56 protein-coding genes, 2 tRNA genes, 1 other RNA gene and 1 riboswitch (2 of these 60 running past the window's edge) are annotated in these 57,671 nt (G+C 52.6%); of the genes, 11 read left to right on the top strand and 48 right to left on the bottom strand.

Annotated features, from left to right (window positions below; translation table 11 throughout):
• From CHM34_RS09690 to CHM34_RS09680, 3 genes are all read right to left on the bottom strand, one after another.
• A protein-coding gene (locus CHM34_RS09690) for an MGDG synthase family glycosyltransferase (protein WP_094264404.1) crosses the window boundary here: on the bottom strand, positions 1–868 show its 5' portion. 248 nt of this gene lie to the left of the window's left edge; 868 of the gene's 1,116 nt are visible here — the first part of the coding sequence; it begins with the start codon at positions 866–868; the stop codon falls past the left edge of the window.
• The gene (locus CHM34_RS09685) at positions 861–1,454 is read right to left on the bottom strand and encodes a YkoP family protein (RefSeq protein WP_094264403.1); all 594 of its coding nucleotides are present in this window, start codon (positions 1,452–1,454) and stop codon (positions 861–863) included. The genes CHM34_RS09690 and CHM34_RS09685 overlap by 8 nt, the downstream gene beginning before the upstream one ends.
• A 136-nt stretch (positions 1,455–1,590) precedes the next feature.
• A complete protein-coding gene (locus CHM34_RS09680; protein ID WP_094264531.1) occupies positions 1,591–2,253 on the bottom strand; it encodes a TerC family protein in 663 nt (220 codons plus the stop codon).
• 121 nt (positions 2,254–2,374) lie between these two features.
• Between CHM34_RS09680 and CHM34_RS09675 the strand changes: the two genes are divergently transcribed.
• Complete coding sequence (locus CHM34_RS09675; RefSeq protein ID WP_094264402.1) at positions 2,375–2,650, top strand: 4a-hydroxytetrahydrobiopterin dehydratase; 276 nt, start codon at positions 2,375–2,377, stop codon at positions 2,648–2,650.
• Positions 2,651–2,655: 5 nt separating this feature from the next.
• Here CHM34_RS09675 and CHM34_RS09670 read toward each other — a convergent pair whose 3' ends face one another.
• From CHM34_RS09670 to CHM34_RS09655, 4 genes are all read right to left on the bottom strand, one after another.
• Positions 2,656–4,311, bottom strand: a complete 1,656-nt coding sequence (locus tag CHM34_RS09670) for a M20/M25/M40 family metallo-hydrolase (protein ID WP_094264401.1) — start codon at positions 4,309–4,311, stop codon at positions 2,656–2,658.
• Positions 4,312–4,396: 85 nt separating this feature from the next.
• On the bottom strand, positions 4,397–5,590 hold the full coding sequence (gene thiI, locus CHM34_RS09665) for a tRNA uracil 4-sulfurtransferase ThiI (RefSeq protein ID WP_094264400.1): 1,194 nt from the start codon (positions 5,588–5,590) through the stop codon (positions 4,397–4,399).
• Positions 5,587–6,750, bottom strand: a complete 1,164-nt coding sequence (locus CHM34_RS09660) for a cysteine desulfurase family protein (RefSeq protein WP_094264399.1) — start codon at positions 6,748–6,750, stop codon at positions 5,587–5,589. The genes thiI and CHM34_RS09660 overlap by 4 nt, the downstream gene beginning before the upstream one ends.
• A gap of 170 nt (positions 6,751–6,920) precedes the next feature.
• The gene (locus tag CHM34_RS09655) at positions 6,921–7,949 is read right to left on the bottom strand and encodes a LacI family DNA-binding transcriptional regulator (protein WP_094264398.1); all 1,029 of its coding nucleotides are present in this window, start codon (positions 7,947–7,949) and stop codon (positions 6,921–6,923) included.
• A 214-nt stretch (positions 7,950–8,163) separates the two neighbouring features.
• On the opposite strand from CHM34_RS09655, the gene selD reads away from it, so the two are divergent.
• The gene (gene selD / locus CHM34_RS09650; protein WP_094264397.1) at positions 8,164–9,213 is read left to right on the top strand and encodes a selenide, water dikinase SelD; all 1,050 of its coding nucleotides are present in this window, start codon (positions 8,164–8,166) and stop codon (positions 9,211–9,213) included.
• Positions 9,214–9,284: 71 nt separating this feature from the next.
• On the opposite strand, the gene CHM34_RS09645 is transcribed toward selD, so the two are convergent.
• Both CHM34_RS09645 and CHM34_RS18955 read right to left on the bottom strand, forming a co-directional pair.
• Entirely contained in the window at positions 9,285–10,871 is a 1,587-nt protein-coding gene (locus CHM34_RS09645) for a thermonuclease family protein (RefSeq protein ID WP_094264396.1), read from the bottom strand.
• Positions 10,838–11,299 carry a DUF6359 domain-containing protein gene (locus CHM34_RS18955; protein ID WP_141201674.1) on the bottom strand — a complete coding sequence of 154 codons (462 nt, stop codon included), beginning with the start codon at positions 11,297–11,299 and terminating at the stop codon, positions 10,838–10,840. Before CHM34_RS18955 ends, CHM34_RS09645 begins: the two co-directional genes overlap by 34 nt.
• A gap of 146 nt (positions 11,300–11,445) precedes the next feature.
• Between CHM34_RS18955 and selA the strand changes: the two genes are divergently transcribed.
• Entirely contained in the window at positions 11,446–12,870 is a 1,425-nt protein-coding gene (selA, locus tag CHM34_RS09640; protein ID WP_094264395.1) for an L-seryl-tRNA(Sec) selenium transferase, read from the top strand.
• 151 nt (positions 12,871–13,021) lie between these two features.
• Here selA and CHM34_RS09635 read toward each other — a convergent pair whose 3' ends face one another.
• The 4 genes from CHM34_RS09635 to fadH all read right to left on the bottom strand — a co-directional run bounded on the left by CHM34_RS09635 (position 13,022) and on the right by fadH (position 15,993).
• Positions 13,022–14,212, bottom strand: a complete 1,191-nt coding sequence (locus CHM34_RS09635) for an MFS transporter (protein WP_094264394.1) — start codon at positions 14,210–14,212, stop codon at positions 13,022–13,024.
• Positions 14,213–14,305: 93 nt separating this feature from the next.
• Positions 14,306–14,728, bottom strand: a complete 423-nt coding sequence (gene queF / locus CHM34_RS09630; RefSeq protein ID WP_094264393.1) for a preQ(1) synthase — start codon at positions 14,726–14,728, stop codon at positions 14,306–14,308.
• 202 nt (positions 14,729–14,930) lie between these two features.
• Positions 14,931–15,027, bottom strand: a tRNA-Sec gene (locus tag CHM34_RS19300).
• Between the two features lie 198 nt (positions 15,028–15,225).
• A complete protein-coding gene (gene fadH, locus CHM34_RS09625; protein ID WP_094264392.1) occupies positions 15,226–15,993 on the bottom strand; it encodes a 2,4-dienoyl-CoA reductase in 768 nt (255 codons plus the stop codon).
• Between the two features lie 425 nt (positions 15,994–16,418).
• Between fadH and CHM34_RS09620 the strand changes: the two genes are divergently transcribed.
• Entirely contained in the window at positions 16,419–16,676 is a 258-nt protein-coding gene (locus CHM34_RS09620) for a PGPGW domain-containing protein (protein WP_094264391.1), read from the top strand.
• Between the two features lie 48 nt (positions 16,677–16,724).
• On the opposite strand, the gene CHM34_RS09615 is transcribed toward CHM34_RS09620, so the two are convergent.
• Together CHM34_RS09615 and CHM34_RS09610 are read right to left on the bottom strand one after the other, a co-directional pair.
• Positions 16,725–17,354 carry an O-methyltransferase gene (locus CHM34_RS09615; protein WP_094264390.1) on the bottom strand — a complete coding sequence of 210 codons (630 nt, stop codon included), beginning with the start codon at positions 17,352–17,354 and terminating at the stop codon, positions 16,725–16,727.
• A 123-nt stretch (positions 17,355–17,477) separates the two neighbouring features.
• Positions 17,478–17,551: transfer RNA gene (locus CHM34_RS09610), tRNA-Gly, on the bottom strand.
• Between the two features lie 169 nt (positions 17,552–17,720).
• Between CHM34_RS09610 and selB the strand changes: the two genes are divergently transcribed.
• Complete coding sequence (gene selB, locus CHM34_RS09605; RefSeq protein WP_141201673.1) at positions 17,721–19,622, top strand: selenocysteine-specific translation elongation factor; 1,902 nt, start codon at positions 17,721–17,723, stop codon at positions 19,620–19,622.
• Between the two features lie 47 nt (positions 19,623–19,669).
• Here selB and CHM34_RS09600 read toward each other — a convergent pair whose 3' ends face one another.
• A complete protein-coding gene (locus CHM34_RS09600; protein ID WP_094264388.1) occupies positions 19,670–20,224 on the bottom strand; it encodes a hypothetical protein in 555 nt (184 codons plus the stop codon).
• Between the two features lie 169 nt (positions 20,225–20,393).
• On the opposite strand from CHM34_RS09600, the gene CHM34_RS09595 reads away from it, so the two are divergent.
• Both CHM34_RS09595 and CHM34_RS09590 read left to right on the top strand, forming a co-directional pair.
• Complete coding sequence (locus tag CHM34_RS09595; protein WP_094264387.1) at positions 20,394–20,987, top strand: YqaA family protein; 594 nt, start codon at positions 20,394–20,396, stop codon at positions 20,985–20,987.
• A 207-nt stretch (positions 20,988–21,194) separates the two neighbouring features.
• The gene (locus CHM34_RS09590) at positions 21,195–22,136 is read left to right on the top strand and encodes a C40 family peptidase (protein WP_094264386.1); all 942 of its coding nucleotides are present in this window, start codon (positions 21,195–21,197) and stop codon (positions 22,134–22,136) included.
• A gap of 45 nt (positions 22,137–22,181) precedes the next feature.
• Here the strand turns inward: CHM34_RS09590 and CHM34_RS09585 are convergent, their stop codons facing one another.
• The 3 genes from CHM34_RS09585 to CHM34_RS09575 all read right to left on the bottom strand — a co-directional run bounded on the left by CHM34_RS09585 (position 22,182) and on the right by CHM34_RS09575 (position 24,076).
• Positions 22,182–22,445, bottom strand: coding sequence for a DivIVA domain-containing protein (locus tag CHM34_RS09585; protein WP_094264530.1), 264 nt, complete (start codon positions 22,443–22,445; stop codon positions 22,182–22,184).
• 271 nt (positions 22,446–22,716) lie between these two features.
• Positions 22,717–23,289, bottom strand: a complete 573-nt coding sequence (locus CHM34_RS09580) for a YhcN/YlaJ family sporulation lipoprotein (protein WP_094264385.1) — start codon at positions 23,287–23,289, stop codon at positions 22,717–22,719.
• Between the two features lie 112 nt (positions 23,290–23,401).
• Positions 23,402–24,076 carry a zinc metallopeptidase gene (locus tag CHM34_RS09575; RefSeq protein WP_094264384.1) on the bottom strand — a complete coding sequence of 225 codons (675 nt, stop codon included), beginning with the start codon at positions 24,074–24,076 and terminating at the stop codon, positions 23,402–23,404.
• Between the two features lie 676 nt (positions 24,077–24,752).
• On the opposite strand from CHM34_RS09575, the gene CHM34_RS09565 reads away from it, so the two are divergent.
• The gene (locus tag CHM34_RS09565; RefSeq protein WP_094264382.1) at positions 24,753–25,991 is read left to right on the top strand and encodes a cation:proton antiporter; all 1,239 of its coding nucleotides are present in this window, start codon (positions 24,753–24,755) and stop codon (positions 25,989–25,991) included.
• 111 nt (positions 25,992–26,102) lie between these two features.
• On the opposite strand, the gene CHM34_RS09560 is transcribed toward CHM34_RS09565, so the two are convergent.
• From CHM34_RS09560 to rodA, 3 genes are all read right to left on the bottom strand, one after another.
• A complete protein-coding gene (locus CHM34_RS09560; protein ID WP_094264381.1) occupies positions 26,103–26,315 on the bottom strand; it encodes a DUF1540 domain-containing protein in 213 nt (70 codons plus the stop codon).
• A 59-nt stretch (positions 26,316–26,374) separates the two neighbouring features.
• On the bottom strand, positions 26,375–26,647 hold the full coding sequence (locus tag CHM34_RS09555; protein ID WP_094264380.1) for a hypothetical protein: 273 nt from the start codon (positions 26,645–26,647) through the stop codon (positions 26,375–26,377).
• A 63-nt stretch (positions 26,648–26,710) separates the two neighbouring features.
• Positions 26,711–27,904, bottom strand: coding sequence for a rod shape-determining protein RodA (rodA, locus tag CHM34_RS09550; protein WP_094264379.1), 1,194 nt, complete (start codon positions 27,902–27,904; stop codon positions 26,711–26,713).
• Between the two features lie 152 nt (positions 27,905–28,056).
• Here rodA and ftsW point away from each other — a divergent pair, with 152 nt between their 5' ends.
• Positions 28,057–29,220 (top strand): putative lipid II flippase FtsW, encoded by a 1,164-nt coding sequence (gene ftsW / locus CHM34_RS09545; RefSeq protein WP_094264378.1) that lies wholly within the window; start codon positions 28,057–28,059, stop codon positions 29,218–29,220.
• Positions 29,221–29,322: 102 nt separating this feature from the next.
• Here the strand turns inward: ftsW and CHM34_RS09540 are convergent, their stop codons facing one another.
• The 14 genes from CHM34_RS09540 to CHM34_RS09475 all read right to left on the bottom strand — a co-directional run bounded on the left by CHM34_RS09540 (position 29,323) and on the right by CHM34_RS09475 (position 40,312).
• Positions 29,323–30,090, bottom strand: a complete 768-nt coding sequence (locus tag CHM34_RS09540) for a thiazole synthase (protein WP_094264377.1) — start codon at positions 30,088–30,090, stop codon at positions 29,323–29,325.
• A 5-nt stretch (positions 30,091–30,095) separates the two neighbouring features.
• Positions 30,096–30,299 carry a sulfur carrier protein ThiS gene (gene thiS, locus CHM34_RS09535; protein ID WP_240511954.1) on the bottom strand — a complete coding sequence of 68 codons (204 nt, stop codon included), beginning with the start codon at positions 30,297–30,299 and terminating at the stop codon, positions 30,096–30,098.
• Between the two features lie 5 nt (positions 30,300–30,304).
• Positions 30,305–31,435 carry a glycine oxidase ThiO gene (thiO, locus tag CHM34_RS09530; RefSeq protein ID WP_094264376.1) on the bottom strand — a complete coding sequence of 377 codons (1,131 nt, stop codon included), beginning with the start codon at positions 31,433–31,435 and terminating at the stop codon, positions 30,305–30,307.
• 15 nt (positions 31,436–31,450) lie between these two features.
• The gene (locus tag CHM34_RS09525; RefSeq protein ID WP_094264375.1) at positions 31,451–32,077 is read right to left on the bottom strand and encodes a thiamine phosphate synthase; all 627 of its coding nucleotides are present in this window, start codon (positions 32,075–32,077) and stop codon (positions 31,451–31,453) included.
• A gap of 61 nt (positions 32,078–32,138) precedes the next feature.
• Positions 32,139–32,244: riboswitch (TPP riboswitch) on the bottom strand.
• A gap of 76 nt (positions 32,245–32,320) precedes the next feature.
• Entirely contained in the window at positions 32,321–32,620 is a 300-nt protein-coding gene (locus CHM34_RS09520) for a 2Fe-2S iron-sulfur cluster-binding protein (protein ID WP_094264374.1), read from the bottom strand.
• A complete protein-coding gene (locus CHM34_RS09515) occupies positions 32,586–32,975 on the bottom strand; it encodes a DUF488 domain-containing protein (RefSeq protein WP_094264373.1) in 390 nt (129 codons plus the stop codon). The genes CHM34_RS09520 and CHM34_RS09515 overlap by 35 nt, the downstream gene beginning before the upstream one ends.
• A gap of 16 nt (positions 32,976–32,991) precedes the next feature.
• Complete coding sequence (locus CHM34_RS09510) at positions 32,992–33,480, bottom strand: COG2426 family protein (protein ID WP_094264372.1); 489 nt, start codon at positions 33,478–33,480, stop codon at positions 32,992–32,994.
• Positions 33,481–33,587: 107 nt separating this feature from the next.
• Positions 33,588–34,202, bottom strand: a complete 615-nt coding sequence (locus CHM34_RS09505; protein ID WP_094264528.1) for a DedA family protein — start codon at positions 34,200–34,202, stop codon at positions 33,588–33,590.
• 324 nt (positions 34,203–34,526) lie between these two features.
• Entirely contained in the window at positions 34,527–35,276 is a 750-nt protein-coding gene (locus CHM34_RS09500) for an isochorismatase family protein (protein ID WP_094264371.1), read from the bottom strand.
• A gap of 199 nt (positions 35,277–35,475) precedes the next feature.
• Positions 35,476–36,249: a GntR family transcriptional regulator gene (locus CHM34_RS09495; RefSeq protein ID WP_206093782.1), complete on the bottom strand. Its 774-nt coding sequence runs from the start codon at positions 36,247–36,249 to the stop codon at positions 35,476–35,478.
• A 51-nt stretch (positions 36,250–36,300) separates the two neighbouring features.
• The gene (locus CHM34_RS09490; RefSeq protein WP_094264370.1) at positions 36,301–37,035 is read right to left on the bottom strand and encodes an SIS domain-containing protein; all 735 of its coding nucleotides are present in this window, start codon (positions 37,033–37,035) and stop codon (positions 36,301–36,303) included.
• A gap of 59 nt (positions 37,036–37,094) precedes the next feature.
• A complete protein-coding gene (gene nagB, locus CHM34_RS09485) occupies positions 37,095–37,838 on the bottom strand; it encodes a glucosamine-6-phosphate deaminase (protein WP_094264369.1) in 744 nt (247 codons plus the stop codon).
• A complete protein-coding gene (gene nagA / locus CHM34_RS09480) occupies positions 37,816–39,048 on the bottom strand; it encodes an N-acetylglucosamine-6-phosphate deacetylase (protein ID WP_094264368.1) in 1,233 nt (410 codons plus the stop codon). The genes nagB and nagA overlap by 23 nt, the downstream gene beginning before the upstream one ends.
• Positions 39,049–39,244: 196 nt before the next feature.
• Positions 39,245–40,312: a M42 family metallopeptidase gene (locus tag CHM34_RS09475; protein WP_094264367.1), complete on the bottom strand. Its 1,068-nt coding sequence runs from the start codon at positions 40,310–40,312 to the stop codon at positions 39,245–39,247.
• Between the two features lie 188 nt (positions 40,313–40,500).
• Here CHM34_RS09475 and CHM34_RS09470 point away from each other — a divergent pair, with 188 nt between their 5' ends.
• Positions 40,501–42,177, top strand: coding sequence for a hypothetical protein (locus tag CHM34_RS09470; protein ID WP_094264366.1), 1,677 nt, complete (start codon positions 40,501–40,503; stop codon positions 42,175–42,177).
• Between the two features lie 214 nt (positions 42,178–42,391).
• Here the strand turns inward: CHM34_RS09470 and CHM34_RS09465 are convergent, their stop codons facing one another.
• The 8 genes from CHM34_RS09465 to hppD all read right to left on the bottom strand — a co-directional run bounded on the left by CHM34_RS09465 (position 42,392) and on the right by hppD (position 49,906).
• Positions 42,392–42,670, bottom strand: coding sequence for a hypothetical protein (locus CHM34_RS09465; RefSeq protein WP_094264365.1), 279 nt, complete (start codon positions 42,668–42,670; stop codon positions 42,392–42,394).
• Between the two features lie 86 nt (positions 42,671–42,756).
• Positions 42,757–43,575 carry a GDSL-type esterase/lipase family protein gene (locus CHM34_RS09460; protein WP_094264364.1) on the bottom strand — a complete coding sequence of 273 codons (819 nt, stop codon included), beginning with the start codon at positions 43,573–43,575 and terminating at the stop codon, positions 42,757–42,759.
• 175 nt (positions 43,576–43,750) lie between these two features.
• Positions 43,751–44,170, bottom strand: an RNA gene (gene rnpB, locus CHM34_RS09455) — RNase P RNA component class A.
• Positions 44,171–44,253: 83 nt separating this feature from the next.
• Positions 44,254–45,363 (bottom strand): Nif3-like dinuclear metal center hexameric protein, encoded by a 1,110-nt coding sequence (locus CHM34_RS09450; RefSeq protein ID WP_094264363.1) that lies wholly within the window; start codon positions 45,361–45,363, stop codon positions 44,254–44,256.
• Positions 45,339–46,106, bottom strand: a complete 768-nt coding sequence (locus CHM34_RS09445) for a tRNA (adenine(22)-N(1))-methyltransferase (protein WP_169713672.1) — start codon at positions 46,104–46,106, stop codon at positions 45,339–45,341. The genes CHM34_RS09450 and CHM34_RS09445 overlap by 25 nt, the downstream gene beginning before the upstream one ends.
• A gap of 76 nt (positions 46,107–46,182) precedes the next feature.
• A complete protein-coding gene (locus tag CHM34_RS09440) occupies positions 46,183–46,893 on the bottom strand; it encodes an endonuclease/exonuclease/phosphatase family protein (RefSeq protein ID WP_169713671.1) in 711 nt (236 codons plus the stop codon).
• 157 nt (positions 46,894–47,050) lie between these two features.
• Complete coding sequence (locus tag CHM34_RS09435; protein ID WP_094264360.1) at positions 47,051–48,523, bottom strand: M1 family metallopeptidase; 1,473 nt, start codon at positions 48,521–48,523, stop codon at positions 47,051–47,053.
• 270 nt (positions 48,524–48,793) lie between these two features.
• A complete protein-coding gene (gene hppD / locus CHM34_RS09430) occupies positions 48,794–49,906 on the bottom strand; it encodes a 4-hydroxyphenylpyruvate dioxygenase (protein ID WP_094264526.1) in 1,113 nt (370 codons plus the stop codon).
• A 253-nt stretch (positions 49,907–50,159) separates the two neighbouring features.
• Between hppD and CHM34_RS09425 the strand changes: the two genes are divergently transcribed.
• Positions 50,160–51,881 carry an alkaline phosphatase D family protein gene (locus CHM34_RS09425; RefSeq protein ID WP_094264359.1) on the top strand — a complete coding sequence of 574 codons (1,722 nt, stop codon included), beginning with the start codon at positions 50,160–50,162 and terminating at the stop codon, positions 51,879–51,881.
• 170 nt (positions 51,882–52,051) lie between these two features.
• On the opposite strand, the gene CHM34_RS09420 is transcribed toward CHM34_RS09425, so the two are convergent.
• The 4 genes from CHM34_RS09420 to dnaG all read right to left on the bottom strand — a co-directional run.
• Positions 52,052–53,695 carry an AMP-binding protein gene (locus CHM34_RS09420; RefSeq protein WP_094264525.1) on the bottom strand — a complete coding sequence of 548 codons (1,644 nt, stop codon included), beginning with the start codon at positions 53,693–53,695 and terminating at the stop codon, positions 52,052–52,054.
• A 162-nt stretch (positions 53,696–53,857) separates the two neighbouring features.
• A complete protein-coding gene (locus CHM34_RS09415) occupies positions 53,858–54,997 on the bottom strand; it encodes an acyl-CoA dehydrogenase (RefSeq protein ID WP_094264358.1) in 1,140 nt (379 codons plus the stop codon).
• A 219-nt stretch (positions 54,998–55,216) separates the two neighbouring features.
• A complete protein-coding gene (rpoD, locus tag CHM34_RS09410; protein WP_439116322.1) occupies positions 55,217–56,314 on the bottom strand; it encodes an RNA polymerase sigma factor RpoD in 1,098 nt (365 codons plus the stop codon).
• A gap of 153 nt (positions 56,315–56,467) precedes the next feature.
• Positions 56,468–57,671, bottom strand: the 3' portion of a protein-coding gene (dnaG, locus tag CHM34_RS09405) for a DNA primase (RefSeq protein WP_094264357.1). It continues 626 nt past the right edge of the window; the window shows 1,204 of its 1,830 coding nt (coding positions 627–1,830); the start codon falls outside the window, past its right edge; it ends in the stop codon at positions 56,468–56,470.

Below are 57,671 nucleotides of genomic sequence, written 5' to 3'. Positions count from 1 at the left end.
CTTCGGAACTGGTCAGACCGCCGGGTTTGGAAACAATCAAGTCCGAGGCGCTCATCCAATCCGCCATGCGGTCCACATACCCGAGAAGGCGGATATTCGGTTTACCGTCAAACCGGGACCGCAAACGTTCCAATAAACTTTTGTTTTTACCGGTGATCACCACCAGCTGGGCTTCCGGCATTTCCCGGTCAAACTGCTTAATCGCATGTTCCAGGGGACCGAGACCGACTCCTCCCCCCATCAACAAAACGGTGAATGGATCCGGATCCATCGCCATCTCGACCCGAACCTCGCGCTTCGGGGATGGGGTCCTTGAAAAGGCCGGATCGATCGGAATCCCGGTTCGGTAAATACGTTCTCCGGGAATTCCGTGTCGGGACTGAAGCTTGTCAGCTACGCTTTCATGGGCCACCAGATAAAAGTCGACCGAAGGATGAACCCAAAAACCGTTCACATCAAAGTCGGTAATGGCCGTTCCCAGCCGAAAAGGAATCCGGCCCCGCTCCTTTACCACCCCTGCCGCTCCCAGGCAAAAAGCGTGGGTACAAACCACCACTTGCGGGCGCACTTGATCGAAGTATTCCTCCAACTTATGAGCCAGTACTTTTCCCAGGGAAGATCGAAAGGTGTCGCTGAACTCTTCCTCCTTGCTGTACGCCGCCCCCCATAAACCCGGGGCGAATTGAAGGGTATTCAAGTAGACTCTGCGGACGAACCCCTCCAGCTGGCGGCTGAAATGGGGTAATCCGCATGTGATGTCCACGGGCAACCGAGGTTCAACATGCTGCAACCCCTTTAAGACCGCGTCAGCTGCCCGGTAATGTCCATTTCCACCGATGGTCTCTGTTAAAATCAGTACTTTACTCATTGGACGCCCCCGTATGATAACGCTGAATAAATTCCACACGCGGAATAAATACCCGTTTGGGAACCAATTGATTCGTTTTGATCTGCAATCGTTGCCATCCGCAGGGATGGCAGTGAAATAGAATCCATTTCAGCAACTGGGTTTTCAACCAAATCCGCCATTGCCCAGGCAAATCCGCTGTACTGAACCCCAGTTTTTCAGCACCCCGATGCAGGAACGTCGTCCCCAACAACATTTTGATTTCCCCGGACCGGGGATGATCAGCCAGATAAGAGGCCAAAGCCGGCAAGGATCGCCGAATCGACTTGAGAACGGCCAATTCCCCTTTGAAATCCATCCTCCAATGCTCCGGAGGTGAGAAATCTCTTAACAAATGAGCGATCTGAACATTGTGCAGGTGCAATTTGGCGTATAGATCACCCGGTTTTAAGCGAATGCCCTCCCGGGTGGTCAAAGGTTCTCCGCGGTAGGTTTTGACAATCACTCGAAATAAGTTTCCATTTTGATGATCGACATATTGGAGACGGGTAACATGATAATAAAGCGTATCACAGATCCGCCAAGCCGTAAGAAATCCGGCAGCCATACGGTTTTCCTCCTTACCGAATTGCGACCGGTTTTAGTATGGGCAAGCCGGTGTCGGAGCATACCAAAACACCCGCCGGGCGGTCAACCGCGCGCCGACGGGTGAAAACAGGAGTAAAAACCGACTTTTCCCGGCTTTAAGGAGTTCTTCGGGTTCTCCGCCAACGGCCGATGAGGAGTACACCGGCCGTGAGTCCGAGGGGAACCACCCAGGAAATCCCTTGCACTTGTTTCCACAGTCTCTCGTGAAGGATCGGGTCTTCCACGATCAACTGACCCGCTGTGTAGCCGAGAATGCCCGCCCCTACATAAACCAGCCAGGGAAGCTTATTCATAACCACAGCAACCAGCTTACTTCCCCACATCAGGATCGGGATGCTTAACGCCAACCCGAACAGGACGAGCCAAAAATTCCCGTGGGCAGCGCCGGCCACAGCCAAAACATTATCCAGACTCATCACGACATCGGCGACGATAATCGTTCTGATGGCGGACTTCAAACCGTCATCCATACGGAGATCCGCCTCCCCGCCTTCGTCCGCCAGCAGCTTAACGGCGATCCAGAGCAGGAGAAGACCCCCGATCGCTTTCAAAAGGGGAATCTTCAACAGCCAAACCGCGATCAGCGTCAAGGTCACCCGCAGGATCACCGCCGCCAGCGTTCCGTACAGGATCGCCTTTTTCCGCTGTTCCTGAGGAAGCTTCCGTGCCGCCATTCCGATGACAACCGCATTGTCGCCGCTCAACACCAAGTCGAGAATAATAATATTGATAAAACCAATCCAAAATTGGATGTCCATCACATGATCCAACCCTTCATTCCATCACAAAAAAACTCTGCGGGATCATATTTAAGATAGCATTTTAACATCCTCTTTATCAGGGTAAGTATTGGATGAAACCGCGAAGGAGGGATCCTGTATGAAATTAAAACCCGAGGAGATCGAAGCCCGTCTATGTGATTTTCCCGAATGGTCCCAGCAGAATGGAAAAATGACCCGGATTTTCCGTTTCGACACGTACCTGGATGGAGTCCGCTTTGTCCAGCGCACCGCTGATATCGCCGAAGAGCTGAACCACCACCCGGACATGCTTCTCAGCTACGGTCAAGTGGAAGTGAGCGTCACCACCCATGACGCCGGCGGGATCACAGAAAAGGATTTTGAGTTGGCTCACAGGATCGAAGAGGCCGGCTGAACAGATCACATTCCCAATAAATGACGGATCACTTGGAAATTGAGGTTGGGAACCACCTGCATCGAATAGGGAACCTCCACTCGTTCCCATTGTTTATGAGCATCCATTCCGTAAGGACCGATGTTGACGACCGGAATGTCCAGGGATTGAATCGCTTCCACATCCATCCGGTGTTTTGTGCCCCATGCGGGCATATTTTTTTGCAGGGCGGAGATCCCTTCGGGATCGTCACTGATCGCAACAAAACTCATATCCGAAATATAAGGAAAAAAGTTGCGAACCTGGATCGGTCGGGAGTAGTGGGGCTGAACTTCTTTCACCGCCCGGTTGACCGCTCCGATCAGACGTCGTTCCCGGTCGTCCTTCTCACTGAGGACGATTCGGGGAAAATAAACCGAAGAATAAAACAAAACGATCCCCGGTGTGTCCTCGCCTCTCCAATTCCACAATTCCTCCACCATTTTGCAGCTGTATTCCCTGAGATCCAATTCTTTCTCGTTGAGCAGATTCATGGCGAACTGGTGCATTCCCCGTTGGAATTCACTGCCGAAGCGGGAGAGACACTCCTCATACAATTCTTCATAGGTGTAAACCCGGGGTTGGAAAGTCTCCAACGGCTGCCGGGAATTGCCGCTGTAACGGCTAAACCGGAGATAACGGTCCCTGTATTGATCGACAGCCGCGGCAAAGCATTCCTCCGCCACCCCCTTCAAACGAATCAGAACATCCTTCGGAGACCAGCTGTGGACGAAAAAGTTATAATAAACAAAAGCGGACAAAGGTGTCTGCACATCGTATTTCTTTTTCAGATCCGTCTGTTTGAGGGAGACCGGGGGTTGAGTCACTTCCCCGTATAACTCATCGCAAAATTCGGGGTTGTAATCGAGACGAGCGGTCAATTCCACCGCCACCAGATTGGGGTCAAACCCCTCAAAGGGTTGCCCGGCATGGGTACCCTTGCCGGCGATGAAAAAGGAGGGCAAAAGCTTTCCGACGGTACCCAGGTAAACATATCGATTTTCGTCCCCGTCAAATTGGGGGGATGTATAGTCCGTATTGATCGCGCCGACATAACTCAATTCCTCTTCCTGCGCCAGATGAAGCAAATCTTTGACAGCGGATTGGATCCCCCTGGAATTATCCTCTTCGTCGCATTCGGAAACAAAGAGGATGTTTCCATTCAACTCGTTCAGGTGCTCGGCATAATACCGGGTCAGCGCGATGTTACCGGCCACGCCGCTTTTCATATCGACGGTCCCCCGTCCGCAGATCCAGTCTCCGGTATCGATATCCTGCCGGACTCTCGCTTGTACCTTTCCTTCCCGCCAATGCTCAATCAAATCATCCGGGAAAAAGGCGAGCCGCTTCCATTTACCGTAGTCCTCCACCCCCACCGTGTCCATATGCCCCATCAGGATCACCGTTTCCTGGAGATCGGCGTTTTTTCCCTTGACCAAGGCCAAGACGTTATAACGCTCCCGTTCATCCCCTTCTGTCTTGCACAAGCGCAAATGGGTCGGATGTTCCCGGAAATAAGGGAGTTCCCGGAAGTAGTTATAAATCTTATAGGCAATATCCCGCTCACCGATGGTTCCGTTGATACTCGGATGTTGGACCAACTCTTTCGTCAGGGACAAGACTTCTTCCTTGAATTCCAGCATCCAACCCCTCCCATTTGAATCTGTGTTTTGAAATAGGGCGGCGGATGCGTCCCTCCGCTTGCGGGAGGAAGCGGCATCCGCCACATCAGAAGTAAGAGAACTCTTCCGTTTGTTCCGGGGTGATACAGATCTGTTCCGTTTGTTCCACCGCTTCCCTGACCAGCCGATCCACCTCCAGTTTGGACTCCAACTCCCTGGATTTGTCCACTCGGGGACGGGTGACGGGTGATTTGGGCTGGAAAACGGTACAGCAGTCTTCATAGGGAAGAACCGATGTTTCATAAGTACCGATCTGCTTCGAGATCGTCATGATCTCCTGTTTATCCATTCCGATCAGGGGGCGCAGGATGGGGATTTGGGCGGCGTCATTGATCGCATTCATGCTCTCCAGGGTCTGACTGGCCACCTGTCCCAAACTTTCCCCGGTTACCAGTGCCAACGCTTTTTGGCGGCGAGCCGTTTCTTCAGATATGCGCATCATCATTCTGCGCATGATCGTGATCAGATACGAAGGCGTACAACGTTCCCGGATCTGCGTTTGCACCTCGGTAAAGGGGACCACATGCAGACGGATGGTACCCCCGTAACGGGTCATCATCCGGGCGAGATCAATCACCTTTTGTTTGGCGCGATTGCTGGTAAAGGGGTAACTGTGAAAATGAACGGCTTCCAGATCCGCCCCCCGTTTCATGGACAGATATCCCGCCACCGGGCTGTCGATGCCTCCGGAAAGCATCAGCATGACACGGCCACTGCTCCCGACGGGCAGTCCGCCCGGCCCCGGGATATTTTCCCCGTAAAGATAGGTTTCCTTCCCCCGGACTTCGATGTGCAACTCCAACTCCGGTTGGTGCACGTCCACCCGGATTCCTTGGACACCTTTGAGCACCGCCGTCCCCACCGTCCGGTTGATTTCTTGGGAAGTGTGGGGGAAAGTCTTATCCGCCCGCTTGGCGACGACCTTGAACGTACTCGGCGGCGACTGCCGGTGACGAACCAGATGCACTGCCGCCTCCCGGATGGCATCCATATCGGAGGCGACCCGTTTCGCCGGAGAAATCCCGACGACACCGAACACTTCGGACAACGCCTGGAGCACCGGTTTCGATCCGTGATCGCCGGGATCGACAAAGATGCGGCCAAAGGTTTTTCGCACTTTTACACCGGGGAAAGGCTTTAATTTTTCATGGATATTTTGCACCAGCCGGTTCTCAAAATCGGCACGGTTATTTCCTTTTAAGGCCAGTTCTCCATATCGAACCAATATCAAATCTTTCATCTTCCATGCACCTTCATCACTTGTTGTAGTTGAGGGATCACTTTGAGCAACGCCGCTTCACACATCCGGATATCCTCTTCCGACGTCTCCAGTCCCATACTGATCCGAATCGTACCCACTGCAGTCCCCTCATCCAGACCCATCGCCATTAACACCCGGCTCGGCTTTTCCCCTTTGGAGGAACAGGCCGACTTACTGGATACATAAATCCCTTCCTGCTCCAGAGCGTGAACGATCACTTCCGACTTCAAACCCGGAAAAGAAACGGAGAGAATATGCGGTGCTCCCCCGTCTTCCGATACATCCCCGTTGATACGGATTTCTTCCCACTCCCGGGTCAACCGGTCGATTAGAGACGTTTTCCACCGGTAATGAGCAGGTGTCGCCGCTTTCCTTTTACACTGGGCGGAGACAGCCGCTTTGGCAAATCCGGCGATACCGGGAACGTTTTGTGTTCCGGAGCGATATCCTTCCTCCTGCCCGCCGCCTGCCAAAAGCGGGGTCAGCTTCACCCCTTCCCGAATATGCATACAGCCGATCCCTTTGGGGCCGTGAATTTTATGTCCGGAAAGGGTCAATAAATCAATGCCCCAGTCCGCAGGTCGAACCTCCAATTTACCGTAGGATTGAACCGCATCCACATGAAACAGGATCTTCGGGTACTTTTTCAACAATCGTCCGATTTCCTCAACCGGTTGGATCGTGCCCGTCTCATTATTCACATGCATGACAGAGACCAGTACCGTCTCCTCCGTCAGCGCCTGTTTCACATCTTCGACCTGAACTCGGCCCTCTCGATCCACCGGGAGATAAGTTACTTCCCAACCCCGGTCTTCCAGCTGCCGCATCACCTGATGAACCGAAGCATGCTCCACTTCCGTGGTGACCAGGTGTTTCCCCCGGCCGGCGTATTGATCCGCCACCCCTTTAATCGCTTCATTATTCGCTTCGGTTCCCCCGGATGTAAATACCAGGCTTCGCGGCGAAACCCCCAACGTTTTGGCTACCGCTTCCCGCGCTTGTTTGATCAGGCGTTCCGCTTTCCCTCCCAAATCATGGAGAGAGGAAGGGTTTCCGTAAATATTTTTCATCACATCGGTCATCACCCGAACCACTTCGGGATCCGGGCGAGTCGTCGCACTGTTATCCAAATATACCATAGCCGTTTCATCCTCTGCTCAAAATCGATCCGTCCGTTTCCCGCCCGGACCTCCTGAAAGTACACGATCCGGGCAAAAGGCCTTATGACATCATACCATATTGAGCCTCCCGGGTGAATGGATGCGGGGCGGCTTCATCGCTCTTTATCCTCCCCGGAAATCGACAACGCCTATACCGATCCGGTTCGACGGAGAGAGGATTGGCGAACTTCCAGCCGGGAAGGGAGAACCACCTCTTTATTCATCGGTTGCCGTCCCGCATGCCCCAACCGGTCCATCAACAGTTCCATCGCTTCTCTCCCCAGTTCGTAGGAAAGAATCCGCACACTGGTCAGGGGTGGATCCGTATAGGTCATCAGGGGCGTATCATTAAAGCCGACCACCCCCAATTCCTCGGGAACCGATAAATGAAAATGCTTCGCATACCGAAGCGTCCCCAAAGCAAATAAATCATCCGCCGCCAGGACCGCGTCGAAGAACACCCCTCGCTCCTTGAGGCTGTACAAAGCGCGAAAACCGCCTTCTTCGGAAAAGTCCGCCGAAACGACCCGTTCCTCTCGAAAGGGAAATCCCTGCTCCAATAAAGCTTGCTTATAACCTTGCAAACGGTCCATGCTGACGACCAAATCCTCAGGACCGGAAATAAAGGCGACGTTCCTATAACCTTGATCCAGCAAATGCCGAGTCGCTTGATAAGAAGCTTGTTGATTATCGTTGTTGACCGAAAGAGCGGGAACCTCCGCACTGCGACCGATAATCACAAAAGGGGTTCCCTCCCGCTCCAGAATGGGAATCAATGAATCCTTTACCCGCGAAGTGGAAACAATCAGCCCGTCCACACGCCGTTCACGGATCAACTGTAGACACTTTTCCCCTTCCTCCTCTTGATTCATACTGATGGAGAGAAGGATATTGTAATCCCTTGTCTGGGCGGCGGAAGACATCCCCCGCAAAACTTCCGAAAAAAAAGGGTTAGAAAAGGCCTGATCCGCCTGTCGGGACAAGGTAAAACCCACCGTCCGGGTATGACTTCTCGCCAGACTGCGGGCAATGGCATTGGGCACATAATGCACTTCCTCCATCGCTCTCCAGACCCGTTCCTTGGTCCGATTGCTGATCCGGCTGCTTCCTGCGACCACCCGGGAAACCGTTGACGGGGACACCCCCGCGATTTTGGCGACATCCTTAATCGTAGCCATGATCGGAACTCCTTTGCACTACTAAAAATTTCAATCCCGAGGCAACGGCTCTTGCAACCGCTTCCAGCTCCATTATATATGATTTTTCGCCTTTTTTCCCTCCCAGTGGCAATATTCCGCTTTCTCCCCTTCCTCCTTCTTCTCGAATCACTTTCGGCTATAATAGTAGAAAAGCGGGGAATTGACCGCAAACCATGGAGGAGGTGCGAAAGACGTGGAACGGGATCAAATCCGATTGACACAATTATCCGCCAAAGCGGGGTGAGGGTGTAAAATCGGTCCTTCGGACCTGGCGCAGGTCCTGCGCCACTTACCCCAGGAAACAGACGATCCGGAAGTCCTGGTCGGACTGGCGGAGCCCGACGATGCCGGTGTGATCCGCATCGGTGAGGAAACGGCTCTCGTTCAGAGCGTGGACTTTTTCACTCCCGTTGTGGACAACGCCTATGACTTCGGTCAGATCGCGGCAGCCAACAGTCTGAGCGACGTTTACGCCATGGGAGCGAGACCGATCACCGCCCTCAACCTGGTCGCCTATTCGGTCCGTCATCTGAACCCGGCTGTCCTCGCGGACATCCTCCGCGGAGCGTCGGATAAAGTTCGGGAAGCAGGCGCTTCTATCATCGGCGGCCACTCCATCGACGATCCCGAACCCAAATTCGGAATGGCGGTCACCGGAATGATTCACCCGGACCGAATTTGGCGTAAAAGCGGCGCACGTCCCGGAGACAAGCTGATCCTGACCAAACCCGTCGGTGTCGGCATCCACACCACGGGCATCAAGCGAGACAAAATCTCGGAGGAGGAAATCCGCCGAGTCACCCGTGTGATGGCTTCTCTCAACAAGACGGCCGCTGAAGTTCTCAGTGGCTACGATGTCCGCGCCTGTACCGATGTCACCGGCTTCGGACTTTTGGGCCACGCCTTTGAGATGGCCCGGGCCGGTTGCACCGGGTTGCAAATCGATTCTCAAGACGTGCCGGTCCTCCCCCGGACGGAAGAGCTGGCGGAGGAAGGCATCGTCCCCGGAGGTACCAAAGCCAACGCCGGCTGGCTTCAGGATTGCCTCCGGTTTGATGAAGGAGTCCAGGAGACGATGCGCACCATCCTCTGCGACGCCGTAACCTCCGGCGGCCTTCTCGCCGCCCTGCCGGAAGGTCAAGCGGAGCGCGCCCTGGACGCTCTTCATCAGAATGGGCTGGAAGAGGCCCGTATCATCGGCCGCGTCGTCGAGGAACATCCGGCGGTCATTCGTATCCGGTAAAAAGCCCCCCTTTTCCCAATCTGTCGGGAGGGGGGCTTTGTCTGAAAATCCGATTCGCCTGCGTCCGGGATTCAGCTTGCGTTCTTCTGTTCCCCTACACCCGGATTACTCGACCGGATCCACTCTGTGAATGGGGACAGAGTAGCCAAAGTGACATCTGTCAAGCGATCATGCCGGTATTCCTTCATCAAATCGCTTTCCCATTTTTTCACGGCCCGTTGAAGCTGTTGTCGGAGAGAAACGGCCTTTTCAGTCCGGTTCTTTTCCGTCTCTTCAAGCTTGATCAGGAGCCGCTCCATGGTTTTCACCCGAGAATTCAGCTTCCGTTCGGCCGCCCGATCTACTTCGTCCTCCCGGTAAAGGTTCCGCAGCATGGTTTGCAGATCGCGCACCCGTTGCAATCGGGACTCGGGCAAAGGACGATACCCCGCATCCTCTGCCTCTTTTTCCGAGTTGAAAAATACCCGGTTTTCAGCAGGGACAGACTCCCATTCTTTCGCGGGTACATAATATTTGGTTTGGAAATCCCCGACGGGTCGGTACAATTCACTGCCCCGATCTCTGGCCCGAAAGACAAAGGGCGGTTCCAGAAGGGGATCTTCAGGATCCCAGATACCGGTTTCACGCTCTTTCGCCATGGTCAACATACGGGAATAAATATCCACTGATTCATCGGAAAAAGGCCAGATGAAATAGGTGATCGCATACCCCTTTTTCACCATTTCCAGATTGGTATTCATCCCGTCGGTTTTACGCGTTACTTCCGCCAATAGGCGTCCGTAGTCATCCAGGGGTTCCTCTCCCAGTTTCAAGACGACTTCATCTCCGGGGGAGAGAAGGGAACGCATGTGATTCGTTGCCCGTTTCCCGTGATTCATCTGGTTTCGGTCTTTTTCGTTCTCCACCTTGTGATAGGTTTCCGGGGTGTCAATATGGAGAAAGCGTACATTGTCCGCCCCCAACACCGGCTCAGCCAGGCGAAGGGTATCCCCGTCTACCACCTGTTCCACCTCGGCTTCCACTTGTTCGCCTTCCTCGATCGGCCGTTCCCTCGGTTCTTCCATCAACTGCAGATCCTCCTGGGAACGCGGAAGAACCTGATAAGTATCCCGGTACTGGCTGAAGATGCCCGTGATCGTATACCAACGGTCGGATCGGAGAGCGTCCGGATTGATTCCGGTGCTTTCCCACACCCTCAGTGTAAGCGCCTGAAGGTTTTCATCGATCACCGTCAGGTTGGTACCGCCGCCGGAGGATTCCGACTGATGGAGCAGGTATCCTTCCAGAGAAACCAGCCGGCCTTCCAAAGCTTCGGCGGATTCAGGATCCGCCGCATCCGAAAGATGGATGGATTCCACGGAAACCGGATCGCCCCGGTCCAAAACCTCCAGTCGATCCACCATGACCTGGGTCACTTGACGATACTCGCCGACAGTACCGGTCACTCGTAGACGATCCCCTTCCCGAACCGTCGGAAACCGGTCCGGATCATGGCTGAACAGCTGAATCCCCGCTTGTTCATCCTGAATGTATACGGAAAGTTTCCCCGGTTGCAGGAGACCGTTATCGACGTTGGCCACTCCTTCCACCGTGACCGACTGGCCGATGCGGGAGCGGGCTTCCTTTAAACTACCTCTTCCGGATCCGATTCCGCCCATTCATAGGAGGAAGCGCTTCGCAAACCGGGCACGGCGAAATAGGGGGACAATTCACCGCTGACCCGAACTTTTTTGCCCAGATGTTCCGGATGATCGTCTAAATTCAGATGTTTCCGTACATCATGATTCGGCAGTTGCACCGGCAGGAGACGATCCATTTCCCGCTCCTTCGGATCATCCGCCAACAACAGGTTGGTGCGAACAGAAAAGGGCGACTCAAATCTCCCTTCTCCCAGAGCACTCGTCGACGAACTGGTTCCGACGATATACCCTTCCACAGTCGCTTGCCCGCTGTTATCGGCGATCGCCTCCTCGACACTGACTACCTTTTCCCCCTCTGCCGCTCCGGCTGCAGGAAGGGCCGCAACCGTCATGACAGCCCACAGGAACAGCATTACACTCAGCCGCTTCCATACGGGATTTGACATCAGCCGATCTCCCCTCTCTCTTTTTGTTGCTCTTTTATCATACACGCTTTTTGTTTATCTTTTCTGAAGGTTTGTTATCAAATCAGTTACCCTTTTGATTCTCCGGCTTCTTTTCGCTATCATAAAAGATACTCTGGTGGAAAGGTATGAACCCATTGCCTACACAAGAACAACAACAAGCTCTCCGCCGGTTACCGGCGGTTCACCGACTGTTGGAACATCCCATCGTAAAACCTTATCACGATCGTATCCCACACTCCTATCTGTCCCAATGTACGGCGGACGTGTTGGCAATGAGACGGAGAGAGATCCTGGAACACTCGCTCCCCGGAGAGGTATCTGAAACGGATCTGGCGGACCGCGTCGTCCAAAACCTTCGTCGATGGGCGGAGCCCCGGTTAAAGCCATCAGTGAACGCTACCGGGATTATTCTCCATACCAATCTGGGACGAGCGGTACTGAGTGAGGAAGCGGCCGATGCGATCAGCCGCATCGCCCGCTCTGCCAGCAACCTGGAGTACCGACTGGAAGAAGGGGAACGAGGCTCCCGGCAGGACCATGTGGAAGAGCTGCTCCAACGATTGACGGGAGCGGAAGCGGCGATGGTAGTCAATAATAACGCGGCAGCGGTCTTTCTCGTCCTGCGAGCCTTGGCCGAAGGGAAAAAAGTGATCGTTTCCCGGGGTCAACTGGTGGAAATCGGCGGATCCTTCCGCGTTTCGGAGATTATGCGGGAAAGCGGCGCCCGGTTGGTCGAAGTGGGCACCACCAATAAAACCCGGGAGCGGGATGTCGCCGAGGCGATTACGGAGGAAACGGGCCTCTTGTTAAAGGTCCATACGAGTAATTTCAAAATCATCGGTTTTACGGAAGAGGTGCCCCGGAAAGCGATGGTTCACCTCGCCGACCAAAACGGCATCCCTTTCTTCGAGGATCTGGGAAGCGGTGTTTTATACGATTTGAAAAAGCACGGGATCGGAGACGAGCCCACCGTTCAGGAATGCGTCCGGGCCGGAGTGGACCTGCTCAGCTTCAGTGGCGATAAATTGTTAGGCGGACCGCAGGCCGGGATCATCGTCGGAAGAAAAGAGTGGATCCAACGGTTGAAACGACACCAGCTGGCCCGCAGTCTGCGTGTCGATAAATTTACGCTGGCCGGGTTGGAATCCACGCTTCGGCATTATCTGAACCCTGAAGAAGCAGCACAAAAGATTCCCACTCTGCACCAAATCCTGAAGCCGGCAGAGAAATTGCAAAAACAGGCGGAGCAGTTAAAACAACTCTTATCCCCGGAAATCGGCGATTTCGCACATCTGGAGGTCATCCCCTCCCAATCCGAAGTCGGGGGAGGATCCCTGCCCGGAGTGGAGATGCCCACCTATTGTTTAGCCGTTACCCCGGTGAAAGGTTCCGTCACCGGATGGGAAAAAAAGCTCCGCCAGGCGGAGACACCGGTGATCGGCCGGGTTTCAAAGGACAAGCTTTTTTTCGATCTGCGGACGATGGAAGAGGCGGATTTCCCCCGAGTGGTCCAAACCTTCCGGGAAGTCATCGCTACCGGGGAGGCGTGAACCCATTCAACAACACACTGAATCACTATGCTTTACGGCAGAGCTTATCCTGTTCACGCTCTGCCCTTTTTTTGGGGGATCACCTTCTACTCCGTCCCAAAACGATTTTCCTCGGCTTCCGTCCATAAAACGGTTCCTACCCCGACCTCCATCAAGCGGATGGACCTGTTTGCCCGGGTACAGGGTTCTTTCTTACATCCAGGCGTCGGATCCAGAGCAGAATGGCCGCCCCGATCAAAGAGAGAATCCCGTAGAGGAGATAAGCGGTGAAAATATGAAATCCATCGATCACAAAACCTCCAACCAAGGTGAAAAACCAATTCCCCAAGCCGGTTCCCACCGCTGTGTAAAGAGCGATCGCCGTGGTTTGTACTTCCCGGGGAGCGACCTCTTTGACATATTGTAAAGCGGCGGGGATAAATAACCCAACGGACAATCCCTGGGCCACCGTGGATATGTAAACCCAAACAACGGAGGGCTCCATGGCATAAAAAAGCCAACGGGATCCGGACACCACCGCGGCCAACAGAAGAACCGGAATCAAGCCCCGCCGGCGGATCCATCCTCCGGCCCACTTCATAAAAGGTGCTTCTGTTCCCGCTGCGAGCAGAAACCCCAGACCCACTCCGGCCAATGAGCCTCCCAGATCCTGAATCAACAGACCGAAGTAAAAGTTGTTGGCCTGAACCGGTCCAAACACCAAAAATGTGGTAACCAGGAACAAAAGAAATTGGGGCCGTCTCATTAGTCGCCGCAACCCTGAGCGCAAGTCAACGTTCAAAGCGACCTCCTCCCGGGGAAGCTTTAAACCGACCCCGACGGACAACCACATGGCACCGGCGAATCCATAAAAGATGACGGTCAAACCCGCCGCTTCGGAAAGCTCTCCCATGCAATAGGCCGCAACAGCGAAACCGACGGCCCCCCACAAACGCAGATTTCCGTAGTCCCCTCCTTCCCGATGAACATAGCTCATGGCGATACTGTCCGAAATGGGAATGATCGCCGCCTGAAAAGCGGCCAAAACCACAGCGAGAATCAACATCCACGCATACTCATCTAACAGGAGATATCCTAAACCCAGTGTCCCCGTGGCACCGACCGCCAGCGTCAACACTCGGTTGGAACGCCGGGTATAATCGCAAATCATCCCCCAGATCGGTTGAACGAGCATCATGACCACCGGACCCAAAGACATAATCATCCCGATTTGCGTTCCGTTCAGCTGGACTTCTTCCCGGAAGTAAACACTCAATAAAGGAAAAAATCCTCCCAATCCAGAGAAGATTAAAAAAAAGAACGCACTGAATGTAACCCTTGTTATACGGTTGCTTCGGTTCATACAGCTGATCCCTCTCTCGCCTCGTTCGGTTGATTTTGAGTCTATCGATAATTTTACCCTGCAATAAAAAAGCCGGGCAATAAGCCCGACAGATCAGTGTTCTTCGCCGGGATACTCCGCTACCACACGGGTCCCCAGCCCTCCCCGGGGGTTCCAGAGCGCCTCCACTTTCATGTATTTCGGTTGAGCCACTTGAACCAATTCCTCCAAAATCCGACGGGTCGCATGCTCCTGGTAGATCCCCACATTTCTGTAGGATGTCAAATAGTATTTCAAGGATTTCATTTCAATCAGATGTTGATCCGGGATCAACGTGATTTTCATCTCTGCAAAATCCGGCAGTCCGGACCAGGGGCAGACAGAGGTAAACTCCGCTGTCGGAATCTCCACTTCCACGTCCTTCCCCGGATATTCATAGGGGACTGTCTCCAACACATCGGTCATGATCGCCGATTCATCCTGCGTGTCGAATCGAATACTGCTATATTTCCTTTGGTCCGCGGTTTCCTTCTCCATGACTTGCTCCTCCTTCCCCCATCTTCGTATTTCGGCATATGAAAACCTCCCCGATCGTTTTCACACACGGACTCGGTATGGTGTGAGTCACCTTTACCTGCAGGGATACCGTAATCATCCGTGTAAGGAGTCATCGAAGAGGATTCGTTCAATCCCGCCAACGATTGAAAAATCACCGGATCATCCATCGTCGGGCTTGATTTGGCGGGAACGTGTGGGAATCGAACCCACCGGAGACGGCACGCGCCTCCCGCACGGTTTTGAAGACCGGGGGGGACACCAGTACCCCATCCGCTCCCACAGTCCAAACGGTTTTATGATATCTTGACTGCTTTTAAAGAGCAACTAACTGCAGTTTAACCAAGGAACACAAGTTTGTAAAGGCAACCGTCCAGAAAATCGTCGGCCGAGGAAGCTAACCCCCTCGGCCGACACACACTCCTATCCCCTTATCAAGCTGAGGGATTCACTCTCCAAAGATCATAAGGTCCTCTTTTTTACAAAAATCGGCCGCCGGACATCCACTGTCCGCCGTCCACGGTCAGACACTCCCCGTTGATATAATCCGCTTCCGGAGAAAAGAGAAAAGCCGCCGTCCCGGCGATCTCCTCCAAGCGACCGAATCGGCCGGCGGGAATGGTGGAGAGCACCCGTTCATGCATAGAATCGTTCAGGATCAGTTTATCTGTGCCGCCGGTGTTTTCGATGGGACCCGGAGCGATACAATTGATGCGGATTCCGTATTTGCTCCCCCATTCCACCGCCAAAGACTTACTCATCGCCAGAACTCCCGCCTTGGCGGAGGCGGAGTGAACCACCCCGGCGGCACCGGTCCAAGCATAAGTGGCGACAATATTAATAATGGACCCCTTCTTTTTCTCGGCAATCCAGTCCTTGGCCACCGCACGGGTGCAGTACCAGGTCCCATGGAGGACAATATCGATGACGGCATGCCATCCTTTATCGGAAAGATCCTCGGAAGGAACCACAAAATTGCCCGCCGCATTGTTCACCAGAAAATCCACCGGTCCAAAAGCTTCTCTCGCCTGTTCCACCATTTCCTGCACCTGATCCGGCCGGCGCACGTCCATCGGCACAGTCAATACCCGCCCCTCCAGAGCTTCCATCTCCCTTTTCGTCTGTTCCAGTTTCTCCGGGTCCCGGCCGGAAATGACCACATCGGCCCCGTCCCGGCAGAAGCGGGTAGCCATCGCTTTACCCATGCCGTTGGATCCTCCGGTGACAATCACGGTTTTACCCTTCATTCTTTCACACTCCTTCTATTTCGTTGAAAACGTTTCACTTAATGAATGAATAGCCATTCATTTTTAGGGTATACGGCCTCCTCTCTTTTGAACAGGAGGGCACTAATTTCATCCTATCCGACACCAAAAGCACCGTCAACGGAAGGTTGCAAAAATTTGAACGGATGGTGGCAAGCCCATGTCGTAGGTACGAACCGACCCCCCGGCACCTGAATATGGATCTACAGATGATTTCAGATCTATTGCATCTGTCTACGTTTATAGTATTCTATAAGAAAAGAGAGAAACCAAAAAGCCAAAAGACCGCTTCATTCGAAAAAGAGTCCATTTTACCGATTAGCTCTTCGCATGAATGGAATGTTTGAGGCAAAGGCCGGATCAAAAATATCGTTACGGTCACCGATCAAAGGAGAAGATGTCCTTCTATGAGCAAACATCTAAAGCGACTCGGCGGTCAAATCGTCGGGTGGTTCTTCATCCTGCTGGGCATTGCCGGCATTTGCCTGCCGCTCTTACACGGAATTCTATTTCTCTTCATCGGCTTACTGATTCTTTCCAAAACGTCCCCTTGGGCCACGAAAGTCTTGCACAAGCTGGAGAATCGCTTTCCCAACTTATCCAAACGCATCAACAAATGGAGGAAGCATCCCAAATGGGGACGACTTCTGCCCGATGACCGATAAACCCCCGCCGGTCCAGGACGGGGGCCGGTTTTTGCGGGGTCACTCGTTTCACTTCACGCGGGCGACAGCCAAACCGTCCCCGATGGTTAACAAAGTGGCGTCCAAGCGATGATCCTCCGCCAACCGTTTATTGGTCCGGCGGATTCCCTCGACGGCATCCTCTCTGTTTTCTTCATCAAAGATGCGATCGTGAAAAAACATATTATCCAAAGCAATGATCGCCCCCGGAGAGGACAGGTGGATCACCTTCTCCAGATAAACCGGGTAGCTTTCCTTATCGGCATCGATAAAGAAAAATTCAAATTGCTTACCTTCTGTTTCCAAGGATTCTAAACTGTCCAGGGCATCCCCCACTCGGTAGCGAATCCGGCTGGACAGTCCCGCCTTTTTTACATTTTCCTCTGCAAAAGCAGCATGATCCGGGTTGACTTCCAAGGAAAGAAGGCGTCCATCCGCCGGCAGCGCTCGTGCCATCCAAATCGCGCTGTAACCCCCGAGGCCTCCGATCTCCAGGACATTGTGCGCTCCGGATATTTTCACGAGCATATGCAACATCTGACCCACCTGAGGCGGAACGGAGATCTGGGGCATTCCCCGCTCCGATAATCCCTCGGAAATCGACGAAAGCCGTTCGTCTTCCCGCGCAAACCACTGGCGTACATACTCCTCGCGTGTCAATCCATCATCCCCTCCTTCTTATATAGTCATTTCAATTTTCCGTAATTCTACATCCTTTGTCTAGAAAAGATTCCGCTTCAGAAAGAAAAAAGGCCGTTACACAAAAGTGTAACGGCCTCGGTTTGGAGCGGATGACGGGAATCGAACCCGCGTTACCAGCTTGGGAAGCTGGTGTTCTGCCATTGAACTACATCCGCACGGCGGCGACGACATATTTAATTATAGCACGGGGGTGGGCGGAAGACAAGACCCCTTGTTTATTTTTTTGAAAAAAACCTTTGCTTGTTCCGCCTGGTACCATCCGAGTACAATAAACACAACCGTTGAAAAGGAAAATCGATTGAATCTAGAAAGGTGGATGCCGGTTTGACCGATCAAAATTACATTCTGGGAACCGCGGGTCATATCGATCACGGAAAAACCATGCTGACCCAGGCCCTGACCGGTGTCGATACCGATCGGCTTACAGAGGAGAAAAAACGGAGTATTTCCATTGAACCCGGTTTCGCTCCTCTCAAACTCCCCTCCGGATTGCAGGCATCGGTCATCGACGTCCCAGGCCATGAACGGTTTATTCGACAAATGGTATCCGGGGTGGCGGGTATCGATTACGTATTGTTGGTGGTCGCGGCAGACGATGGCGTGATGCCACAGACACGGGAGCACCTCTCCATTCTCAATTTGTTGGGAGTGAAAGCGGGTCTGGTCGTGCTGACCAAAATCGATCGGGCGGATCCGGAACTGCTTCCCCTGATTGAAGAGGATATCCGGGAAACGACTCACGGCACTTTTTTAGAAGATGCACCGATCTTAAGCGTCTCCTCCACCACCGGTCAGGGAATCGAGACATTGAAGACCGAAATCGACCATCGTATTCCCCGCCTTCCTCCCCGCCGGGACCATGGACCTTTCCGCTTGCCGGTGGATCGTTCCTTCACGGTCAAAGGCGCTGGAACGGTGGTCACCGGAACGGTGCATTCCGGAAAAGCGGGAGTTAGTTCGGAATTGATCATCCTGCCATCGGAAATGAAAGTCAAGGTGCGGCAAGCTCAAGTACACGGACAAACCGTCGACGTTGTTCATGCCGGACAACGAGCGGCTCTCAACCTGACCATGTCCGACAAGGCATTCCCATCCCGGGGGCAAACCCTGGTTCAAGAAGGGGCTTGGAAGGCAACGCGCCGAATGGATATCCGGGCGGTTTCCCTGCCGCAATTAACCTTCTCCCTCAAACAGCGAAGCACAGTCAAAGTCCTGATCGGCACAGCAGAGGTTCTGGCCGATCTGATCCTCTATGACCGGAAAGAGTGGGCGGCCGGTGAGGAGATCTACGCCAGCCTTCACCTGTGGAAACCGGTCGTGGCAGGTCGTGACGACCGGTTTATCCTGCGGCGGCCGACCCCCATCGCCACCATCGGCGGCGGTGAAGTCGTCACCCCCTACGCCGCGAAACACAAAGTCCACCCGAATGCCGCCGAGGCCATCCGCCGCCGGGCGACAGCCGATCTTCCCGAACGTATCCTGGATTCTCTGGAAACGGAAAATTTGTTGCAGACGGCTGTGGAATTAGCCCGCTCATTGGGAGAATCGGAGGCTGATTTGTTTACCGAGTTGAAGAAGTTGGTCGAGGAAAAAAGAGCCGTGCGCTTCGACGACAGCTACGCATCCAAGGCGGCTCTGGAACAAAAAGAGAAATTGTTTCAAGAAAGCCTGGAGAAATACCATCGGGAACATTCCATGCGTCCCGGCCTTCCCAAAGCGGAGTGGGGCTCGCGTTTTTTACCCCGCCAGTCGGCTAAACAGATCTCTCTCCTTCTGGATTACTGGGAAGAAAGGCACGTGTTGCGCCGGGAAGAAGACACCGTCGCCCTTGTCGCTCATCGGCCGTCGATCCCGGATCCGTGGGCGGACAAGGTGGAAACCATGGTTCAACAAATCGCCGGAGAAGGACTGACTCCTTCAGAGTGGGAAAAACATCTGAAAGAGGCGGACTTGCCCGAATCGATCCGCGAAGATTTACGTTTGTACCTGATACGGACCGGCGACCTCATTCCTTTGACCGATCACTTGCTGGTCCATCGGATTCCCTTTGACAAAGCCGTGGAAAAAGTCGAGGCATGGATCCGGGAACGGGGATCCCTTGCGATGCAGGAAGCAAAACAGCTATTCTCGTTGTCCCGGAAATACCTGGTACCTTTGCTGGAAACTATGGATAATCGCGGGATCACCCGGCGGCGGAATAACGAACGGGTTTTGGCCAGTGAATAAAAAAGGGGAGGCGATCCTCGAAAGGAGGCCTCCCTTTTTTATCCGCTTTAAAACCCGGCGATCGGTGCGATAAAAGCTGTCAGAATCACGGCGACAGCACCGATTCCGACCGCCCACCAGCCTAATCGGCTTCCCCGGCGGGCGCTGATGATACCGAGAACAATTCCGGCGGAACCCAGCAAAAACGGAACGACAAAGAAAGCGAGGATCGATAAGATGATACTGATCGTTCCAATTCCATTTCCTTCTGTTCTGGCATCCTCTCCGGCTTCGCGGTTTTCATCCCGCTCCCGACCAAAGTCCACCCTGGGACCGATCGGCGTAACCTCACCTGCCGCTTCCACATCTTCATTTTTATCGCGGGGGGCTCTCACGTCATCCGCCCCTATCTGATCATCACGGCGGTTTAACGGCTCCTGAAAGTCGAGCTCCGCATCGCCCGCTCCTCCCGCAAAATCCACTTCATCCGCAGGTCGAAAATCCTGATCCAATTCCACTTCGTCCGCGGCGGGGTATTCTTCGGCGGCTTCCATATCCCTAGCCGGGCGGAACGCCTCTTCCGGACCGCCGTTTTTCCGCTGTCGGTCGTTTTTATGAGCCAAGGGAAAATCCCTCCTCCCTGTCCGATTTATTTTTAGTATGTACAGGGCGGCAACGGGTATTTTGACAGTTTGATACAGCGGTTTTAAATTCGAAAAATGGACGCTTGTTTCTTAAATCAAGACCATGCTAAGATGATAAAGTCACGAATACAGGGAGGACCTTAACAAGATGCTATCACAGTGGTTGGATGCTTTAGTGGAATGGTTCTTGGAAAACGGTTCCTGGGGACTGGCTATCATGTCTTTTACAGAATCTTCCTTTTTCCCGATTCCCCCGGACTTCGTTTTGCTACCTTTGGGAATTGCCCAACCGGAACTCGCTTTATGGTACGCCTTTTTAACCACTTCTTTTTCCACTCTCGGCGCCATCCTGGGATGGTGGATCGGCCATAAACTGGGACGGCCGGTCATGATCCGCTTTTTTAAACGGGAAACCGTTGAAAAAGTGGAAGGTTATTTTAAACAGTTTGGCGGCTTTACGCTGGCCATCGCTGGATTTACCCCGATTCCTTACAAAGTGTTTACCATCGCCTCGGGGTTATCCCAAATCAGAATCCGGGAAGTTCTTTTATGGTCCTTCCTCGGAAGAGGTTGCCGCTTTTTTCTGGAGGCAGCGCTCATCATGTGGTTGGGGAAAGCCGCAGAATCCTTTATCGACGAGTACTTTGGCCTGATTACCGTTATTGTCGTAGGTGTCATCCTGGTAGCCTATCTTCTCTACCGTCTGTTCAAACGAACCCGGACCAACGCAGTTCGGAAATAAGATTTCAAAAAAGCAGCCGCACCCGAAAAACGGGGCGGCTGCTTTGTGCCATACGGTAAAAGGATCCCGCCGGTTTCATCTCGAAGAAGAGAAGGATGAAAACTTGTCACCTCTCCGAAAATTTTCGATCAAAAGAAACCCTTTACTTTTCCATGTGCCGAGAATCGGATAAAACCCCGTTCTCCGCGATCTCAAAGGAGGATACCTATGAACATACGCTACATTCGTGTTCCCGTAGCCAATGTTTGGAGGCAACCGAACCAAGTCCGGGAAGTGGACCGGCCTTCTCTTTCCGATTCGCCCGATTGGGAGCAATGGCTCCACGGAATGAGTCTGGAGGAACGGAAGGACCTCGTAGGCCGTTTGGAGTCTCAGTTATTGTACGGCGAACCGGTCATCGTTATGAAAGAGGTGAACGGTTGGGTTAAAGGAGTCATTCCGGATCAGTACACTCCCAAGGATGGACGGGGTTATCCCGGCTGGATTCCGGCCAATCAACTTACATTCGACCCGCAATATCACCGAGCCTGGGAAGAAAAACCCCTGGCCTATGTCACAGCCGACGAGACCCGACTGAATCCGGAAGGTGAAAATAAATCCCTGAACATCAGTTTCATGACCAAACTCCCCCGGGTCGGGGAAAGCGATGGAAAAGCTATTGTACTCCTTCCCGACAGCAATACCGGTCGAGTTCCCCTCAAAGATGTCACCATTGCTCGGCAACTTCCTATCAGCGGCGGACTCCAACGAATCGCCAATGCCAGGCGCTTTCTGGGGCTTCCTTATCTATGGGCGGGCATGTCCTCTCGGGGGTTTGACTGCTCCGGGTTCATGTACCGCATCTTCGAAGCTGGCGGAATCCGAATTCCCCGGGATGCAGACATTCAGGCCCGTTATGGAACAAAAGTATCCAGACAAGGGTTGGAGCCCGGTGACCTGGTGTTTTTCGCCCATGAACAGGGACGGGGAAGGATCCACCATGTCGGCATGTATATTGGCGAAGACCGCTTTATCCATTCACCCAACACGGGAAATCCGGTCAGAGTCAATCGAATGACCGACAAACCTTACTGTGAAGAATTTTGCGGCGGAAGCCGCTATCACGGAACAGAAATTTTCGATGACGAAAACCGTAACCATCTGCGATGATACTGGGTGTAAAAATACGTTCACCCACGCGCACGGTTTCATATTTTACTGCCCCATCATCTGCTCCAGGCGTTCCAAACGGCGCAGAATGTCGTGAATCGCGGCATCAGATTGGGAACCGGGAGATGTAGACCGCTGTCCCCGGTTTGTTTTTTTCATCTCTTCCTTCAACTGTTGGTTTTCTTCGAGCAAATCTTCAAAGTTCTTGATCACGATATCGAGGAACTCGTTCACTTCGTCTACATCGTAACCGCGTAGAGATGTCTTGAAGTCTTTGTTAAAGATATCCCTGGGTGTTAAACGCTCCATTGTGAACTCCCCCTCATCGATGGTTTTTCGGTCAAATTCCGATAAACCCGGCCGGGCAACCGGTCCCGACCCCGGCCCGCGTCCTGCAGGAATGAGCGCCGTCATCCTGTGGGCACCGCTTGACTCTGTTCCCTGCAGACCGCTTTTCCTATATATCTTACCATACGAAAAAAGGGGCGGTAACCGAAAAAAGGCGAATCGAAAACATTTCCCTCGCGGTATGAAAAAAGCTGCCCCGTAGTTCGAGGCAGCTTATCGCGCATGATTCCCCTTAGCGTGCAGCGGGGAAGGTCCGTTGAACCATATCCATGAATTCGTCCATGATCCCGGTAATCGGACGACCATCACGAACATCCCGGGCATAATCGCGCATGCGATTGACAAAATCAGGATTGGCCGAAACGAAAACCCGATCCACACTGGGATCCTTCTTGCGGACGCGCTTCGCGATCCGGTCTTTCATTTTGTCGGTCATGCCGCCCTCATAATCCTTGTCAAACATGACAGCGACATAAGCGGTGGCGTCCGTCACCATCACGGTGGAGGAATCGATGCCCTCCATCTTGGATACAGAATCGGCTACTTGATCCGCCACCCGCATATTTTGTCCAGCCCGGGTCCGATCGGCGTCCCGATCCGTACGGATCCGATCAATGTCCCGCCGATCCCGATCGACGTCCCGGTCCCGGACCGGATCGACATTCCTCGTTCCTTCATACCCCACTCGAGTAGGGTCATCCCGGTTCGGCCGTGACTCCGGTTGGCCCTGCATGGCACAGCCGACAGAGAAAAAGACGAGGTTAAAGACCGTAATCACAAGGATCCATCTGGATACTAATTGCATGGTACTGCCTCCTTTTATTGACAGAATCACACATAGTATCCACCGGGCTTCCCTGTTTTATGTAAACAAAGAGAGCTGCCTGTACGGCAGCTCCCAAACAGCAGTCCGGCGATTAATCGTCATTTAAAAACAGCAACACGAAATGCAGCAGTTCCAAAATCGCATACAAGGTGGAGGCGACATAAGTCAGAGCCGCCGCATTCAACACCTTGTTGACGCCGCGTTCTTCCATGTTATTGATAAACCCGTCTTTCACCAAAATTTGCTTGGCTCGACTGCTGGCATTAAACTCCACCGGCAGAGTGACTACTTGGAAAGCCACTGCGGCGGCAAAAAGAACGATACCAAGCAGTAACAGACCGCTCATCTTCATCAGAAGTCCCCCGAGCAGCATCAGGGGAGCGATTCCCGAAGCAAAATTGGAAACGGGGAACATCCGGTGACGCAGGACCAAAAATCCATAGGCTTCTTTGTGCTGAATAGCGTGGCCGCATTCGTGGGCGGCGACGGAAACTGCCGCAATCGAGTTTTCATAATATACCGGTTCCGACAAGCGGACCACCCGGGACATCGGGTCGTAATGGTCCGTCAGCTTCCCGCGAACCGGCTCCACCGGGATATCGCGGAGACCGTTTTCATCCAGGATACGCCGAGCGACATCCCGTCCCGTCATTCCAGAACCGGCCATTTCCTTGGACCATTTTTTAAAATTCCCTTTTACCTTGAACTGAGCCCACATGGTAAGACCAAAAGCGGCAAAAATCAGCAAGAGCATAAGGGCATTCATTCGGCATTTCCCCTTTGTTTCATAGATGTTTTCCGTTTAAGGCTCGCCTCATGCTTTAGAAAGTATCACTTTGAAATTGGCGGGGTATAGTCCAAATCCCTCTTTGCCGATACTGTATATCGTTACACCTTAAACAGACCTGTCGGAACCAATGATTCAACCGACGGGCCGATCGATTTTTTTGCACACGAATATAAACGAAACGGCGAGCAACGGCGGCGAGTTGACGGTTACTTTTCGCCGGCGCTCCGGTCCAGGCGCCTTCCGTCTCACCGGGGGATAAAGTAAGCAATATCATCAGCAGGAGGTAATGCCACTTTTTTCGCATCAAAAACCAAACACCCTCTTGCATGAAACAAGGTTCTCCCCACTACTCATTATACCATAAACTTCAACCTGCGCTATGTATAACTTGTGAACAAACATCGTTTATGAATCGGTGACAAAGTTCATGACGAGTCCGCCGACCAGCACCACCGTCAACAACAGGATAATCCACAACCCAATATTGGACTTACCCAATGCAATCTCCTCCCATGATAGCGAAATCAACCTCTTTTTTTGTAGATTATTACATCAGTGGTGACTTTGTAAATGATCAATGAAGGACGGCGATAACTTTGATAAAATATTGTAAGGGCATTCAGTTGTATTCAGTATCGCAAGGAGGTAGGAGATGGACTTGATCGAAAAACTCGTTGACGCAGAAAAGCTGGAAGAATTTCATTTCCTTCTGGAACTTGTTCTTATCTTGGTCGCCGTAAAGTTGGCAGGCCATTTAAGCCGAAAAATCGGCCAACCTTCGGTCTTCGGAGAGCTCCTCGTCGGGATCGTTCTGGGCCCCGCTCTGCTCGGATGGATTACGGTGGATCCGGACCATCCCGGTTTAATCATCGAATTGGCCGAAGTCGGCGTCATTTTGCTGATGTTTCTGGCCGGACTGGAAACCGACGTTGAGGAATTTAAAAAAACAGCCTACGGCTCATCCCTAGTGGCGGTGGGCGGGGTGATCTTTCCGCTCATCTTGGGCTTCGCCACCGGTTTGATGTTCGGGTATGACTATTCGACGTCCATCTTCATCGGTACGCTTCTGGTAGCGACCAGCGTCAGCATTTCCGTGCAAACGCTAAGAGAACTAGGCAAACTTCAGACAAAGGAAGGGGTCACCATTCTGGGGGCCGCTGTCCTGGATGACGTCCTCGGTATCATCATCCTGTCCATGGTGGTGGGTTTCGCCGCCGGAAGCGGAGGCGGAGGCAGCGTCATCGACATTGTTCTGTTGCTCGCCAAAATCGTTGTCTTCTTTGTTTTGATTTTCCTGACGGGCCGGTATGTCCTTCCCCGGTTGTTCCGGTGGGCGTCCAACCTTATGACCACCGAGGTTCTGCTCACCTTTGGCCTCATCGCCGCTCTCGGTTTCGCCTACTTTGCCGAGATGTTCGGTTTAGCGGGGATTGTCGGTTCTTACTTTGCCGGTCTGATGCTCAGCTTGACCAAATACCGACATGAATTGTTCGAGAAAGTGGAGGTTGTCGCCTTTTCCTTTTTTGTTCCCGTCTTTTTCGTCAGCATCGGTGTCAGAGCCGATCTCAGCGGAATAACTGCGGACATTCTGTTCCTGATCCTGATCCTCTGTATCGTGGCTATTCTTACCAAGCTTATCGGGGGAGGACTCGGAGCGAAATTGGCCGGATTTAACTGGCGCAGTTCAGCAGGGATCGGCGCCGGGATGGTCGCCCGCGGCGAAGTCGGTCTGATCGTCGCCTCCATCGGGCTCGGTCGGAATCTGATCGATGATGAGTTATTCACTGTCACGGTGATCATTGTATTAGTGACGACTCTGGTTACACCGCCCATGTTGAAGATGCTCTTCGGCGAAAAGAAAAAGTCCAAGAGCACCGGTTCTTCTTCATAGGAACCTAACGGAAAGGCTCCCCTTGAAATACAAGGAGAGCCTTTTTTTGCCTAACAACAAGCCGGGGGCCAGACCGGTCCCCCGGCTGTTATCCAGAGAGGTTGTCCACAGTCAATGCTTCGGCTTAAACGTGTGGCAGCAAGTATCCTTGGAAATGCGGGCGGAATGGTCCTGATGGTCGGAATCGACGTACTCTCCTCCGATCTTTTCGTCCAATTTTTTGTCCCAATGTTCGTCGATTTCCACCATAATCGCATCCGCGTTACAATGATTTCCTTCTCCCCAGTAATGACAGTTGGCAACGCTGCACTTCACTTCAGGCATTCGCTTCACCTCCTGCCACTCAGTATTCATCAGCGGCAGAAGGGATATAGCTGGCAAAATTAATCCGGGGTCTTATCCGCCTCTTTCAGTGCATCGACGATTTTATGAATCGATTCGACTTTAATCCCTTTATCGTTACGGGCGGAAACCGTCAAATACACATCGGCGCTGAAAGTGGGAATGTGCTCTTTCACTTCCACTTCCGTTTCTCCATACATTTTGCGGAAAACGCGCTGGTCACCGATCTTTTCCCAACCCATCCGGATCAATTCTTCCTCGTACAGTTCAAAGTCTTCTTCTTTGATATTGAGTAACACACTGGTTACCTTCAATGCGGGACCTCCTCACACTTGAAATCGAATGTATTATAACACGATACCAGGGTTTACCTAAACTCAGTCCCGAAAAAGAAACTCGTCGTTGCGGCGCATTCCGATATTGAGTACCAGGCCGATCGCCACCATTTCCATCAGAAGGGCACTGCCTCCATAGCTGATAAAGGGCAGCGGCAGTCCGGTAATCGGAAGAATGCCCACTGTCATCCCGATATTTTGAAAGACCTGGAACACGATCATTCCAATCACGCCGGCCACGATATAGGCACCAAACCGTTCTTCACACTGCAGACCCACTTTGACCATCCGGTAGAGAAGAAAAATAAAGGTACAAAGGAGAAGGCTCCCGCCAATAAAACCGAACTCTTCCGCAAAAACGGCGAAGATAAAATCATTGTGCGGTTCCGGAATCCACTTGCCTTGGGCTTGTGTCCCGTTGTGGAACCCCTTTCCGGATAGTTGCCCGGATCCGACAGCGATCATCGACTGAGTCAACTGGTAACCGGCACCGCTGGGATCCGATGCGGGATTCACAAACGTTTCAATTCGCTCGATTTGGTGATCCTGCAACAGGGTGTGAAGAAGCGGGTGATCGGTAAAATAAAGGGTCAGCACCCCTCCCACAAGTACCGTCACGGAACTCAATCCAGCCAGAATGATGCGCCAGTCCAGACCCGCCACCAATAAGACCGAGGCGGCAATCCCCAGGAGCACCAGGGCCGTACCCAAGTCTGGCTGGATCAAAACCAGGAAGAAGGGCAATGCAAACAGACCGGAGAGTTTTCCTAATGTTTTCCAGTCGCGAATGGGTAGCCTCTTCACCTCACTGGTGACTTTCGCTAATAGAATGATCAAAAACAGCTTCATAAATTCCGACGGTTGAAATTGAAACGCTCCGATTTTCAGCCACTGCTGAGCTCCCTTCGCAGAAGTTCCGACCCCGGGAATCATGACCAGAACCAGAAGGAACAGGCCAAAACCGTACAGAAGATAAACAAACCGTCCCTGGGCCAAGACCCGATAGTCGAAAAGGAGTGTGGCGGCAAGAAGTAGAATACCTAAACCGTACCAGTAAATTTGTTGCTTTAGATAGACCGGGTCGATGGTGTATGTAGCTCCCGAGATGGCAACAATGCTGATAACAGCCAAAGCGATCACGAAGAGTACCAACGGAACATCCAACTGCCGTAACAGACGGCTGATTTTCATCCTAACACCCGTCTCTCTGATAAAAACTCCGGCGAAAAACGCCATGCGTCCGGTCGGAGCCTCCCTCACCCCGGACGTGTATAACCCAGTATACCGTATCTCCCGAATCCATTGAAACAGCTGAGAGAAGGGGAATGAGGAATTTTCTGCGACCGCGTCCGGAATCCGGTTCAATTCTTTGAATGAAGGAGATCACGATGGTACGCAATAAACCTGATTTCTGGATGATATTCATCATCTTCGCTCTAACGGGGTTCGGTTTGGTCATGGTATTCAGCGCCAGCTATTACACGGGGTTAACCAACCACGATGACAGTTACTATTATTTCAAACGCCAGCTTTTTTGGGCCGCTCTGGGCCTCATCGTCTTTTTCAGCGTGTCCAATATTCCCTATACCCTGTACCGCAAGCGAGTGGGCTGGATCGTTCTGGGAAGCTTCTTCATCCTGCTGCTGGTGTTTGTTCCGGGAATCGGAGTCTATCTGAACGGATCCCACCGATGGGTGGAGTTGGGTCCGATCGGCTTTCAGCCCTCGGAACTGGCCAAAATCGGAGCACTGATTTACACCGCCTCCATCATGACCAAGAAGCAGGACTGTCTGCACCAGTTTAAACGGGGATTGTTACCCCCCTTGATTGTAATCGGGATTTTTTGCACTCTGATCGTGATCGAACCCCATTACAGCAGTACAGTCATCCTGCTCCTCTCCTGCTTGACGGTCATCTACTGCGCCGGAGCGAGGATCAAACATCTCCTTTGGTTGGGGTTGACCGGCCTTCCGGTGATGATCGCCTTGATGATGATAAAATCCTACCGAATCGACCGGATCGCGGTCCTGTTCGATCCATGGAAGGATCCGACGGATAATGGATACCAGATGATTCAATCCCTTTTCGCCATCGGCCCCGGAGGCCTTACCGGAAAAGGATTGGGCAACAGCATCCAAAAATTGGCCTACCTTCCCATGGCTCAAACGGACTTCATATTCGCCATTATCGCCGAAGAGCTGGGCTTCATCGGCGGAAGCCTCCTCGTTCTGATGTTTGTTTTTCTGATCATCCGCGGCGTGAAAATTTCCCTGAGAGCCCCCGACTCTTTCGGAAATCTGCTGGGAATCGGGATCATCAGCATGTTTTCCATTCAGGCTCTGTTTAACCTGGGTGTTGTCACTGCCGTGCTGCCGGTGACCGGGGTTCCTCTTCCCTTTATCAGCTACGGAGGAACCTCTCTCGTCATCAGCATGTTGGCGGCGGGAATCCTCCTCAATATCTCCCGGTACCGGACAACCGCTTCCGCACGGAAAGAGAAGAGTCGGGCCCCCGATAAAAGAGCGCGGCCATCCGGAATGGTCACTACCTGATCCCCGGAGTTCTCCGACAGTTGTCAAACGACCTTCCCGGGAGGAAGGTCGTTTGCATACGGTTTTCGTTTACTCTTTTTAAAGCCAACTTGTCTCCGTTTCTTACGGTGAAATCATTCCCTCTACGGGGCTGCTGGCGGAAGCCGTTCCCTTTTTGGCGATGCGACCTGCTTCATAGCCGAGCCGTCCGGCTTCCACCGCCAGTTTCATTCCCCGAGCCATTCGTACAGGATCTTCAGCTCCCGAGACAGCGGTGTTGAGCAAAATTCCTTCCGCTCCCAGCTCCATCGCCTGAGCTGCGTCAGCGGGGGATCCGATCCCCGCATCTATGATCACCGGAACACGGGATCGTTGGATGATCAGTTTCAGATAGTGCGGGTTGAGAATCCCTTGTCCGGATCCGATCGGGGAGGCACCGGGCATAATCGCGTGCGCCCCCGCTTCCTCCAATTTTTGCGCCAGAACAGGGTCATCGCTGGTGTAGGGAAGAACGATAAACCCTTCCTCCACTAACATCCGGGTCGCTTCCAGAGTAGCGACAGGATCCGGAAGCAAAGTGTCGGAATCCCCGATCACTTCCACTTTGATCATGTCGCACAACTTGGAAGCCCGTGCCAAACGGGCGATGCGAACCGCTTCTTGGGCTGTGCGGGCTCCCGCCGTATTGGGCAACAGGCGAAAACGGTTCAATGGAAGTTGTTCCAGAAAATTAGGCTGATTCGGATCACTGATATTCATCCGGCGAAGGGCAAAGGTAAGAATTTGCGCTTCGGACGCCTCCACCGCCTGACGTTGGACCTCCAAACTTGAAAACTTCCCCGTACCCAGCAACAGACGGGATTCAAAGGTATACGGACCGATCTGAAGCACAGGCCTCAACCTCCTCCTACAAAATGAACGATCTCCAATTCGTCTCCTTCTTCCAAAGCAGTGGAGATAAACTGTTCCTTCTCCAGCACTTCCCGGTTACGCTCCACCACCACGATTCGCTCCGAAACCTTCAAGTGAATCAACAAATCTTCCACCGTTCTCACATCTTGCGGCAAAAGGTAGGAATCGCCATTCAAACGGATTTTCACCTTTTTCACCCCCATCCTGACTGGGTCACCCTTTCCCCTCGCTCCGGAGAAAAGGGATGAAACTCGGGAACTTCCAAACCGGCCAGTAAGTCGGCCATTCCGCGACCCGTTACCGGACTGAGCAAAATACCATTCCGAAAATGGCCACTCGCCACATATAGGTTACTCAGCTCCTTCACCCGGCCCAGATAAGGCAGGCCGTCGGGAGAACCGGGTCTGAATCCGGCCCAACTGCGCTCCCAATTTCCCCCGCTCAGTTCGGGGACCATGCGAAGGGCTTCCCGGCTCAGCCGATGAAGACCTTCCAGTGTAACCCCCGGCGACGTATCGTTTTCCCGCTCTGTAGCTCCGACGATGACTTGTCCGTCCGGTTTGGGAACCAGGTAAGCTCCGGGACCGAACAGAGTCTTCCGGAACAGCGGTTCGGATACCTGTACCGACAACGACTCCCCCTTGACCGGAAAGACCGGGAGTGAAACACCCGCCATCCGGGCCACCGATCGGGTCCAGACTCCCGCGGCCAACACCACTTGTTCCGGCCGGTAAGAGCCTGCACTCGTTTCTACTTCCTTCACCCGGCCCCGTTCTACCCGAAGTCCTGTTACAAAAGCCCCTTCGACTCCTTTTCCGCCTAAGATGTGTAAGCCGCGGGCAAAAGCCCGAGTCAGCCGGGGAGCGGAAACCTGGGTATCCCCGGGCAAGTGTAAAGCCCCTTTCACCTCTGAAGAAAGTGCCGGTTCAGACTGTATTAACTGCTCCTGACTCCACCACTCCGCTTTCTCTCCGATTTCCCGTTGCCATTCTCCACGTTGCTGTAACTCGCCGGATTCCCGTTCATCCATCGCCAGACGCAGCATACCCGCGGAGTTCCACTCAATATCCAGCCCGGTCAACTGAAGCAGTTCCTGTTGCAGGTCGGGAAACATGCGCCGACTGGCCAGACAGAGATCCACCATCGGGCCTGGGAAAGAGGTCTCAACCTGTGCTCCCAGCATTCCAGCCGCTGCCGAAGAGGCGTGATCCCCGATCCGGTCCCGCTCCAACACGGTTACACGCGCACCTCGCTTCGTGAGATAATAAGCAATCGCGCAACCGATCACTCCACCTCCAATCACCACCACATCCGGCTTATTCAAGCGATCATCCCCTTTTTATCGAAATCCGTCCCGCATGGCCGTCTTCAGCTTTTGAGCCGACACAGCCGGGTTTTCTGCATCCATGACCTCGGAAATGACGGCGACCCCGTCACACCCGCTGCCTGCCAGTAAGTGAATATTTTGAGCCTTGATTCCTCCGACGGCCATTACGGGAACCGGAACCGCCTCTGCCAGTTGGGTCAGTGCTTTGACACCCCTGGGAGTTTTTCCGGGTTTAGAGGGAGTGGAAAAGATATGTCCGTAAAACAGGTAATCCGCTCCATCCGCGGCCCGCTGCTGAGCGGTTTTCACGGAGTGAACCGAACAACCGATTTTGATTCTCGTTTTCGCTTCATCCCTTACCACATCGGGCATTGGACCGGTTTCCGGCAGATGCACCCCCGCGCACCCCACTGCCGCAGCCACTTCCCAGTCACCGTTCACCATCAGCCGTTCGGGGGGAATTCCTCCTTCATCCAACAGGGAGCGCGCCCAGTAAATAAGTTCTTCGGGGGCCAATCCCTTTTTTCGTAAATAAAAGACATCCACCCACTCCATCGTTTCCCGGAAAACACCAATCAGATCCTTGAGGGAGTGGGTTTCTCCGCTGATAAGATGAAGGGTCGGTGCACCGTCCGCCATATACTATCCCCCCCAACAAAAAAACCGGCATCCGAGGGGATGCCGGTCGTTTTGGTTCGTCAACCGTTGAGCCCCACTTTCTTACGCTGGCATCAACCAGGTCAAGTTCAAAGGGTTGAGACTTTCGCCCCTCTCAGCACGTTTTCCGTGCACCCCTAGTGGTTCAGTACGTATTTCAATTTTTTATCATTTTAGCAACCCTTCTCTACCGTCGTCAACCCGATGCCATCTTCCGAAATTTTTTCAGAAGAGGCGGGGCTGGGGCACCTCGACACGGACATCTCCGTATACAAAGGTTTGACATGCCAGACGATACCCGGACTCCACCGGCTCCTCCCCCAGGCGAAGGACTTCCCGGTCACCGACCTCATTCAGATTTTCCGGGCCCTCCAACACACGGATTCGGCATGTCCCGCAACGGGCCGACGTGCAATTAAACGGAATCATAATGGAACGGGAAATCGCTTCAAAAAGGAGGTTCTCCCCTTCATCGCAGTCAAAAGCATGTTCACTGGTTCCGATTTTGATCTCCACCCGCGGCATCTGACAACCTCCTGGACGCGCACTCCTTCAATAATTGTTTTAGTACTTGCGCGTTATTCTCTGCTTTGTTTTTGCTGGCGTATAACAGCGTCACAGGGCCGTTTCCCGTCTTTTCCAACAGTTCCTCCAACGCTCGAGGATTCACTTCGTTACGGTAGTCTTCAGCGAAAGAGGCAAAATCGCCGTCCTTGTGAAACCTTTTACGCAGTTGTTCGGAAGGGGCCAAACCTTTGACCCAGAGATCCACCCGGGCCTTCTCCTTGCTTAAACCCCGGGGCCACAAACGGTCCACCAAAACCCGGATTCCATCTTCATCACCAGGGGCTTCATAAACCCTTTTGACACGGATCTCCATCCTCTCACCTCGCCAATCATACCCAACCGATTAAAACGGCCAAATAATGGCTCAGGGTAGCAAAGAGCAATCCGGATCCCAAGGTTCCGACTGCAATGGAAACGGCGGAAACCCAGAACGGCACGCGGAAAAAGGCAGCGGCAAAACAGGCTGTATAGGCACCCGTTCCGGGAACAGGAACCGCTACAAACAAAAACAGACCCAAGGGAGCGCCGTACTTGCGGATTGAATTTCCGTTTTTTACGGCACGTTTTTGAATCCCTTGAAAGAATTTACGGTAGCGGGGCGACTTTTTATAGACCCATCCCATCAACGGTTCGAAAAAATAAAGGAGAGGAATAATCGGGATCAAGTTCCCGATGATTCCGATGATTAACCCTTGGTAGTAAGGCAGACCGACCAGGGTAGCGTAGGGAATCGCTCCCCGAAGTTCGATAAAGGGAAGCCCCGCCAGGATAAGTACTTGTAATTCTTTAGGGAACCAGGCTAACCATTCCTTGACCATCAGTTGTTCATTTCTCCTCTCCAATCGCTTACCTCAACGGTGCCGTCTCTTTCTCTTATGATATGGTCCGAATGAGTCTCCCGTATAGTCAGACCTCTTTGGCTCCGTTATTTGCGAACGGAATTGTACCGGTTATTCAGCTGGTAAAAATACCGAGTAATCCACAACGCGATGACGGGAAGTAAAACGAGCACCACGATTCTTCCGTAATGGTGCAGGACCTCGAACAGCTTTTCCCAGTGGGATCCCAGTAAAAAGCCCAGACCGATGAACGTGGCACACCAGGTGAATGCCCCGAAGTAGGCGTAAACGGCGAACCGACCCCACCCCATTTTTGAAATACCCGCCATATAGGCGGTGACATGGCGCACTCCGGGAATGAAGTAACCGAAAAAAAGCACCCAGTTGCCGTATTTCCGGAACAGCAATTGCGCCATTCTGAGCCGCCTGCGTGTGATAAAAAATTTGTTCCCGTATCGCTTAAGAAAAGGATACCCCAGCTGGCAACCGAGGAAATAACTGATACTGATCCCGCCGGCAGAACCAGCCAGGGCACTGATAAAAGTAAAAGAGAGGTTGAGATAACCCACGGAAGAAAGATAACCGATAAAGGTCATCATAATTTCGTCCGGTAGTGGTAACCCCGCAATTCCCATCACCAGAAAAAAGAAAATCCCCAGATATCCGTATTGCGATAGGAGGTCCAATACCGTTTGTTCCATGGTCCAACCCCAATCTCGGTACATACCAATAGTATTAGAATAACATACTTTACCCGCTGCCCGGAAGTTCAGCAACCTGCCGGGGGATCACAGCCTTCTCATCCATATTGTATGTCCAGAATCCGAAAATCCTTCACCGGATTTCAATTCTCCACAGCGATCAACACCTGATCGGCATACCGGAACTCTTTTTATCAGTTTTTCCATCCACCACCGGTGCACATAACCGACACCGGATTGGTTTTCCGCCGGGACTCCGTTTCGTTGTTCTTACGAACCAAAGGCACTCCGTGTGGAACGCACCCCTCTCGAAAAGAGGTTTTCTCATAATGCTTCCCGGTCGTGAAGGGCAATGTCCTGTACCACATCGATTCCATTCAGCTTCATGTGATACAGAAAGAGTTCATCCATAAGATCCCCGTCGTGAGCCATTGCCCCCATCTCCCGGGCGTCTTCCACCGACATGTGATAGGTGCGTGTGTGCCTCCGGGACACGATGACCCGGGTATCCGCCTGAAGTTGATTAGCCAACAAGCGAATCCCCATCGCATTTTGGTAAATGCACAGGTCGGTGCAGTCTCCGACCACAATGAAAGCGGCTTTCCCCTGCTGCAGTCTTTCCTCCACCTGTTCATGAAAGCGTTGACCATCGTTCCTGGAACCGAACATTCCGTTGGTGGCGTTTTTTAAAAAAAGCTGGACCCCTTGTCTTTCCAGCAGAGGACGCAGCGGTTCCATCACCTTGGCTTCATCGGTTCCCTTGACACAATGGGGAGGAAAAGCGTTAAATTCCGGATCCTTCTCCTGATGGGAATCCTGTAAAAAAATGAGATTCTGATCGGGCATCCCATGTTCCAACAATTGGTCGGCCAGCCCCCGAACCGGCTGAACCACCTCGTTCACCCTGGCGGAAGCCAATGGTCCCTCCGCACAAAAACCCCGAAGGATATCGACCAGTACCAGGTGCACCCGATCAACACCACCCGCTTCCTCTATCACTTCGGGCAAGGATACCGTCCGAAGATCCGACACCACATGGTCTATATATTCCCAAAAAGCCAGCCGATCTTTCATTCTTTACACCTCCACCGGCGAGCTTGACCGTCCTTTTTCGCTTCCATCTTATCATGAAGGTAAGAAACCATCCAACAAAGAAGGAATTCCGTGGAAGAAAAACCCGTGGAAGACATACAAAAAAGGCGGTCGCCGTACTTTGGTAACCGCCTGTCCCATCTCGGTCTCCCACAGGGATGGAAGGGCGCAGTCTTTGTCTTCACGACTCACTATACTTTTTTTCCTCCGCCCGCAGGATCACTTCGTATTTATGTTTGTCACTGCGATAGATACATTTGGTGAATTCGACGACTTCCCCGTTGTCCAAATAAGTAGTCCGGCTGAAAAGGAGGCCCAAGGACCCCTTGGGTAAACCGAGCAGCCCACTTTCATAATCGTTCAGTTGAATGGGTTCGATCGTTTGTCGGGCATAACTGGGGCGGCAATTGTATTGTTCCTTCAACACGGCATACAGAGAACGCCCCTCGATCGCCTCTCGGTTTAATCCGGGGCATTTCGCTTCGTTCAGCCAAACGGTTTCCAAAGCGAAGGGGAGATCATCGACGATCCGGAGTCTCCGAGTTTCAATGACACGATTATCAGCCGGGGGCATCATTAAACGTTTTCGGATCGTTACTGTCGGTTCCGTTTCGTCAAACGTGAGGATTTTCGTCTCAACGGCAAGCCCTTGTTCTTTCATCTCCTCGGTAAATCCGCGTAACTGCGTCAGTTGATGTTTGGGTTTCGGAGCGGCGACAAAAGTGCCCTTCCCCTGTTCCCGGTATAACACCCCTTCGTTGACCAAAGCCATAACCGCCTTACGCGCAGTCATCCGACTGATATCATGGATCTCACACAACTCCCGTTCCGGGGGGGCCGCATCTCCGGGCTTGAGCTCTTCATTATCGATCATTTCCTGTAAAATCTCTTTTAGTTGGTAGTAAAGAGGCAGAGGACTCGCCTTAGAAACCCTTCGCATCACTTTGGTTTTCACTTTTTCATCCTCTCATCTTTTCAGTAGGTGAACAGCTAAGTTATACCCCTATTATGACAGAATGGGAATCCGGCTGGAATACTTTTGGATGAGGCGAGCGTTATAATCGTCGGTACCTTCTACGTTTCCGCTCTGGAAAATCGGTGGTTCCACGCCCCGCTCTACTAAACGGTGAATCGCTTCGGCAAATACGGCGTTTAGGATACAGGCGCCTACGATGGTAGAGCTGGGCCCGAATTTTACCGACAGCCGATCATGAGTCATCATGGCATCTCCCTTTTCCACAAGGGTGTCCAAGACCAGATCCACCACCTCAAACAGGCGCTGTCCGCTCTCGTGTTTGGGGGATGTGTTTTGCGAGTGGGATAGAGAAGTCAGACCGATGACGGAGGCTCCTTTTGCTTTGGCGATCAGAGCGACATCGACCGGGACGGGATTGACACCGGAATTGGAAATGACCACCGTGACATCTCCCTCGCGGATTTCTTCTTTTTCCATAAAAGAACGGGCGAATTCGGTTCGGCGTTCCATTCGGGAGGACCGACCCGCCCCCCGGTGTAACATAAGATCTTCCACCAAAATAGGACGAACAGCGGCCAATCCCCCCGCACGGTAAAACATCTCCTCAGCCAACATATGGGAATGGCCGCATCCGAACAGATAGACGATTCCCTCCCCTTCGATGCAACGGGCTACCATTTCTGCAGCCTCCAACATCGGTTTTCGCTGTTCCTGTTCCACCTTTTCAATTCTATCATTAATTTCCCTGAGATAACGCGACAACATCCGCCTTCCCCCTTCCATCTGAAGGTCCGTAAGCTTTTTTGCCGTTTCATCCTTCCCCCTCAAGGGCAGGTGACACGCTTGTGTCCGGATAATAATGGTTCCTCGGCTATCAGCGTGACTTGCGGGTGACGCTTCAAAACCGAAGCAGGCAACGACTCGACCACTTCTTCTTCCAAAAGGCGATGCAGGATATCCGCCTTCTTATCACCGGAAACCAAAAGCAGAATTTCCCGGGCTTCCATGATCGAAGCGATTCCCATGGTGATCGCACGAGTCGGGACCTCATCCAGGGAGTCGAAGAAGCGTCGGTTGGCTTGACGGGTGGAATCATCCAACTCCACGACATGGGTACGGGATGAAAAAGGAGTCCCCGGTTCGTTAAAACCGATATGACCATTCCGACCGAGTCCCAACAGCTGGATATCGATTCCCCCCGCTTTTTTCAATTTCTCCTCGTACTGGATGCATTCCTGCTCTAAATCCTCAGCCATCCCATCGGGCAAATGGGTACGAGCCTTATCGATGTCCAGCCCGGAAAAAAGATTTTGGTCCATATAGTAGCGGTAACTGTTGGGGTGTTCGGGGGATAATCCTACATACTCATCCAGGTTGAAAGTACTGACTTGACGGTAAGAAGTTCCGTTTTTCCGACTGTCCTCTACCAGCCGTTGATAAATACCGAGGGGGGTTGCCCCGGTGGCCAGTCCGAGAGTGGTTTGAGGGGATGATTTAATTTGATCGATCACACGTTTTGCGGCGAGTTCAGACATTTCATTGTAATCACGGGCTTGTAGGATCTGCATCGGTAACCTCCTTTTTGCTGTAAGCGCTTTTTCGTCGGTAGGCGAGAACCCCGCGGCAATAAGTCATAGCTACTTCCAATTGCTTATCCAGCACCACAACATCCGCATCTTTTCCTTCCCGGATGCTCCCTTTCCGGTCGGACACTCGCAATTCAGAAGCGGCATTCATGGAAGACATCCGAACCAGATTTTCAAGAGAACCTCCGGCGATTCCGTACATTCGCTGAAATGCATCGGCCATCCGCAAGATGCTCCCCGCCAAGGTTCCATCAGAGAGACGGGCCTCTTCACCGTTGACTTGAACCCGCTGGCCGCCCAGGTCGTAGACCCCTTCCTGAAGACATTTGGCCCGCATGGAGTCGGTAATAAGCAGTAGACGATCGCTTTGAATCTGCTGATAAGCCAATTTCAGCATTTCCGGACAGATGTGAATCCCGTCGGCGATCACCTCCACCTGCAGCTCTTTCCTTAAGAAGGCGGCTCCTGCCACACCCGGTTCCCGGTGGTGCAACCCCCTCATCCCATTAAACAGATGGGTCACATGGGAACAACCAGCCTTGATCGCCTGATCCACGGTGTGATAGGTAGCGTCGGAATGTCCGACAGAAGGAATGACATCGGTATCCCGCAAATATTCGACCAACTCCATTCCCCCGGGCTCTTCCGGAGCCAAGGTGACCAGTTTGATCCACCCGCCGGCTTGTTGCTGCCATTTCTTGAACTGTTCGAGGTTGGGTTCCATAATGTACTGAAGAGGCTGAGCTCCCGCCCGTTTCGGGGAGATAAAAGGACCTTCCAGATGAATACCCAAACATTCCGATCTCCCGGGGGATTGTCCCGATTCAATGTATCGAGCGGCATTGATTAAAGCTGCTTCAATCGCTTCAGGAGACTGAGTGATGGTGGTAGCTAAAAAACTGGTGGTCCCCTCACGGGCGAGGGCACCGGCGATCGTCTCCAAAGCCTCCGGCTCGGCATCCATGGTATCGGCATCCTCCGCCCCGTGGATATGAACATCCACCATCCCCGGGACGATTACGTACTCCTCAGACAGGCGAACCACTTCGCATCCTTCTGTATCCCCGCATGTATCCGCCGGGCCTACCTCCACAATCCGACCGTCCGCGATACGGACAAAACCTTCCGGATATGTACGATCTTCACTCACAACCCTGGCACCGAGCAACACCACTGGTGGCTGATCACGCATCGGCTGAACCTCCTCCTCCCAAGTTCTTATCTGAAGTCTGTCGATGCACTTATCTGTAGTATATCGCCCTCAAAGTATAGTTGTCTATACCAATACATTTTACAAGCAAAAAATATCCGAAAAACCAATAGATGATCCGTCCGGCAGAAGAATGAACCGGGGCCGATTGATCCCGCGACCCCGGTTTTACAACCTCCTAACTGTTAAAAGCGATCATATCGTTCAACGCCGGAGCATCCAACTTTTTCAGAACCTCCACCAGCAGTTTGACCGCCATGTCTATATCTTTTTTGCTCGCCATGGAAACATGGCTGTGGATATAGCGAGCCGGCACTCCGATTACCAGGGAAGGCACTCCTTTGCGGAACAAATGAAGTTTCCCCGCATCTGTTCCGCCTCCGGTCATGGTATCCACCTGATAAGGAATTTGATGCTCCTCCGCAGTATCGACCACCAGATTTCGCAAACGAGTGTTGGGGATCATGGTAGCATCCAAGAAAGTGATCAAAGGACCGCCTCCCAACCGGGGCTTATCCTTTCCGCTCCCTTCCGGTCCGTCCTGGGCAATGCCTACGTCCAAGGCAAAGGCGATATCCGGTTCCACCGCATAGGGGGCAGTCGTCGCCCCCCGGAGACCCACTTCTTCCTGCACAGTCGCTCCGGCGAAGACTGTATTGGGGTGATTTTCATCCTTCAGCTGTCGCATCGTTTCCAATGCCAGATAACATCCCACCCGGTTATCCAAAGCCTTAGCCAGGATCGTATCATGATCCGGCATCATCTCAAAAGGGCAAATCGGGATAATCGGGTCTCCGACACGGATTCCCCACTTCTTGACCTGTTCGGCATCCTTCGCTCCGATATCGATGAACATTTCCTTCATCGGATACACCTTCCCCCTTTCCTGCGGCGTCAACAGGTGAGGAGGCTTCGATCCGATCACTCCGGTAAAGGAACGTTTTTCCGTCATAATGGTGACTCTCTGGGATAGGAGAACCTGTTCCCACCATCCCCCCAAGGGAGTGAAATAAAGATATCCATTCTTATGAATCTCTTTGACCATAAACCCGACTTCATCCATATGTCCGGCCAACAACACTCTCGGACCCGGGTTATTTCCCCGTTTTTCTCCAAAAATGCTTCCCATCCGGTCCGTTGTGATCTCCGCATTGCTTTTTTCCATCTCCCGGCGCATGATCCGGCGAACTTCTCCTTCATAACCCGGAACGGCATTCGCCTCGGTTAACTCTTTTAACAGCTCCATGCCTGTGTTCACACTCCCTGTCTCGGAGTTTATTTTCCTCTGTATTATGGTTGAACCGATCGTTTTTTATAAGATAGACCGACATCGGGTCAGACTCTAAAACCCGAAAGGTCACTCTTTTTACATAATCGAACTTCATCCACCCTACACTATCCGAAAGAGATGGGTATCAAGGAGGTAAAAAGGTCATGTCTCCAGTTCCCCCGTTCCGGCACAAACGCCCTTTCTTCCTGATCGGAATCCTTTTATGGACAACGATGGGACTTTGTCTGTACCCTGCCTTATTTCCCGACCGGGAGGTTTTTGCCTCCGGTGTCGAATTTGATACTTCCCAGCCGGTACTGGGGGATTATGCCGGAGAAATCCGAGAACCCTTCCCCCGAGCGGACGGCCTTCACCATCTGGATACGCCCCGGATGATAGAAAAGTTGCACCGGCTGGGGGTTAATACCTACTTCTACCTGATTTGGCACCAGCGTTCCGATTGGGACGATCTCAGGCGTGAATTCCTCCCGGCTGCAAAAAAAGAGGGGATTGATGTCTGGGTATATCTCGTTCCCCCCAGTGAAGCCCGGGGAAAAGCTTCCGAACCCTATGGAACCGATTTTATCGCCTGGTTCCGGGCCATCGGACGCCTGTCCCGGTCCTTTGACAATCTGAAGGGAGTCGTCATCGATGATTTCAACCACAATCTTTCTTTTTTTACTCCGGCATATGTCAAACGGATGAGGAAATCGGGCCATTCGGCCAATCCCGAGCTACGCTTCTACCCGCAGATCTACTACCCGTCGATTCGCGCTGGGCTGATTCACCGTTATCGTCCCTTTATCGACGGAGTCGTCATGACCTTCCGGGACGGTAAGTATCGCAACACCCACCGAACTCATGATCTCGAACAGCAGATCGAACGAGTCCACAACCTATTACGCCCGGAAAAACTCCCCTTTATCCTTATGATCCACGCCAGTAAGTTATCAGCGACTCCCGCCAATCCCTCGGTTCCATATGTCAAGAAGAGTCTTCAAACGGGAATTGACCGGTTGCACCGGGGGCACATCCAGGGATTGGTCACTTACGTGCTTCAAAAGGAATGGTTCCCGGAAAAAAAGGATCGAAGCGCCTATGCCGGTTATGGGTACGGCAGCCTGTTTATTTCTCCCGGCACCGGTCCTCCTTCCGGAGGGAACGGAGAGATCAAACAGATCATCCGGCCGGAAAAGAACGAAACCTATCGGCTCGCTTTTTCCCATTTTGATGTTTATCCCCACTCCCTTTCGAAAGGGGAATATGTCAAACAGCTGCTGATCGACGGGCGAATCGTTTGGGAACGGGACGTAAAAGCCAGACAACCGGAACGCTGGTACAGGGAACAGGTGAACCTCACGGACCATCTGAAAGGAAAAAAAGAAGCCGTGCTCACCCTTCGCCTTTTGCGAAAAAAGAACCGGTCCAAAGCATGGCTATACACCGGTTTTGATCATTTGGAGCCTCGAGGATTTAGGCTGACAGATCCGGGATTTGAGCTGAACAGGGGCTGGTTTTATTTGACCAGCCATCCCTCGGTGATCGGGGACACGATCATGTTCGACCCTCAGCGGCGACTGCGGGTCTACTTGACCGCGATGACTCTATTCACATCCTACGATCTGTATCGCGAGATCCAACAGGTCCATCCAGCCTGGAAGAAAACTGCGGATCGGGCTCTGACCGGAGTGATTGAAGAGGAAAGGGAAACGGCAAAAGCCGCCTTAGAGGAATTGGTGCAAAAATTGATCAACCACCGAAATCTTTCCCCGGACCGCCGAAAAGCTCTGTTGAATCAGTGCAGAAAACTGGATCACCTGTTAACGATTCAACTGACATAAAACCGAGAAAAAGGGCCGGCTGCATGATGACAGCCGGCCCTTTCTCATCATGATACTAAGACCGTTAAAATCAGGAGAGGACTTGAGCCAAATCTCCCAGAGTAACGCCGATAAAATATCCGATCAGCCATCCCATGGGGATCCCTCCATCCGAAATCGCTTTATTCACAGACTGTCCTGTTTTTGCAAAAAATATGCCGGAGTGGATTCGTTTTTAATCAAGGAATCCCTCCGGCAAAAAATTGTCCGCCCCATCGGCGATCGCTAATTGATTTTCCAACATATTGATAACATTGAGATAGTAATAGGACGCCTCTTCTTCCTGACCCTGCAAGATCATCCGGCGATAGTTAGCATAGCTTTCTTCCAAAAGCCGAAAGTTCTCTTGAAAATCCTCTTCCGACAACATCGGCGGCCGATTATCCCCTTCTTCCGAATAAAAGGTTTTATAACGATCTAAGTACGCCTGGTAAGATGAAAAGTCGGATAGCATGAAAAGACTCCTTCCTTGGGATTGTCTCTTATTCTTCCGGTGCCGGCCGGATCCTATACGGAATGTGTTTCACGGGGGTTCCCCGGTTAATTCATCTTCGCCGAGGTATGGCGATTTCCCCGGATTTCAGCGAGAATCCCTTCGGCGATCACACGATACCCCTTATTGTTCGGGTGAATTTGATCAGACAGCCACTCTCCATTCGCCGCACGGAGACGCTGATCGACATCAATGACATGGGTAAGAGGAAAATCATGAGCAACCTGCTTCATTTGGATGTTCCACTTTTTGAGTAAAGAATGGGAAATACCGTAATAAGGCTCTTCAGGAGAAATCGGGTTATAAAGGGCCGTCATCAAAATGGGGGCATCCGGATTCAGCTTCCGAATCCGGTGTAGGATACGGGTCAGATTTTGCTCATAACCTTTCTGAATTCCTTCGAACCCGGACAGAACACTGACCGGATTTTGGTTTTCTAAGGCCACTTTGATTAAGTCGTTCCCTCCGATGGTGAGGGAAATCAGATCGGCGCTCTTCACTTTCTCCCGGATATCAGGCGTTGTAATCGATTCAGCCAGCTTTTTCGACGTTTGTCCGGTGACTCCTTTATTGACCAATTTCAGTGGAATCCGTTCCTTATTCAAACTTTTTACAACCAGCGAGCCGTAACCCTGATCCGGCCCTTTCGAACCGATTCCCCGGGCAACGGAGTCTCCCAGGACCAGATAATTCAGCTCTTCTTTATCTTGAACGTTCTTTTTTAATTGGGATAGGATATTTTCATCTGTAACGACAATCGGTTCCGGAGACTCTTCCACCAGCATGATTTTAGCCATCGGATAAAGCTGAACCATAATCGCCGCGATCAGGGAGAGGCCGAGCACCAGGATCAACCGTTTTGTCATTTTACAGCCCCTCCTTGTTCCGAAAAAACTCTCCTTCCTTCATTATCCCAAGCATAACAAGAAATCATTACACGACATTATCAGGGTAATAACAACAAATTAACCTTTATATTACAAATAAATACAAATAAAAACGACGCGGATCGCGCGCCGTTTCCTGCCTATGTAAATGAATGAGGAAAGCAAACCATAAGCCGAGTTCTGTTCTCCCAGTGGTTAGACGGCTGACGTCGCTTCGCCTCCCACTGATTGGAGCGGCAATCATCTGTCTAGGCGGTGCATTGCTGCACCGCTCCAGCGACCAACCCGGGATCACTGCGGGCTACAGCTGCGCTGATGCGCTGATCCCCTTAAGGTCTTGCTCCAGGTGGGGTTTACCTAGCCAACATGTCTCCATGCTGCTGGTGCGCTCTTACCGCACCGTTGCATCCTTGCCTGTGAAGCGCCTGGGCGCTTCCATCGGCGGTCTGCATTTCTGTGGCACTAGCCTTAGGGTTGCCCCCACCGGCTGTTAGCCGGCACCCTGCCCTGCGGAGCTCGGACTTTCCTCCCGTGGAACCTTGCGGTATCCACCGGCGATTGCCCGGTTTACTTTCCCGAAAAAAAGCGACATGTTTTATTGTAACAAAGACTGCCTTCGTATTCAATGTACAAACATGTATTATGAGGTATTTTTTGTCATACAAAACGGAATGGATTGGTATCCACCGTTGTTATCTGAATCGGAATTTCTTTTAATCCGACATTTTCTTTCAACTTTTCAACGACCTGTTCCAGCACCAGATGTTCCACATGGTGGCCCGGGTCCAGCAGATGGAGGCCGTCGGCTAAAGCATCCAGGGCGGTGTGATGATCCAGATCTCCGGTGATATACACATCGGCTCCCAACCGTTGGGCTTCCGGGGCATACCGTCCGCCGGACCCGCCCAGCACCGCCACCCTGGATACCCGGCTGTTTCCGTCGCCGACCATGCGCAGACAGGGAACGTGGTATACTTCCTTGACCCGTTCGGCCAGTTCTTTCAGTGTCATACTCTGCGTCAGGTTTCCGATTCGCCCCATCCCCTGGACTTCACCGGAAAGCTCAAGGGGATAAATGTCATAGGCCGGTTCCTCGTAGGGATGGGCATCAATCATTGCCTGTACCACGGAATTCAGGTGTTCCTCCGGCACAACCGTCTCCAGGCGGATCTCCTCCACCCTTTCCAGATCTCCCTGTCGTCCGATGAAGGGATTGGTACCTTCTTCGGGACGAAAGGTTCCGGTGCCTTTGATGTTAAAGGTACAGTGGCTGTAATTGCCGATCCAGCCGGCTCCCGCTTTACCCGCCGCCTGAAGAATCGATTCGTGATGGTCGACGGGACTCATGATCACCACTTTTTTGAGTCGCTGGTATCGGGTCGGAATCAGCACTTCTGTTTTTTCCAAAGCTAGCTTTTCGCTGAGAACGTCATTGACCCCCCCCTCTGCCGCGTCCAGGTTCGTGTGGGCCGCATAAACATTGATCCCGTTCCTTAACAATTTGGCATAAAGCCGACCGGCGGATTGATCCGTCCTCAGCTCTTTCAACGGCCGGAAAATCACGGCATGATGGGCAATCACCCAGTTGGCTCCGATACGAACCGCCTCATCCACCACTTCCTCCGTCACATCCAAAGCGAGCAGAACACCGCGAACTTCCGCTTCCGGGTCACCCACTTGCAGGCCGATACGGTCGTTCTCTACAGCCAAGGATTTTGGGGCCCAGGCCTCCATGGCCTTGATCAAGTCTCTTCCTCGGACAGCCATTCAATCATCCTCCTCCACTCACCGATCTCCTCAGTCACCCGGCGTCGACGTTCCTCCGCCTCCCGGGTGCGTCCGGATTGCAATTTTTGCAGAATCCGTTCCCAGCCAGCCAGCTCTTTTTCTAACCGGGACTTTAAAAAAGGATGACGCTTGCGCCACAATACAGGTCCTATCTGAAGGGCCTTCTCCCGGGTGAGGGGTAACGCTTCGTAGGGACGTTCCGGCATGCCGGGCTCGGCGACGAGAATCTCGTACAAGATACCGCCATCCCGTACCAATTCTTCGTCTCGAAGTTCCCAACCGTTTTCCGCCAGCCAGAGCCTAACTCGTTCCGCGCCGTTGTTTGGTTGGAGGATCAGCCTTTGAACTCCCCGGAGCCGGTTGTTTCCCGACTCCAGGATGGAAGCGATTAACGCCCCGCCCATTCCGGCGATAACAATCACGTCGGCTTCATCCGGCGCCAGTATGTTCAGCCCATCGCCCCGGCGGACATCGATCCGGTTCTCGAACCGGGACGCTGCCACGCGTTGCCGGGCATTATGATAAGGACCCAGGTTGACCTCCCCGGCGATCCCCCGTTTTAACCTCCCGGACCGAGCCAGGGAAATCAACAGCTGGGCATGATCCGCCCCGATATCGGCGACAGCCCCATCGGCAGGAACATAACGGGCGATAGCGTCAAGGCGTTCCGACAACGGAACTCCGTCAGATTCCGAAACAGCGGGATTGGAATTCTTCGACATCGTTTTCCCAGACACTCCTTCACAGGCTGACTTCTTTTCATTATAACGAAAGGAGCCGGGCATGCGAACCGGGAAGTCACCACTCCAGGTCGCAAACAACGGGTCGATGGTCCGATGGACAGCCGGGAGTCTGTACGACCCATCCGTCCCGGATGCGAAAATGATGGGAGCAAAAAATGTAATCGATCCGTTTCCGCGGAGCCGAACAGGGATACGTCCCCTCCTTCACTCCCATCAACTCGAGAACATCCGTCAATGGCGGGGATAAAGAGGTCACCGCCGGATGATCCGGTAGAACGTTCCAATCTCCCATCACCAATACCGGCCCCCGAAAAGAAAGGCACTGTTCCGTCAAGACCCTTTGCTGTGCACGGCGAATCCAGGGAGTAAAACCGATATGGGTGACTCCCACCAGGACATCCCGATCCTCCCTCCGAATTCTTGCCGTCAAAACAGCCCGGGGCTCTTCTCCCTTTCCGGTCACCGGATGATTGGCACTCTCCTCCAATCGCCCCTTGAACAGAAGGCCGTTTCCGTATCGGCGGGGGGGAAAATTTCCGAGCCGATTCCATTGAATGGAGGGGCCGAAAACTCCCTCCATCCCCAACATCTCCACCAATCGTGCCAGTTGATCCTCAAACCGGCTTCGGCGGTGAAAACAAATATCCACTTCATTCAAACCGACGAGATCCGGTTCTTCCTTCCCGATCACATCGGCAATCCGCTTCAGATTGAGTTGACCGTCAACGCCGACCCCGTGATGCATATTGTAGGACATGACTCTCATCGATTTCCGCCCCCTTGATTCTCCGTCAAACCCTTCCGACGGTCTGTCATCTCTGTCCATGAACCCTGTGTTGGAACATTTACCCGATCATCCTTATGAATCAGGATCGATCTTATATTCGCAGGGGGGATGGGTGGGTTTCTCACCGAAAAGCGTTCTATCCGGTCGGTTCGGCTTTAAAATAGAGCCATCGGTCAAAGAAACGGTTCAAATCTTTTCCGGCCACTTCATTGGCTACACGGATAAAATCACGAGTGGTGGCTGTTTTGAAACGATACCGGTCATAATAGGTCTTTAGAATCTCTAACACTTTATCCTTCCCCAGTTCATCCACCAGTTCCCACATCATCGCGGCCGGACGGGTGTAAACCATCAAACCGTAAACGGGATCGGAATACTTGTACAGGGACTCCACCGAGGTCACCCCTTTTTCTTTATGAACCTCGTCACTCCGTTCAGCGGCCTTAACCAGCAAATCCCGGGCATCAGCCCCCTGCCGGTCCCGCATAAACAGAAATTCGGAAAAAGTGGTTAAACCCTCGTCCAACCAGGGCTCCTTCACCTGGTTGTTCCCGACAACCCCGTACCACCACTGGTGGGCCAATTCGTGAGCGACAACGTTAACCGCCGGTTGTTCCCCTCGGCGTGTGGGAATCTTGGGAACGGAGGTGACTAAACCAGGATACTCCATTCCCGCGATCCCGTAACCCGTTTCCCCCAGCACCACATCCACCTGCGGGTAAGGGTAGCGTCCGAACCGTTCTCCAAAATAATTCATACTGTCGACGGCGGCATCATGCAATTCCTGGGCGACATCCTCCATTCCCTTCATATACCACAGATGAACCTGGGTTTTCCCCGCCCTTCCTTCAATCACTTCATAATCCTTGGTGATGACAGCGGCGAAATCGCGCACTTTTGACTGACGGAGAGTGAGTGGTGACCGAACCGGTTCGGGACGATCATAGGCACTCGAGATCAGTTGATATCCCTCCGGGAGGTGGAAGGTCACTTCAAAGTCAGAGATCTGACTGTAAAACGGATCCCCCGTCGTTGTATATGGATCGGTATGCCAACCTTCCCCGTCCTTTACGGCCAGCATCGGATACCATTGGGCTAAAAAAGCGGTCTGACCGAAGGTGTTGAGTCGGGTTCCACCCTTGGGCAGCTGTAACTCGTAATCCATTTCAACCTTCGCCCGCCGATCTTCGCGAACCGGTTTTGGCAAATCCACCTTCAATAAGGTTTCATCAACGCTCCGGCCTGCTTCCACTCCGTCCACCTTCACCTTTTTCACCTTTAAATAACCCGGCTTTTTCGGTTTGGCCTCGGATCCCCATTTCCAGTTTTGAAACGCATTGGGGTATAAATGAAAGTAGACTTCCTTCAAAGGTTCCTTCGGTCGGGGAAGTCGAACCGACAAGTGGCCGGATACCCGATCCCTCTTTTCATCATAGTGGGCATCGATTCGATAGTATGGTCGGTCCTGATCTTGATCTTTTGCCGTTACTTCAACCGTGTTCGTCTGTTTCCCATCGGCATGGGCTCCCAACCATCCGGCCTTTCCCCAACAAACACCGGATAAAAGGATCAAAACAACTCCCCATCCGATGAAAAAGCGGCGCTTCATCCGTTCATCCCCTTTTCAGTTGGATATTCTTCCATCCCTACTAGGTTTACCAACTGAAAAGGTTTTATGATGGATCAAGCGCCGCAGAGACGGACGGCGAAAAGACTCTGAAAGGGAGGGCGTTTAGGGGCAAGATCCTTCCTTGTGACGCTTCCAAACAGCTTTGCCCCTGGAGATAAAACACGATCTCCCTGCCTAAAATACGGTTATAAACATGAAACGGAGCCGGATGATTCCGGCCCCGTGACGGGAGGAGGCCCGACGGCAAGATCAGAGATTGCCCCGGCGCTCCTGTTCCCGTTCAATCGCTTCAAACAGGGCTTTGAAGTTTCCTTCACCAAAACCCCTGGCCCCTTTGCGCTGAATGATTTCAATGAACAAAGTCGGACGATCGACAATGGGCTTGGTGAAGATCTGCAGCAGATATCCTTCATCGTCCCGATCCACCAGGATCTTGTTCTCTCTTAAATCCTCCACCGCTTCGTCGATGGAACCCACCCGACTCGTCAACTCATCATAATAAATATCCGGCGTCTCCAGAAATTCCACACCCTTGGCTTTCAGTTCCTTAACCGTTTTCACAATATCCTTGGTATAAAGAGCGATATGCTGCACTCCGGCCCCATGGTAATACTCGAGATACTCTTCGATTTGAGATTTCTTCTTCCCCTCTGCCGGCTCATTGATCGGAAACTTGATGCGACCGGTTCCGTTTTGCATCACCTTAGACATCAAAGCGGAGTAATCGGTGCTGATGTCCTCATCCCTGAAATGGCGAAGCTCTTTAAAGCCCATTACTTTTTCGTAGTAGGAGACCCATTCCTCCATTTTTTCCACATTACCCACAACATGATCAAAGCCCCTCAGACCACAGTCTTCAAAGGGAATGGATTGTTCCGCTCGGACAAAACCGGGAGCGAACACACCCTTATAATTTTTTCGCTCGACAAAGGTGTGTACGGTATCGCCGTAAGTTCCGATGACCGCTTTTTTAATCTCTCCATGTTCGTCAGAAAATGTCTCGGGTTCCTTGACCGGAATCGCCCCCCGGGAGACAGACTCCTTATACGCCTGCTCCGCGTCATTCACCTGCAGGGCGACATCCTTGACACCATCTCCATGTTGCTTGACAAATTCGGCGATCGGGTGCTCCGGAGAGAAAGAACCGCTGATCACAAAGCGAATATCCCCCTGCTCCAGGACGTAGGAAACCGTATCCCGGCTTCCCGTTTCCATACCCCGATAGGCTACGAGTTGAAAACCAAAGGTCTTGCAGAAATAATGAGCCGCCTGTTTAGCATTCCCGCTGTAAAATTCCAAATAATCGACATCCAAAATCGGCAGAAAATCCTTTTCCTCTGCGACGGATGATTTCGCTTTCATTGTTTCCATGATGGTCCCTCCTGTCTGAAGGTTGCTTACCTTCAGAGTACACAGGATTCTGTCCGCTGCGCAAGCATATGCGGGAGCGCGTCAGCGCTTTTATGAAGTAAATGACGGTCACATATATCGAATCTTATCAACCGTTTAAAACCCGCTAAATAAGACCCGGCTATGATTCGAGTTGGAGAGTTGGAACATTCCTGCCACGGATCAGAAACCAAACGGGTCACCCGTATAGGAGGGTTATGAAAAGATGGGAAAAGAAAAAAACTTCGTGGAATGGGACAACCTGTCGGGTCGATGGCAGCCGGCCCTGATGGACCGTCGCAGCTTTTTAAAGGAGACGGGGAAAATCGCGATGCTCGCTTTGAGTTTGACCGTAGCCCACCCGATATCCACCGCCCGTGTAGAGGCGGCGCCCCGTTTTTCGGGCTACCCCTTTACCCTGGGAATCACTTCGGGGGATCCGTTGCCCGACGGAGTTGTCCTGTGGACGCGTTTGGCACCGGATCCGTTGAACGGCGGGGGAATGCCCTCCCGCGATGTCCCTGTCCGATGGGAGATCGCCGCCGATGAAAAATTCCGCAGGGTGGTACAGCGGGGAACAAAGTTCGCCAGACACGATCTCGGACATTCGGTCCATGTGGAGGTGAAGGGTCTGGAACCCGGCCGGGAATATTATTATCGGTTCAAGGCGGGGGCGGAATTAAGTCCCGTCGGCCGGACCAAAACAGCCCCCGCACCAGGGGCCCGGCTTCCAAAGTTGACCTTCGCCTTCGCTTCCTGTCAACAGTACGAACACGGTTATTACACGGCTTACCGCCATATGTCCGAGGAAAATCTGGACCTGGTCATCCATTTGGGGGACTACATCTACGAATACGGTCCTCATGAATACGTCTCCCCGACAGGAAATGTGCGCGCCCATCACGGGCCGGAGGTGACCTCACTTCAGGATTACCGCAACCGGTATGCACAGTATCGATCCGATTCCGATCTGCAGGCGGCCCACGCCGCTTTCCCCTGGGTAGTAACCTGGGACGACCATGAAGTGGAGAATAATTACGCCGATGAAATCCCTGAAAACAATCAGTCGCGGGAAGCGTTTGTCCGCCGCCGGGCCGCCGCTTATCAAGCTTACTACGAGCATATGCCCCTGCGCCCCTCCTCCCTTCCCAAAGGGCCTGACATGCAACTGTACAGGCGACTGACCTTTGGAAACCTGGCTGCATTCAACATACTCGATACCCGCCAATACCGGGACGATCAGGCCTACGGCGACGGGATCAAGTCGCCGGGCCCCGAATCTACCGACCCGAATCGAACGATTCTCGGCACTGAACAGGAGCGCTGGTTGCATTCAAGTTTGAGGCGCTCCCATACACATTGGAACATTCTCGCCCAACAAGTCTTCTTCGCTCAGCGAGACTTTCAGAGCGGACCCGGTCAGCGACTGAGCATGGATGCTTGGGACGGATATGCCGCCGAACGGAATCAGCTCCTGAATCTATTCGCCCGGGGGAACGTTTCAAATCCGATCGTTCTTACCGGCGATGTACATGCCAACTGGGCTTCCGACCTCAAAACGGATTTCAGCAACCCCGATTCCGCCATCGTGGGGGCTGAGTTTGTGGGAACATCGATCACCTCAGGCGGTGACGGATCCGATGTCAGAGAGGACACCGCCCAGACATTGGCTGAAAATCCGCATATCAAGTTCTTTAACAATCACCGGGGTTATGTCCGTTGCCGCCTCACCCCCGATTCCTGGCGGACAGACTACCGGGTGCTCCCCTATGTCAGCCGTCCCGGCGCACCGATCATCACCCGGGCCTCCTTCATCGTCGAAAACGGAAAACCCGGAATCCAAAAGGTGGAGGAAACACCGGTACCGGGAAGCCCCGAGGTTTCATCCGCAGTGGAAACGGATAGGATCAAAGCCCAGGAAAAGGCACACAAAACAAAAGCGAATTAAACAGAAAGAAGAAAGGCGCCTGGAATGGCGCCTTTCAAGTCTTAGAAAAGGTTAACCGTATACCATTTCCTCTATGACTTTCTTTAATCAACTTCTCTTTGGAAGAGGGAATTTTCACCATGACTCTTTCTCCATCCTCCAACGTCAGCTGATACACCTTGGCCAGTGTTCTATTTGGCTGTTTCCTTTAATCCCAACTCCTCCATCGCCATCTCTCTCAGCTTGTACTTTTGGACCTTTCCGCTGGCAGTCATGGGGTAGGTATCGACCGTTTTGATATACCGAGGAATTTTATATCGGGCCACCCGCCCTTCACAAAAGGAACGCACCTCGTCGAGAGTCAATGCCTCCCCCTCCCCGGTCTGGATAAAGGCCATCACCTCTTCCCCATATTTCTTGTCGGGAACACCGACAACCTGGACATCCTGAATTTTGGGGTGAGTGTACAGAAACTCTTCGATCTCACGGGGGTAAATGTTTTCGCCTCCGCGGATAATCATATCCTTCAACCGCCCGGTGATGCGAAGATATCCCTTTTCGTCCATGGCAGCCAGATCCCCGGTATGAAGCCAGCCCTCTTCATCGATGGTTTGCCGAGTGGCTTCCGGCTGGCGATAGTAACCCTTCATCACATGATAACCCCGGGTACACAACTCCCCCTGCAACCCTGCGGCCACCTCTTCCCCTGTGGCGGGATCGATCACTTTCACTTCCACATGGGGTAATTTCTTACCGACGGTAGACACACGGCGCTCGATAGGGTCATCCGTCCGAGTCTGACTGATCACCGGGGAGGATTCCGTCTGTCCATAAGCGATGGTAATTTCACTGGCTCCCATCTCCTCGATGACTTTCTTCATCACTTCCATGGGACAGTTGGACCCCGCCATGATCCCCGTTCTCAGCGTACTCAAGTCAAACCGGTGAAACTCCGGATGATTCAGCTCCGCAATAAACATTGTCGGAACGCCGTGGAGAGCCGTACACCGTTCCCGTTCCACCGTCTGCAGCACTTGCAGCGGGTCAAACTGGATCACCGGTACCATGACCGCTCCCACCGTCATGCAAGCCATGGTACCCAGTACACAGCCGAAGCAATGAAAAAAAGGAACAGGGATGCACATCCGATCCTCGGCGGTCAATTCCATACAGGCGGCAATATGGTAAGCGTTGTTGACGATGTTGTTGTGGGTTAGCATCACTCCTTTGGGAAAGCCCGTTGTTCCGGAGGTATACTGCATATTGATCACATCGTCGGGGTGTAGGGAAGATTGGCGTTGTATCAGTTCCTTGTCCGTCATATACCGCCCCATCGCCAATAGATCCTTCCAGAGATACATCCCCGGTTTCCGCTTTTCCCCCAGGAGAATGACGTTTTTCAACCGCGGCAGCCGTTTGGATTGCAGGTTTCCTGGAGTGGAATGCGCCAGTTCCGGACAAATTTCATATAACATGTCCGTATAACTGGCCCCCTTATACTCTTCCATCAAGATCAGCGTCTCAGCATCCGACTGACGTAAGAGATACTCCAACTCCCGGGTGCGATAATTGGTATTCACCGTCACCATGACGGCCCCCATCTTTCCGGTAGCAAACTGAGTGATCAACCATTCCGGGTGGTTCGTCGTCCAGATCGCCAGGTGCTCTCCTTTTTCGATTCCGAGATTCATCAACCCCTTGGCCGCCAGATCGCATTTCTTTTGGAAATCGCGGTACGACCAGCGCAGATCCCTTTCCGGATAAACCACCGCTTCCCGTTCTCCGTAACGGACCGCTTGATTGTCCAACAAATCACCCACCGTCGTATGAAGCAGATGAGGCAAGCGAAGTCCCTCCCATTGTTTAATCATTTGACGGACACCGAATGAGTCAAACACAAAAGAATTGAATCTTCTGTAATTTTAGGATAACAGGAGAGCCTGCCTTCAACCGACGAGGCTCATCCTGTTGTCGTGGTTTGATATCCGATCATCCCACTAACAGCCGATTTCCCGGGCAATCACCATTCGCTGGATTTCCGAAGTGCCTTCTCCGATCTCCGTCAGCTTTACATCCCGGAAAAAGCGCTCGACCCGGTAATCGTGCATATAACCGTAACCGCCGTGAATTTGAACCGCTTGATCGCAGACGCGCATGGCCATTTCGGACGCGAACAGCTTGCATATGGATGCCTCTTTGGTAAACCGGCGCCCGCAATCCTTCAACCAGGCCGCTTTGTAAACCATGTTTCGAGCCAGCTCGATGTTCATCGCCATATCCGCCAGTTTATGCTGAATCACTTGAAATTTGGAAATAGACTGTCCGAATTGGGTCCGCTCCCTAGCGTACTGCAATGCCGCCTCATACGCCCCTTGAGCGATCCCGACCGCCATCGCCCCGATTCCGATTCGCCCACCATCCAACGTCACCAAAAACTGTTTAAATCCGTGCCCCACCTCACCCAGGATATTTTGATGGGGGATCCGGACATCCTCCAGTACCAGCTCCGTTGTATTGGAACTGTGTAAACCCAACTTGATATAATTGTCAATCACTTGGAACCCTTCCGTATCTGTTGGAACGATAAAAGCGGTAATCTCCGGACCTTCCGGCTCTTTGGAGGTAACCGCCGTCAGCGCTAGAAAATCCGAGTAACTGGCGTTTGTGATAAAACATTTGGAACCGTTGATCACCCATTCGTCTCCCTCTTTTACCGCCGTCGTCCGGGTTCCCCCTGCGTCAGAACCGGCTCCCGGTTCCGTGAGACCGAAAGCGCCCATGGTCTCCCCGCGGCAGAGCGGGACTAGATATTCCTTTTTCTGTTCTTCTGTTCCGAATAAATACAGAGGGGCACACCCCAGGGATACGTGAGCCGAATAAGAGATCCCCGTCGACGCACAGACACGAGACAGTTCTTCCACCGCGATGGCAAAACTGATGCTGTCCGCACCCGCCCCTCCGTATTCTTCGGGGAAAGGCAAACCCATCATATTTAAATCGGCCATTTTTTTAAATACGTCCCGGGGAAAGACTTTGGTCCGGTCCCGTTCATCAGCACCCGGCGCCACCTCTCCCTCTGCAAAATCCCTCAATAATTTTCGAATCATTCTCTGTTCTTCTGTCAAATCAAAATCCATATTGTTCCACTCCTATCCTCTCTGGATGACAGCGCTTTCAACTATATTATAGGGAGAGCAGGGGAAATCCTTCAAGAATTTTTAGAATGTATGCATTTTCCCCTTCTTCTTCGCTCACAATGGATTTGCAATGGGTTCGGAAAAGGGATAAAATTGTACCAGAAAGTGAAGCCAAAACAAAAAAGCACCCTTTTACAGAGTGCTTTTTCCCTCGATTCCTTATTCGAGAAAATCTTTCAACCGCTTACTGCGGCTGGGATGGCGCAATTTGCGGAGAGCTTTGGCTTCAATTTGGCGGATCCGTTCCCGGGTGACGCCGAATACTTTGCCCACTTCTTCCAACGTACGGGTGCGGCCGTCATCGAGACCGAAACGGAGCCTCAGAACATTCTCTTCCCGGTCGGAAAGAGTGTCCAGTACGTCCTTCAGCTGCTCCTTCAATAACTCGTATGCGGCCGCATCAGCGGGTGCCTGGGCATCATCATCGGGAATGAAATCGCCCAGGTGCGAATCGTCCTCCTCACCGATCGGCGTTTCCAGAGAAACCGGCTCTTGAGCGATCTTCATAATCTCCCGGACTTTATCCGGACTCAGATCCATCTCTTCGGCGATCTCTTCCGGAATGGGCTCCCGACCCAGCTCCTGAAGCAGTTGGCGGGAGACACGGATCAGCTTATTGATCGTTTCCACCATATGGACCGGAATGCGGATGGTCCGGGCCTGATCGGCAATCGCCCGGGTGATCGCCTGCCGAATCCACCAAGTGGCGTAGGTGCTGAACTTATACCCTTTGCGGTAGTCGAACTTTTCAACCGCTTTGATCAAACCCATATTTCCTTCCTGGATCAGGTCGAGAAAAAGCATTCCCCGGCCAACATAACGCTTGGCGATGCTGACGACGAGACGCAGGTTGGCTTCTGCGAGCCTCCGTTTGGCTTCTTCGTCGCCTTCCTCGATCCGCTTAGCCAGATCGACCTCCTCTTCTGCGGAGAGGAGGGGCACTCGGCCGATCTCCTTGAGATACATTCGGACCGGATCATTGATTTTCACACCCGGAGGAACGCTCAAATCGTCCTGCAGAAGTTCATCCGCATCGGGATGATCTTCTCCTTGGGTGAAACCGAGGTTTTCCTCGTCCTCGTTGAGGACCTCGATTCCCTGATCCGTCAGCGCTTCAAAAAATTCATCCACTTGCTGTGGATCTTGATCAAAAGAAGCCATTTTTTCCATGATCTCTTTATATGTCAGGACCCCGCGCTTTTTGCCGAGTTCCACTAGTTGTTCTTTCACTTGCTCCAAAGTGAGCTCTTGCCCCATGTCTACATTCTGTTCGTTTGCCAACTTCAGAGTTCCCTCCTTCCCTGGCTTCATCGCCTCGTCCCCCTCCCTATCAACCATTTCCCGGAGGTGGAACGATTTAATCCCCGGACCGGACCGCTCGGCAATGTCGCCAGAAACGCTCTGCCTTCTTCACTTGCTTTTTTTCGCTCGTAATCGCTCAATATATTCCAGACCCATTTGAGCGGCTTTTAAGGCGTCTCCGGAAAGCTCCGCCTGTTTGGCTCGCTTCTGGACGTTTTCCGTTTCCATATGAAGAGGATAATTGCGTATCAGCCGGATGTAATCGGTCACCTCTTCTTCGAGGACCTGCTCCGGATGGTCCGTCATCATCAGCGCACTGATTTCCCGAACCAGCCGATCATCCTTGACATAATGGATCAACCGCCCCGGGTCGGGCTCGTGTCCCTCAGCGTAATAAGCGTACAGATAAGCGGCGATCGCAGCATAAATTTCGACATTGAAATCCGCTCCCACCGTATCCTGAACCCGATCCGCCACTTGCCGATCGTTCATCATGACAGTCAACAGACGTCTTTCCGCTTCTTCATGGGCAAGAGGACGACGTCCGTCACCGACCATGTGTTTGCCCTCATGATATCCATTATTCCACTTCCCCCGCCCTTTATCCCTTTTCGCTTCCCTCTTCTTTTTCGACGCGATCCCCCGATGTTCCTGTTTGAGGGCATCCAGTGAAATGTGAAACTCCTCGGCCAGCCGGCGAAGATAGTGATCCCGTTCGATAGCCAGCGGAAGATCGGCGATCACCTCCACCGCCCGGGTTAAATACCGCATCCGCTGTTCCTCATCCTTCAGGTCGAACTCCTTTTTCAGAGACTCCAGCTTAAAAGCGGCAAAGGGGAGCGCCTGGGCGATCACGTCGGAGCGAAAAGAATCCGAACCGCGCTCGCGGATGTAATCATCCGGATCCATACCATCGGGCATCCGGGCCACCTTGACGATGCAGTCCCTTTTCTTCAGCACATCCAACCCTCGCTCGGCGGCGGCATTTCCCGCCGTATCGGAATCGTAACAAATCACGGCGGTTTCTGCGTTGCGCCGGATCACCCGAGCCTGGGAATCCGTCAGGGATGTACCGAGGGACGCAACCCCTCCGCAGATCCCGGCTTGCCACGCCGATATCACGTCCATATAGCCCTCGAATAGAACGGCCTGATTCTCCCTGCGTATCACTTTCCGGGCCCGGTGAAGATTGAACAGGAATTTACCCTTGTGAAATAAGTCGGTCTCCGGGCTGTTTAAATACTTGGGGTGTCCTTCACCGAGCATGCGACCACCAAAACCGATCACCCGGCCTTGGGAGTCGTGAATGGGG

It is taken from the genome of Paludifilum halophilum, from assembly GCF_002245355.1.
Classification (GTDB): domain Bacteria; phylum Bacillota; class Bacilli; order Thermoactinomycetales; family DSM-45169; genus Paludifilum; species Paludifilum halophilum.
This window is presented reverse-complemented; position numbering and strand designations above follow the sequence as displayed.

Coding starts and splice junctions, on each gene's coding strand:
- CHM34_RS09685 (WP_094264403.1), bottom strand. CDS start 1,454: ATGGCTGCCGGATTTCTTACGGCTTGGCGGATCTGTGATACGCTTTAT.
- CHM34_RS09680 (WP_094264531.1), bottom strand. CDS start 2,253: ATGGACATCCAATTTTGGATTGGTTTTATCAATATTATTATTCTCGAC.
- CHM34_RS09675 (WP_094264402.1), top strand. CDS start 2,375: ATGAAATTAAAACCCGAGGAGATCGAAGCCCGTCTATGTGATTTTCCC.
- CHM34_RS09670 (WP_094264401.1), bottom strand. CDS start 4,311: ATGCTGGAATTCAAGGAAGAAGTCTTGTCCCTGACGAAAGAGTTGGTC.
- thiI (WP_094264400.1), bottom strand. CDS start 5,590: ATGAAAGATTTGATATTGGTTCGATATGGAGAACTGGCCTTAAAAGGA.
- CHM34_RS09660 (WP_094264399.1), bottom strand. CDS start 6,750: ATGGTATATTTGGATAACAGTGCGACGACTCGCCCGGATCCCGAAGTG.
- CHM34_RS09655 (WP_094264398.1), bottom strand. CDS start 7,949: ATGGCTACGATTAAGGATGTCGCCAAAATCGCGGGGGTGTCCCCGTCA.
- CHM34_RS09645 (WP_094264396.1), bottom strand. CDS start 10,871: ATGGGCGGAATCGGATCCGGAAGAGGTAGTTTAAAGGAAGCCCGCTCC.
- CHM34_RS18955 (WP_141201674.1), bottom strand. CDS start 11,299: ATGTCAAATCCCGTATGGAAGCGGCTGAGTGTAATGCTGTTCCTGTGG.
- selA (WP_094264395.1), top strand. CDS start 11,446: ATGAACCCATTGCCTACACAAGAACAACAACAAGCTCTCCGCCGGTTA.
- CHM34_RS09635 (WP_094264394.1), bottom strand. CDS start 14,212: ATGAACCGAAGCAACCGTATAACAAGGGTTACATTCAGTGCGTTCTTT.
- queF (WP_094264393.1), bottom strand. CDS start 14,728: ATGGAGAAGGAAACCGCGGACCAAAGGAAATATAGCAGTATTCGATTC.
- fadH (WP_094264392.1), bottom strand. CDS start 15,993: ATGAAGGGTAAAACCGTGATTGTCACCGGAGGATCCAACGGCATGGGT.
- CHM34_RS09620 (WP_094264391.1), top strand. CDS start 16,419: ATGAGCAAACATCTAAAGCGACTCGGCGGTCAAATCGTCGGGTGGTTC.
- CHM34_RS09595 (WP_094264387.1), top strand. CDS start 20,394: ATGCTATCACAGTGGTTGGATGCTTTAGTGGAATGGTTCTTGGAAAAC.
- CHM34_RS09590 (WP_094264386.1), top strand. CDS start 21,195: ATGAACATACGCTACATTCGTGTTCCCGTAGCCAATGTTTGGAGGCAA.
- CHM34_RS09585 (WP_094264530.1), bottom strand. CDS start 22,445: ATGGAGCGTTTAACACCCAGGGATATCTTTAACAAAGACTTCAAGACA.
- CHM34_RS09580 (WP_094264385.1), bottom strand. CDS start 23,289: ATGCAATTAGTATCCAGATGGATCCTTGTGATTACGGTCTTTAACCTC.
- CHM34_RS09575 (WP_094264384.1), bottom strand. CDS start 24,076: ATGAATGCCCTTATGCTCTTGCTGATTTTTGCCGCTTTTGGTCTTACC.
- CHM34_RS09565 (WP_094264382.1), top strand. CDS start 24,753: ATGGACTTGATCGAAAAACTCGTTGACGCAGAAAAGCTGGAAGAATTT.
- CHM34_RS09560 (WP_094264381.1), bottom strand. CDS start 26,315: ATGCCTGAAGTGAAGTGCAGCGTTGCCAACTGTCATTACTGGGGAGAA.
- rodA (WP_094264379.1), bottom strand. CDS start 27,904: ATGGCGTTTTTCGCCGGAGTTTTTATCAGAGAGACGGGTGTTAGGATG.
- ftsW (WP_094264378.1), top strand. CDS start 28,057: ATGGTACGCAATAAACCTGATTTCTGGATGATATTCATCATCTTCGCT.
- CHM34_RS09525 (WP_094264375.1), bottom strand. CDS start 32,077: ATGGCGGACGGTGCACCGACCCTTCATCTTATCAGCGGAGAAACCCAC.
- CHM34_RS09520 (WP_094264374.1), bottom strand. CDS start 32,620: ATGCCGCGGGTGGAGATCAAAATCGGAACCAGTGAACATGCTTTTGAC.
- CHM34_RS09515 (WP_094264373.1), bottom strand. CDS start 32,975: ATGGAGATCCGTGTCAAAAGGGTTTATGAAGCCCCTGGTGATGAAGAT.
- CHM34_RS09510 (WP_094264372.1), bottom strand. CDS start 33,480: ATGGTCAAGGAATGGTTAGCCTGGTTCCCTAAAGAATTACAAGTACTT.
- CHM34_RS09505 (WP_094264528.1), bottom strand. CDS start 34,202: ATGGAACAAACGGTATTGGACCTCCTATCGCAATACGGATATCTGGGG.
- CHM34_RS09500 (WP_094264371.1), bottom strand. CDS start 35,276: ATGAAAGATCGGCTGGCTTTTTGGGAATATATAGACCATGTGGTGTCG.
- CHM34_RS09490 (WP_094264370.1), bottom strand. CDS start 37,035: ATGTTGTCGCGTTATCTCAGGGAAATTAATGATAGAATTGAAAAGGTG.
- nagB (WP_094264369.1), bottom strand. CDS start 37,838: ATGCAGATCCTACAAGCCCGTGATTACAATGAAATGTCTGAACTCGCC.
- nagA (WP_094264368.1), bottom strand. CDS start 39,048: ATGCGTGATCAGCCACCAGTGGTGTTGCTCGGTGCCAGGGTTGTGAGT.
- CHM34_RS09475 (WP_094264367.1), bottom strand. CDS start 40,312: ATGGAGCTGTTAAAAGAGTTAACCGAGGCGAATGCCGTTCCGGGTTAT.
- CHM34_RS09470 (WP_094264366.1), top strand. CDS start 40,501: ATGTCTCCAGTTCCCCCGTTCCGGCACAAACGCCCTTTCTTCCTGATC.
- CHM34_RS09465 (WP_094264365.1), bottom strand. CDS start 42,670: ATGCTATCCGACTTTTCATCTTACCAGGCGTACTTAGATCGTTATAAA.
- CHM34_RS09460 (WP_094264364.1), bottom strand. CDS start 43,575: ATGACAAAACGGTTGATCCTGGTGCTCGGCCTCTCCCTGATCGCGGCG.
- CHM34_RS09450 (WP_094264363.1), bottom strand. CDS start 45,363: ATGGCTGTCCGAGGAAGAGACTTGATCAAGGCCATGGAGGCCTGGGCC.
- CHM34_RS09445 (WP_169713672.1), bottom strand. CDS start 46,106: ATGTCGAAGAATTCCAATCCCGCTGTTTCGGAATCTGACGGAGTTCCG.
- CHM34_RS09440 (WP_169713671.1), bottom strand. CDS start 46,893: ATGAGAGTCATGTCCTACAATATGCATCACGGGGTCGGCGTTGACGGT.
- CHM34_RS09435 (WP_094264360.1), bottom strand. CDS start 48,523: ATGAAGCGCCGCTTTTTCATCGGATGGGGAGTTGTTTTGATCCTTTTA.
- hppD (WP_094264526.1), bottom strand. CDS start 49,906: ATGAAAGCGAAATCATCCGTCGCAGAGGAAAAGGATTTTCTGCCGATT.
- CHM34_RS09425 (WP_094264359.1), top strand. CDS start 50,160: ATGGGAAAAGAAAAAAACTTCGTGGAATGGGACAACCTGTCGGGTCGA.
- CHM34_RS09415 (WP_094264358.1), bottom strand. CDS start 54,997: ATGGATTTTGATTTGACAGAAGAACAGAGAATGATTCGAAAATTATTG.
- rpoD (WP_439116322.1), bottom strand. CDS start 56,314: ATGGGGCAAGAGCTCACTTTGGAGCAAGTGAAAGAACAACTAGTGGAA.